The organism is Pseudoxanthomonas broegbernensis (assembly GCF_014202435.1).
Taxonomy (GTDB): domain Bacteria; phylum Pseudomonadota; class Gammaproteobacteria; order Xanthomonadales; family Xanthomonadaceae; genus Pseudoxanthomonas; species Pseudoxanthomonas broegbernensis.
The window spans coordinates 1-40,901 of sequence record NZ_JACHGU010000013.1 but is presented as its reverse complement, the minus strand read 5'-3'; the positions used below and the strand labels follow the sequence as shown (position 1 = coordinate 40,901).

The 40,901-nt window shown below is 72.7% G+C and carries 31 protein-coding genes, 1 tRNA gene, 2 pseudogenes and 1 riboswitch; of the genes and pseudogenes, 13 read left to right on the top strand and 21 right to left on the bottom strand.

Annotated elements, in window-relative coordinates:
- Together HNR76_RS14685 and HNR76_RS14680 are read left to right on the top strand one after the other, a co-directional pair.
- On the top strand, nucleotides 1–91 hold a 91-nt coding region (locus HNR76_RS14685; RefSeq protein ID WP_183982237.1), incomplete at its 5' end, for an L-serine ammonia-lyase, iron-sulfur-dependent, subunit alpha.
- 157 nt (nucleotides 92–248) lie between these two features.
- Nucleotides 249–3,305, top strand: a complete 3,057-nt coding sequence (locus tag HNR76_RS14680; protein WP_183982337.1) for a ligand-binding sensor domain-containing diguanylate cyclase — start codon at nucleotides 249–251, stop codon at nucleotides 3,303–3,305.
- Between the two features lie 347 nt (nucleotides 3,306–3,652).
- On the opposite strand, the gene HNR76_RS14675 is transcribed toward HNR76_RS14680, so the two are convergent.
- From HNR76_RS14675 to metX, 3 genes are read right to left on the bottom strand one after another with little or no spacing between them, the layout of a single operon-like run.
- A complete protein-coding gene (locus HNR76_RS14675) occupies nucleotides 3,653–4,726 on the bottom strand; it encodes a homoserine dehydrogenase family protein (protein ID WP_425501846.1) in 1,074 nt (357 codons plus the stop codon).
- 20 nt (nucleotides 4,727–4,746) lie between these two features.
- Entirely contained in the window at nucleotides 4,747–5,973 is a 1,227-nt protein-coding gene (locus tag HNR76_RS14670) for an O-succinylhomoserine (thiol)-lyase (RefSeq protein ID WP_183982329.1), read from the bottom strand.
- The gene (gene metX, locus HNR76_RS14665; protein WP_249065704.1) at nucleotides 5,970–6,986 is read right to left on the bottom strand and encodes a homoserine O-succinyltransferase MetX; all 1,017 of its coding nucleotides are present in this window, start codon (nucleotides 6,984–6,986) and stop codon (nucleotides 5,970–5,972) included. The genes HNR76_RS14670 and metX overlap by 4 nt, the downstream gene beginning before the upstream one ends.
- Nucleotides 6,987–7,071: 85 nt before the next feature.
- Nucleotides 7,072–7,189, bottom strand: a riboswitch (SAM riboswitch).
- A 103-nt stretch (nucleotides 7,190–7,292) separates the two neighbouring features.
- Here metX and HNR76_RS14660 point away from each other — a divergent pair.
- The 5 genes from HNR76_RS14660 (at nucleotide 7,293) to HNR76_RS14640 (ending at nucleotide 14,082) form a co-directional block, all read left to right on the top strand.
- Nucleotides 7,293–8,399, top strand: a complete 1,107-nt coding sequence (locus HNR76_RS14660; RefSeq protein WP_162312051.1) for an NHL repeat-containing protein — start codon at nucleotides 7,293–7,295, stop codon at nucleotides 8,397–8,399.
- Nucleotides 8,396–9,340, top strand: coding sequence for a peptidoglycan DD-metalloendopeptidase family protein (locus HNR76_RS14655; RefSeq protein ID WP_162312050.1), 945 nt, complete (start codon nucleotides 8,396–8,398; stop codon nucleotides 9,338–9,340). Before HNR76_RS14660 ends, HNR76_RS14655 begins: the two co-directional genes overlap by 4 nt.
- A gap of 317 nt (nucleotides 9,341–9,657) precedes the next feature.
- Nucleotides 9,658–11,274, top strand: coding sequence for a peptide chain release factor 3 (locus HNR76_RS14650; protein WP_162312049.1), 1,617 nt, complete (start codon nucleotides 9,658–9,660; stop codon nucleotides 11,272–11,274).
- Between the two features lie 115 nt (nucleotides 11,275–11,389).
- On the top strand, nucleotides 11,390–12,010 hold the full coding sequence (trhA, locus tag HNR76_RS14645; protein WP_162312048.1) for a PAQR family membrane homeostasis protein TrhA: 621 nt from the start codon (nucleotides 11,390–11,392) through the stop codon (nucleotides 12,008–12,010).
- An 86-nt stretch (nucleotides 12,011–12,096) separates the two neighbouring features.
- Nucleotides 12,097–14,082 carry an AsmA family protein gene (locus HNR76_RS14640; RefSeq protein WP_162312047.1) on the top strand — a complete coding sequence of 662 codons (1,986 nt, stop codon included), beginning with the start codon at nucleotides 12,097–12,099 and terminating at the stop codon, nucleotides 14,080–14,082.
- Nucleotides 14,083–14,157: 75 nt separating this feature from the next.
- On the opposite strand, the gene HNR76_RS14635 is transcribed toward HNR76_RS14640, so the two are convergent.
- Genes HNR76_RS14635 through mtgA form a run of 3 tightly spaced genes read right to left on the bottom strand, consistent with a single transcriptional unit; the run spans nucleotide 14,158 to nucleotide 16,365 of the window.
- A complete protein-coding gene (locus tag HNR76_RS14635; RefSeq protein WP_162312046.1) occupies nucleotides 14,158–14,586 on the bottom strand; it encodes a CBS domain-containing protein in 429 nt (142 codons plus the stop codon).
- Entirely contained in the window at nucleotides 14,546–15,604 is a 1,059-nt protein-coding gene (locus HNR76_RS14630; protein WP_162312045.1) for a glycosyltransferase family 2 protein, read from the bottom strand. The genes HNR76_RS14635 and HNR76_RS14630 overlap by 41 nt, the downstream gene beginning before the upstream one ends.
- A gap of 26 nt (nucleotides 15,605–15,630) precedes the next feature.
- A complete protein-coding gene (gene mtgA, locus HNR76_RS14625; RefSeq protein WP_162312044.1) occupies nucleotides 15,631–16,365 on the bottom strand; it encodes a monofunctional biosynthetic peptidoglycan transglycosylase in 735 nt (244 codons plus the stop codon).
- A gap of 177 nt (nucleotides 16,366–16,542) precedes the next feature.
- Here mtgA and hslO point away from each other — a divergent pair, with 177 nt between their 5' ends.
- The gene (hslO, locus tag HNR76_RS14620) at nucleotides 16,543–17,442 is read left to right on the top strand and encodes an Hsp33 family molecular chaperone HslO (RefSeq protein WP_246429178.1); all 900 of its coding nucleotides are present in this window, start codon (nucleotides 16,543–16,545) and stop codon (nucleotides 17,440–17,442) included.
- 183 nt (nucleotides 17,443–17,625) lie between these two features.
- Nucleotides 17,626–18,477, top strand: coding sequence for an XOO1806 family protein (locus HNR76_RS14615; RefSeq protein WP_183982340.1), 852 nt, complete (start codon nucleotides 17,626–17,628; stop codon nucleotides 18,475–18,477).
- A 65-nt stretch (nucleotides 18,478–18,542) separates the two neighbouring features.
- Here the strand turns inward: HNR76_RS14615 and HNR76_RS14610 are convergent, their stop codons facing one another.
- From HNR76_RS14610 to HNR76_RS14585, 6 genes are all read right to left on the bottom strand, one after another.
- Complete coding sequence (locus HNR76_RS14610; RefSeq protein ID WP_162312041.1) at nucleotides 18,543–19,775, bottom strand: ABC transporter permease; 1,233 nt, start codon at nucleotides 19,773–19,775, stop codon at nucleotides 18,543–18,545.
- Nucleotides 19,772–20,488 carry an ABC transporter ATP-binding protein gene (locus HNR76_RS14605; protein ID WP_162312040.1) on the bottom strand — a complete coding sequence of 239 codons (717 nt, stop codon included), beginning with the start codon at nucleotides 20,486–20,488 and terminating at the stop codon, nucleotides 19,772–19,774. Before HNR76_RS14605 ends, HNR76_RS14610 begins: the two co-directional genes overlap by 4 nt.
- On the bottom strand, nucleotides 20,488–22,008 hold the full coding sequence (locus HNR76_RS14600; protein WP_162312039.1) for an efflux RND transporter periplasmic adaptor subunit: 1,521 nt from the start codon (nucleotides 22,006–22,008) through the stop codon (nucleotides 20,488–20,490). Before HNR76_RS14600 ends, HNR76_RS14605 begins: the two co-directional genes overlap by 1 nt.
- Before the next feature lie 91 nt (nucleotides 22,009–22,099).
- Entirely contained in the window at nucleotides 22,100–23,419 is a 1,320-nt protein-coding gene (locus HNR76_RS14595; protein ID WP_162312038.1) for a sensor histidine kinase, read from the bottom strand.
- A gap of 136 nt (nucleotides 23,420–23,555) precedes the next feature.
- Nucleotides 23,556–24,275, bottom strand: a complete 720-nt coding sequence (locus HNR76_RS14590; RefSeq protein WP_162312037.1) for a response regulator transcription factor — start codon at nucleotides 24,273–24,275, stop codon at nucleotides 23,556–23,558.
- A gap of 210 nt (nucleotides 24,276–24,485) precedes the next feature.
- Entirely contained in the window at nucleotides 24,486–25,169 is a 684-nt protein-coding gene (locus tag HNR76_RS14585) for an arylesterase (RefSeq protein WP_162312036.1), read from the bottom strand.
- A 46-nt stretch (nucleotides 25,170–25,215) separates the two neighbouring features.
- Between HNR76_RS14585 and HNR76_RS14580 the strand changes: the two genes are divergently transcribed.
- The 3 genes from HNR76_RS14580 to HNR76_RS14570 all read left to right on the top strand — a co-directional run bounded on the left by HNR76_RS14580 (nucleotide 25,216) and on the right by HNR76_RS14570 (nucleotide 29,000).
- Nucleotides 25,216–25,944, top strand: coding sequence for an ABC transporter ATP-binding protein (locus HNR76_RS14580; protein ID WP_221301511.1), 729 nt, complete (start codon nucleotides 25,216–25,218; stop codon nucleotides 25,942–25,944).
- Nucleotides 25,941–28,427, top strand: coding sequence for an ABC transporter permease (locus HNR76_RS14575; RefSeq protein ID WP_162312035.1), 2,487 nt, complete (start codon nucleotides 25,941–25,943; stop codon nucleotides 28,425–28,427). The genes HNR76_RS14580 and HNR76_RS14575 overlap by 4 nt, the downstream gene beginning before the upstream one ends.
- 201 nt (nucleotides 28,428–28,628) lie before the next feature.
- Nucleotides 28,629–29,000 carry a DMT family protein gene (locus tag HNR76_RS14570; RefSeq protein ID WP_162312034.1) on the top strand — a complete coding sequence of 124 codons (372 nt, stop codon included), beginning with the start codon at nucleotides 28,629–28,631 and terminating at the stop codon, nucleotides 28,998–29,000.
- Nucleotides 29,001–29,015: 15 nt separating this feature from the next.
- Here the strand turns inward: HNR76_RS14570 and HNR76_RS14565 are convergent, their stop codons facing one another.
- The 3 genes from HNR76_RS14565 to mazG all read right to left on the bottom strand — a co-directional run bounded on the left by HNR76_RS14565 (nucleotide 29,016) and on the right by mazG (nucleotide 30,548).
- Nucleotides 29,016–29,318 (bottom strand): Mpo1-like protein, encoded by a 303-nt coding sequence (locus HNR76_RS14565; RefSeq protein ID WP_162312033.1) that lies wholly within the window; start codon nucleotides 29,316–29,318, stop codon nucleotides 29,016–29,018.
- 80 nt (nucleotides 29,319–29,398) lie between these two features.
- Nucleotides 29,399–29,722, bottom strand: a complete 324-nt coding sequence (locus tag HNR76_RS14560; RefSeq protein WP_162312032.1) for a YnfA family protein — start codon at nucleotides 29,720–29,722, stop codon at nucleotides 29,399–29,401.
- 4 nt (nucleotides 29,723–29,726) lie between these two features.
- Nucleotides 29,727–30,548, bottom strand: a complete 822-nt coding sequence (gene mazG, locus HNR76_RS14555; RefSeq protein WP_162312031.1) for a nucleoside triphosphate pyrophosphohydrolase — start codon at nucleotides 30,546–30,548, stop codon at nucleotides 29,727–29,729.
- 157 nt (nucleotides 30,549–30,705) lie between these two features.
- On the opposite strand from mazG, the gene recQ reads away from it, so the two are divergent.
- The gene (gene recQ / locus HNR76_RS14550; protein WP_162312030.1) at nucleotides 30,706–32,583 is read left to right on the top strand and encodes a DNA helicase RecQ; all 1,878 of its coding nucleotides are present in this window, start codon (nucleotides 30,706–30,708) and stop codon (nucleotides 32,581–32,583) included.
- A gap of 92 nt (nucleotides 32,584–32,675) precedes the next feature.
- On the opposite strand, the pseudogene HNR76_RS15510 reads toward recQ, so the two are convergent.
- The 6 genes and pseudogenes from HNR76_RS15510 to ybgF form a co-directional block, all read right to left on the bottom strand.
- Nucleotides 32,676–36,695 (bottom strand): annotated as a pseudogene (locus tag HNR76_RS15510) (Lhr family helicase); the annotation flags it as partial.
- Nucleotides 36,696–36,917: 222 nt separating this feature from the next.
- Nucleotides 36,918–37,394 (bottom strand): annotated as a pseudogene (locus HNR76_RS15795) (DEAD/DEAH box helicase); the annotation flags it as partial.
- Nucleotides 37,395–37,802: 408 nt separating this feature from the next.
- Nucleotides 37,803–37,878: transfer RNA gene (locus HNR76_RS14540), tRNA-Lys, on the bottom strand.
- Nucleotides 37,879–38,117: 239 nt separating this feature from the next.
- Nucleotides 38,118–38,798 carry a 7-cyano-7-deazaguanine synthase QueC gene (queC, locus tag HNR76_RS14535; protein WP_162312029.1) on the bottom strand — a complete coding sequence of 227 codons (681 nt, stop codon included), beginning with the start codon at nucleotides 38,796–38,798 and terminating at the stop codon, nucleotides 38,118–38,120.
- A gap of 215 nt (nucleotides 38,799–39,013) precedes the next feature.
- A complete protein-coding gene (queE, locus tag HNR76_RS14530) occupies nucleotides 39,014–39,673 on the bottom strand; it encodes a 7-carboxy-7-deazaguanine synthase QueE (RefSeq protein WP_162312028.1) in 660 nt (219 codons plus the stop codon).
- Nucleotides 39,674–40,007: 334 nt separating this feature from the next.
- Nucleotides 40,008–40,742 (bottom strand): tol-pal system protein YbgF, encoded by a 735-nt coding sequence (gene ybgF, locus HNR76_RS14525; protein ID WP_246429177.1) that lies wholly within the window; start codon nucleotides 40,740–40,742, stop codon nucleotides 40,008–40,010.
- Nucleotides 40,743–40,901: the final 159 nt, after the last annotated feature.

Here is a 40,901-nt window from a genome sequence, read left to right as displayed (position 1 = left end):
CAAGACCATGCGCGAAACCGGACGCGACATGCAGGACAAGTACAAGGAAACCTCTCGCGGCGGACTGGCCGTCAACGTCATCGAGTGCTGAGGGCCATGCGCGGCCATTCGACTCAAGCTGGCGGCCGACCCGCCGCTACCGACCTTGGTTCATTCTGAAGATCATGGGGAACGGGGAAATCCCGATCGACGCTCCACCCGCCATCCGCTGCCGGACCCGGTCGCACGCCGGCGCTTCCCGCGTGCGCATGGCCGCCCGTGCCTGCGCCCGGCTGCTGCTGGCGTCATGGGCCGCCGTCGCCCTTCCGGCCGTGGCGCTGGACGCCGACAAGCCCTTCCGCGACTACGTGTCCGACACCTGGGGCGTGGAACAGGGCCTGCCGCAGATCAGCGTGCTGTCCATCGCCCAGGACCCGTCCGGATACCTGTGGTTCGGCACCCAGGGCGGCCTGGCGCGATTCGACGGCACCCGCTTCTTCCGCTACACCCAGCACGACGCCGATGCCCTGGGCAGCCACGTGCAGGCGCTGCGCGCCGACCCCGGCGGCCGGCTCTGGATCGGCACCTCGCAGGGCCTGCTGGTCCTGGAGCAGGGCCGGTTCAGGACCCTCGACCCGGCGCGGGCGCCGGACGGCCCCAGCGGGACCTTCTCGGTCGCCGCGCTGGCGCTGGACGGCGACGGCCGCATGCTCGTGGGCGGCCCGGACGGCGTGTACGTGGCCGAGGGCGACCGCCTGGCGCCGCTGCACGCACTGTCCGGCCCGGCGCTGAGCCTGCTGCCGCGCGAGGACGGCCTGTGGATCGGCGGCATCGGCCAGGTGCTGCGCACGGAGGCCGACGGCCTGCATCCGCTGCCGCTGCCGACGGCCGCGCGCGGCGCCCAGGTCACCGCGCTGGTGGAAACCGCCGACGGCATCTGGGCCGGTACCAGCCAGGGCCTGTTCCACCTGCGCGATGGCGCCTGGCGGCGCCTGGGCGGCGGCGAGCGGGAGGCGGCCGCACCGGTGGAGGCGCTGTGCGCCGACCGCGACGGCAACCTCTGGGTCGCCACGTCGGGACAGCTCAAGCGCATCCGCGACGGACGCATCGCCGAGCGCATCGAGGACGCACCGGCCGGCAACGCCATCCGTGCCCTGTTCGAGGATCGCAACGGCAACCTCTGGCTCGGCAGCATGATCGGCGGCGTGACCCGGCTGTGGGACGGCTGGACCCGGCGCCTGAGCGTGCCCGAGGGCCTGGGCAACCCGGTGCTGTGGGCGATCGCCGGCGCACCGGACGGCGAGATATGGGTGGGCGGCAGCGACGGCGTCGACGCCTGGAGCGGCGGCCACTTCCAGCGGCGCGTGCCCGGCGCGCGCCTCCCGCACCCGGAAGCCTACAGCCTGCTGGCCGAGGCCGACCGGACCTGGATCGGCACCCGCGCCGGTGCCGCCGTGCTGCGCCACGGGCGGGTGGAAACGCCCGCGGCCCTGGCCCCGATGCGCAGCGCGCAGATCAACGGCATCGTCCGCGACCGCGCACGCAGGCTGTGGTTCGCCACCACCCAGGGCCTGTTCATGCTGCCGCCCGGCGGCGGCTCCCCGGTCCACTACACCACCCAGGACGGCCTGGGCGATGTCCGCGTGCGCCTGGTCCACGAGACCGGCAACGGCCGCATCCTGCTGGGCACCTATCGCGGTCTTTACGAATGGCGCGACGGCCGCATCCTGCCCCTGGGGCGCCAGACCGGGCTGATTGACGACACCATGATCAGCGCCATCCTCGAACTGGAGGACGGGCGCTGGGTGGTGGGCAGCACCACCGGTGAGGACCTGCGCGTGTTCGACGGCCGCCGCTGGCACCAGATCGGCCGTGCGCAGGACCTGCCGACCAACGTGGCCTTCTTCCTCGCCCAGGCCTCGGGGCAACTGTGGGTGGCCGGCATGCGCGGCATCTACCGGCTGCCGCTGGAGGAACTGGACCGCGCCATCGCCGACCCCGGGCACCGCGTCGCCGCGACGATGGTGATCAACTCCGGGTCCGACCGCCCTGGCGGCCAGCAGGACAAATGCTGCAACGGCGCCGGCAACAGCCGCGGCCTGCTGCGCGACGGACGGCTGTGGCTGCCGACCCGCGACGGCGCGCTGCTGGTGGACACCGCGCCGGCGCCCGCGCACGTGGTCGAACCGGCCGTGCAGATCGAGCGGGTGCAGGCGCTGGGTTCCTGGCTGCTGCCCGATGCCGGCGCGCCGATGGCGCTGCCGGTGGACGCGCGCGAGCTGAAGTTCGAGTTCACCGTGCCGGTGTTCCGCCCCACCCACACCCCGCAGTTGCGCTACCGCCTGGCCGGCTACGAACAGGCCTGGCACGAGCTGGACAACCCGGCCATGCGCATGGCGGCCTACAGCCACCTGCCGCCGGGGCGCTACACCTTCGAGGTGGCCGACTTCAGCCGCGCCAAGCCCATGGCCAGCGCCGCCCGGCTTGAACTGGAGATACCGCCGCGCCTGCACGAGACCCTGGTCTTCCGCCTGCTGCTGCTGACCCTGCTCGGCGGCATCCCGTACCTGGGCTACCTGTGGCTGCAGCGGCGCCATGCGCGCCAGCGCACCGAGCTGGAACTGCTGGTGCAGGAGCGCACCCGCGACCTGCAGGCCGTCAACGCCCGGCTGGAGGCGATCAGCTTCACCGATCCGCTCACCGGCCTGCACAACCGCCGCTACCTGTCGCGCCAGATCCCGGCCGACCTGTCGTTCTACGAGCGCGACGCGGGCTACCGCGACGGCACCGACGCGCTGGTGTTCGTGCTGCTGGACCTGGACCACTTCAAGTCGATCAACGATACCCACGGCCACGCCGCCGGCGACCGCGTGCTGGAGCAACTGGCCGACGTGCTCGGCGGGCTGGTGCGCAGGGGCGACTACGTGGCGCGCTGGGGCGGCGAGGAATTCCTGCTGGTGTTCCGGCCGCTGCCGCGCGGCCAACTGGCGCAGATCGGCCAGCGCCTGTGCGAGCAGATCGCCAACCACGACTTCGACCTGGGCAACGGCATGTGCCACCGCCTGACCGCCTCCATCGGCCTGATCGAATGCCCGCTGTTCCCCGAATCGCCACGGCTGCTGGGCTGGGAGCAACTGGTCACCCTGGCCGACCGCGCCCTCTACCGGGCCAAGGCCTCCGGCCGCAACACCTGGTTCGCCTACCGCCCCATCCCCGGCGCCCGCCCGCCCAGCGGCATGCTCGCCTTCGAAGGCGACCCCTGGTGGCTGGTGGATGCTGGCCTGCTGGAGATGTACGGCGAGGACGGCCCCGCAGCGAAGGAATGACGCCCACCGGCATCCGGCCCTGGCGGCGGTTGGAGGCAACGGTGCCCTGGCCGCGGGCGCCATACCCGTGCGTGGCTGCGCCTCCGTGCCGGCCATCGAACGGCAACAGCAAAACCTTCGGTGATGCCGCGGCAAGTGCGCCATGGATGGCGTGCGCCCTCGCAGGAGCAGGACGTCCCTTCGAGGGGAGAGCGGCATTCCCGGCCCGGCACGGCTGCTTCCGGAGCCGCCCCTGCCCAACGCCTTCGCCACCGCCCCCCCATGCAGGTCGCACGGAACCGAATCGGGCGTTGGCGTTGGCGTTGGCGTCCGATGCTCGCGGCATCGGCCACCCGCGCGCGCGCCTGTCAGCCCGCGCCGATCCTCAGCACGTCGTCCAGCAGTGCGGCCGCCGTCACCTCCGCGCCCGCGCCCGGGCCCTGGATCAGCAGCGGCTGCGCACTGTAGCGGTCGCTGCCGATCGCCACGCGATTGTCGGTACCGCTGCCGCCGCACAACGGATGCGCCGCCGGCAGCACGCGCAGGCCCACATCCGCGCCCTGCGCATCGAAGCGCCCCACGAAGCGCAGCTTGCCGCCCTGTTCCCGCGCGTCGCGCAGGCGCTCGGCCAGGGGCGCATCCAGCAGCGGCAGCGCCTGGCGCAACGAGGCTTCGTCCACGCCGGCAAGCTCCTCCGGCACCAGCGATTCCACCCGCACCTGGCGGATCTCCAGCGGCAACCCGGCCGCACGCGCCAGGATCAGCAGCTTGCGGCGCACGTCCTCGCCCGACAAATCCGCGCGCGGGTCCGGTTCGGTATAGCCGGCGTCCATCGCCTGCGCCACCAGCGCCGAGAACGGCTGCGCGCCATCGTGGCGATGGAACAGCCAGGCCAGCGAGCCGGACAGCACGCCCTCCACCGCATGGATGCGGTCGCCGCCGGCGACCAGCGCGCGCAGGCTGCTCAGCACCGGCAGCCCGGCGCCCACCGTGGCGCTGTCGCCATACTGCGCGCCGCTGCCGGCCTGCGCCTCGCCGATGGCCTGCGAACGCGCCAGCAGGCCGCCGTGGCCGAGCTTGTTGGCGGTGACCACGTTGACCCCGCGCGCCAGCCATTCCGGATGCCAGTTGGCGACCAGGTCGCTGGCGGTGGCGTCGACCACGATGTCGCCCTCGCGCAGCGCCTCGGCCTCGGCCCAGCCCTGCAGGGCCGTGGACCGCGGCGGCGCGGCCACCGCCTCGGCCAGCACCGCCTCCAGCGCTCCCTCGGCGCGCAGCACCGTGCGCGAGTTGGCCAGCCAGGCGATTCGCGGCAGGCGCAGCCCGCGCGCTTGCAGCAGGCCGTAACGGGCCACGAACGCGGCGCCCACCGTGCCCGTGCCCAGCAGGGCCAGGCGCCGCGGCGGCGCGGCCACGGGCCTGCGCAGGCCCGTGGGCTGCACCCGCAGGCCGGCCGCCGCGCTCACGCGTCCACCCGCTTGCGGCCGGCGTCCGCCACCGCAAGCTCGGCCGCGTGCAATCCCGCGGCCACGTCCTCCAGCAGGTCGTCGGCCGCCTCGATGCCGATGGACAGGCGCAACAGCCCGTCGCGGATGCCGGCCTGGGCGCGTGCTTCCGGGCTCATCGCCGCGTGCGTCATCGTCGCCGGGTGCGCGACCAGGCTCTCCACCCCGCCCAGCGACTCGGCCAGGGTGAACCAGCGCAGCGAGTCGACGAAGGCGCGCACCGCGTCCACCCCGCCCTTCAGTTCGAAGCTGAGCATCGCGCCGAAGCCGGACTGCTGGCGCGCGGCCACCGCGTGCCCCGGATGCGATTCCAAGCCCGGGAAGTAGACCTTCTCCACCGCCGCATGCCCATCCAGCAGCGCGACCACCGCCGCCGCGTTCTCCTGGTGCACGCGCATGCGCGCATCCAGCGTGCGCAGGCCGCGCAGGGTGAGGAAGCTGTCGAACGGCGAGCCGGTCAGGCCCAGCGCGTTGGCCCACCAGGTCAACTGCTGGTGCAGCTCGTCCCGGCGCGCGACCACCGCGCCGCCGACCACGTCGCTGTGGCCGTTGACGTACTTGGTGGTGGAATGGATCACCAGGTCCGCGCCCAGCGCCAGCGGCTTCTGCAGGGCCGGCGAGAGGAAGGTGTTGTCCACCGCCGCCAGCGCGCCGGCCTTGTGCGCGGCGTCGATCACGAAGCGCAGGTCGGTGATGCGCAGCAGCGGGTTGGAGGGGGTCTCGATCAGCACCAGCTTCGGCGAGCGGCCCAGCGCATCGGCCAGCGAGCGCGGGTCGGTCAGGTCGGCGGTGATCAGCTCGAAGTGGCCCTTGGCGGCCAGCGCGTTGAACAGGCGCCAGCTTCCGCCGTACGCGTCGTGCGGCACCACCAGGCGGTCGCCCGGCTGCAGCACGGCGGCCAGGACCAGGTTGATCGCGCCCATGCCGGTGGCGGTGACCACGCCGCCGGCGCCGCCTTCCAGCTCGGCCAGCGCCTCGCCCAGCAGGTCGCGGGTGGGATTGCCGCTGCGGGTGTAGTCGTACTGGCGCTTGTTGCCGAAGCCATCGAAGCTGAAGTTGCTGGACAGCACGATCGGCGGGGTCACCGCGCCGTAGGCGGTGTCGCTGTCGATGCCGGCGCGCACCGCGGCGGTGGCGGGGCGGCAGCCGGGGGCGTCGTGGGCGGGGGTGTCGTGGTGGCTCATGCGGGGGCTCCGGTGCCGCGCAGGACGGCGGCGAGAATGAGGTCGATGCGGTCGGTTTCTTTGAGGAAGGCGTCGTGGCCGTACGGCGAGCGCAGCACGCGCAACTGGCCACGGCCGGCCAGGCCCTCGACCAGGGCCACCGAGTCGGACAGCGGCACCAGGCGGTCGCCCTCCACCGCGACCACGGTCACCGGCACCTGCACCTGCGACGGGTCGATCCGGTGCAGGTCGATGGACTCGGACAGGCGCAGGAAGGCGTCCACCGGCGTGCGCGCCACGTAGCGGGTGCCGGCCACGTCCAGGTAGTCCTCGGCGGCGCAGCGCACGCGGCCGTTGAGGATCTGCGGGGCGACGTCGAAGCGTTCGCCGAACTCTTCCGGGGTGCGGTAGCTGAGCATGGCGAACTGGCGCGCCAGGGCCAGCCCCTGCGCATCGGCGCACTGCAGTTGGCCCAGGGCGACGGCGCGCCGCTGCAGCGCGCGCCAGGCCGAGGCGTACGGGTGCGGGCGGTGCGCGCCGCTGACCGCCACCAGCCGGTGCAGCCGCGGCGGGTGGCGCAGGGCCAGTTGCAGCCCGACCATGGCGCCGTAGGAATAGCCGACGAAGGCCTGCAGCCGGCCGATGCCCAGCACGTCCAGCAGCGCGGCCACGGCATCGGCCTGGTCGGCGGTATCGATGGGCGCGTCGAGCCGGCCGTCGGCACCGACGTAGTCGAAGGCCAGCAGTCGATACCGCCGCGGGTCCAGGGTGCGCTCGGGCCCCGCCAGCGCGTTGGCCCACCCCGGCTCGGGAAAGGCGTCGCTGGCCGCGACGTGGCGGTGCGCGGAAATGCCACCGGCCACGAACACCACCGGGCCGTCCTCCACGCCCTGCAGTTCGTAGCGCAGGACCACCCGGCGCGTGCCGGCGTGGCGCATGGGCAGGTCCACCGCGGCCTCGCCGCGTCGCGCGCACGGCACGGCGACGCCGGGGGATGGCGTGGCGGGGGCGGCGATGGCGGGGTCGGGCTGCACGGCGGCGTTCGCTACTCGAGGCGGGTCGGTTGGAACCGCCATCGAGCCTGGAAGCCCGTGTTCGTCGCGCCCGGGAGCGCGGTACGAACCATCTTCCGAAGGGCGCAAGCCCCCCGCAGGATTTGGCACCTACGCGTGCGCTTGCGCGTCCGCGGGCTGCCCCGGCATCAAAGGGCCTGTCCCTCCGCCGGTCTCGATGGCCGGCACAGACTGCCAGCCCCCCGCCGCACTGTCAATCGCTCCATCCGGATGCAGCGATGAAAAACACCCTTCCCGTCGTGGCCGGTGGCTGGGGATAATCCACCGATGCATCCACCGTCCCTCCTGCGTCCCCTTGCCCGCGTCGCCGCCGTGGCCGCCGCGCTGCTGCTGGCCGCCTGCGCCACCCGGCCCGCCGTGCCGCCGCCATCGGCCGAGGCGGCCCCGCCGGCGCCGGTGCCGGTGGTGGTCGCCGAGGCCTGGGCCTCGCCGGCCGTGGAAGCGGACGAACTCGACTCGCTGGCCGCCTGGCAGGCCGAGGACGGGCGCGTATGGCTGTACGCCACCGCCAAGGGCAGCGAGCGGGTGGTGGTGTTCGACGCCGCCACCGGCGAGCGCGTGCGCGAGGCCGGGGGACCGGGCGCCGCGCCCGGCCGCTTCGCGCGGCCCAACGGCATCGCCGTGTTCGGCGATCTGCTGTTCGTGGTCGAGCGCGACAACCGCCGGGTGCAGGTGCTGGCCCTGCCCGGCCTGGAGCCGCTGGGCGCCTTCGGCCAGGACCGGCTGCGCACGCCCTACGGCCTGTGGCTGTACGAGCACGCCCCCGGCGAGCTGACGGTGCTGGTCACCGACAGCTTCATGGCCGACTTCAAACGCGGCGTGCTGCCGCCGCGCGGGCAGTTGGCCGAACGGGTCAAGCGGTTCCGCGTGCGGGTCGACGAGCACGGCCTGCACGCTGACGACGCCGGGGCCTTCGGCGACATCGGCGACGGCGCGCTGAACATGGTCGAGTCCATCGCCGGCGATCCGGCCGGCAACCGCCTGCTGATCGCCGACGAGGACCACCGCGTCGGCTCGGCGCTGCGCGAGTACGCGCTCGACGGCCGCTACCTGGGCCGCAGCCTGCCGGTCTTCCAGGGCGACGCCGAAGGCGTGGCGCTGTGGGAATGCGAGGCCGGCGTGGGCTACTGGATCGCCGCCGAGCAGGTGCGCCCGACCCGCTTCCACGTCTACGCGCGCGACACCCTGGCCGCGGCCGGCGAGTTCGTCGGCGCCCGCACCGCGCTGACCGACGGCGTGGCGGTGTTCGCCGCACCCAGCGCGCGCTTCCCCGGCGGCGCCCTGTTCGCCCTGGACGAAGACCGCGCGGTGACCGCCTTCGACCTGCGCGAGGTGGCGCGCGCACTGCAGCTTTCGCCGCATTGCGCGCGATGAAGGCGGCACGGCCATCCGCGGCGGCCTGGCTCCTGGCCGGCCTGATCGCGCTGCTGCCGGCGCATCCGGCCGACGCCGCGCGCCTGTGGCGCTGGCGCGACGCCGACGGCGTGTCCCACTACGGCGACCGGCCGCCGCCCGGCGCGGCGGCCGAGGACGCGCAGAGCCTGAACTTCCGCCGCGACCCGGGCGCGGCGGTCGCGCTGCGCCTGGTCGACCGCGGCAGCCACTACGAGGCCTGGGCCGACAACCGGCTGCCCGGCCCGACCCAGGTGCAACTGCGCCTGCGCAGCGGCGACAACATCACCGTGGCCCCCGCACTGCCGGCCCGGACCACGGTGCCGGCCGACGGCAACGGCCTGGTCGGGCGCATCTACCCGGCGGACCCGCGCGTGGCCAGCAGCTTCGACCTGATCCTGGACTACCTGCCCGGCGACCCGCACGCGCGGCCGCTGGACTTCGAGTACCGGCTGCCGTTCGACTACGCGCAGGTGCGCGTGGACCAGGGCTTCGGCGGCGGCTTCAGCCACAACGACGCGCAGAATCGCTACGCGATCGACTTCGCCGTACCCGAGGGCACGCCGGTGCTGGCCGCGCGCGAGGGCACGGTGCTGCAGGTGGAATCGGACTTCGCCCGCGCCGGGCTGGACCGCGAGCGCTACGGCGGCCGCGCCAACTACGTGCGCATCCTGCACGCGGACGGCAGCATGGCCCTGTATGCCCATCTCAAGCCCGAGGGCGTACTGGTGCGCCCCGGCCAGCGCGTGCGCCAGGGCCAGCGCATCGCCCTGTCCGGCAACACCGGCTTCAGCACCGCCCCGCACCTGCATTTCGTGGTCCAGGTCAACCGCGGCATGCGCCTGGAGGCGGTACCGATCCGCATGTTCGGCGCGCTGGGCGAGCTGAAGTTCGCGCGCGACGCCTCCACCCCCGCACGCTGAAACACGCTCCCTTGGCAGAAGCGCCTTCGGGCGCGACCGCCATCCCCCCGGGCGGGCGACCATCCCGCCGACCCTCGAACGGCAACGGCAAACGGCCTCGGGGGGCACGGCTGCGGACGGGGCCGCCGCGCTCTGGAGGGCATGGCCCACCCCTCGGGACGGCCTCCTTATCTTTGACTCGCGGCCGTGGCACATCCATGTGCCGTTGCAGGAGCATCCTGCGCCTCCGGCACACGGAGGCGGCCCCGTCCGATCCTGGCCACCCCGTATAATCGCCGGCTTTCCGCCCGCCAGCGCGCCCCACGGCGCCCGCCCCCATGCCCGAAGCCTCCACCGAAGCCGCGCGCCGGCGCACCTTCGCGATCATTTCCCACCCCGACGCCGGCAAGACCACGCTGACCGAGAAGCTGCTGCTGTTCGGCGGGGCGATCCAGATGGCCGGCTCGGTGAAGTCGCGCAAGACCACGCGCCACGCCACCTCCGACTGGATGGCGCTGGAGAAGGAGCGCGGCATCTCGGTGACCTCCTCGGTGATGCAGTTCCCCTACGAGGGCCGCATCGTCAACCTGCTCGACACCCCCGGCCACGCCGACTTCGGCGAGGACACCTACCGCGTGCTCACCGCGGTGGACTCGGCGCTGATGGTGATCGACGTGGCCAAGGGCGTGGAGGAGCGCACGATCAAGCTGATGGAGGTGTGCCGCCTGCGCGACACCCCGATCATGACCTTCATCAACAAGCTCGACCGCGAGGGCAAGGACCCGATCGACCTGCTGGACGAGATCGAGACGGTGCTGGGCATCCGCTGCGCGCCGGTGACCTGGCCCATCGGCATGGGCCAGCGGCTGAAGGGCGTGGTCCACCTGGCCTCGGGCGAGGTGCACCTGTACGAGCCCGGCCGCAACTTCACCCGCCAGGATTCCACCATCTTCCCCTCGCTGGACGCGCCGGGGCTGGAGCAGAAGATCGGCGCCGGCACGCTCGCCCAACTGCGCGAGGAACTGGAGCTGGTGCAGGGCGCGGCCGATGTCTTCGACCACGGCAAGTACCTGCGCGGCGAGCAGACCCCGGTGTTCTTTGGCTCGGGCGTGAACAACTTCGGCGTGCAGCCGCTGCTGGACTTCTTCGTCCAGTACGCACCGCCGCCGCAGCCGCGCGCGACCACCGGCCGCGAGGTGGGGCCGGCCGAGCCGAAACTGACCGGCTTCGTGTTCAAGATCCAGGCCAACATGGACCCGCAGCACCGCGACCGGGTGGCGTTCATGCGGGTGTGCTCGGGCAAGTTCAGCGCCGGCATGAAGGCCCTGCACGTGCGCAGCGGCAAGGAGGTCAAGCTGGCCAACGCGCTGACCTTCATGGCCTCCGACCGCGAGATCGCCGCCGAGGCGTATCCCGGGGACGTGATCGGCATCCACAACCACGGCACCGTGGCCATCGGCGACACCTTCACCGAGGGCGAGGCGCTGAGCTTCACCGGCATCCCCAACTTCGCCCCGGAACTGTTCCGCCGCGCGCGCCTGCGCGATCCGCTCAAGCTCAAGCAGTTGCAGAAGGGCCTGGCCCAGCTCTCGGAGGAAGGCGCCACCCAGTTCTTCCGCCCGCTGATGAGCAACGACCTGGTCCTGGGCGCGGTGGGCGTGCTGCAGTTCGACGTGGTCGCCTACCGGCTGAAGGACGAGTATGGCGTGGACGCGATCTTCGAGCCGGTGGGCGTGGTCACCGCGCGCTGGATCCGCTGCGCCGACGAACGCAAGCTGGAGGAGTTCCGCGAGAAGAACGCCAACAACCTGGCCATCGACGCGGCCGGCGAGCTGGTCTACCTGGCGCCCACCCGGGTCAACCTGCAACTGGCCCAGGAGCGCGCGCCGGACGTGACCTTCCTGGCCACCCGCGAGCATGCGCACGGCATCGCCGCCGACCCGGCCAAAGCCTGAACCGCGCCACGCCGCGGCACTGCACCGCCCTGCGGCGTTGCGTTAACGTACCCGGCGCCATGATCGAGCCCCCCGCCTCCGGACCCTTCGCGCCCGCAAGCGGGCCGACCACCTGATGGACATCCGCGACGAAATCGCCAGCGCGCTGACCCACGGCCTGGGCGCGGTGGCGGCGCTGGCCGCCGGGGCGGTGCTGATCACCCTGGCGGCGATCTACGGCGACGCCTGGCAGCTCAGCGGCGCGATCGTGTTCGGCGTGGCCCTGCTGCTGCTCTACGTGGCCTCCACCCTCTACCACGCGATCCAGCACCCGGTGGCCAAGGGCCGGCTGAAGGTGTTCGACCACTGCGCCATCTACCTGCTCATCGCCGGCAGCTACACGCCCTTCACCCTGATCGGCCTGCGCGGGCCATGGGGCTGGGGCCTGTTCGCCGCCATCTGGACCCTGGCCATCGCCGGGGTGGTGTTCAAGCTGTTCTACACCGGCCGCTTCAAGCGCCTGTCCACCGCCATCTACATCGCCATGGGCTGGCTGGTGATCGTGGCGATCAAGCCGCTGCTGGTCTCGCTGGACGGCTGGACCCTGGGCTGGCTGCTGGCCGGCGGCGTGTCCTACACGCTGGGCACGTACTTCTACCACCGCGAATCGATCCCCTATTCGCACGCGATCTGGCACATGTTCGTGATCGGCGGCAGCGTGTGCCATTTCGTGGCGGTGACCGCGCAGGTCCTGTGACCTCGCGGCGGCGGCGGCGCTGCGCTCGCTGAACCCTTGCCGCGCGCGTTCGCATCGCGTCCACGCGGCCTGCCGATACTGGCCGCATGGACCCCGCCCCGCCCACGCCCGGCCGCATGCGGCGCCTGCGCCGATGGCGCCCTTCGCGGCGCACCGGCATCGTGCTGGGCGCGGTGGCCGCGGTCCTGCTGGTGCTGTGGCTGCTGTTCGACTGGAACTGGTTCAAGCCGCCGCTGGAACGGGCGGTCGGCGCCGCCACCGGACGCGAGCTCCGCATCGAAGGCGACCTGGACGTGGACCTGGGCCGCACCATCACCGTCTCCGCCGAGCGCCTGCGCCTGGCCAACGCGGCCTGGTCGAAGGAGCCGCGCATGGGCAGCGCCGAGCGCGTGGAGATCGACATCGCCCCCTGGCCGCTGCTGGCGCTGCGCCTGCGGATGAAGGAAGTCCGCGCCGTCCGGCCGGACATCCGGCTGGAGACCGCGCCCGAGGGCGCCGGTGGCAACTGGGTGTTCGGCGACGGCCGGGCCAAGGCCGACCCCGGCCCGCCGCGCTGGCGCCTGGACCGGTTGTGGATCGAGGACGGCCGCCTGCGCTTCACCGACGCGGCCCAGAAGACCGACATCGACATCGCCCTGTCCAGCGTGGCGCCCGCAGCCCGGGAGGGACGCGATGCCGGGTCGCCGGTGCGGGTGGACGGCAAGGGCCACTGGCGTGGCGCGGCGTTCCGCCTGGAAGGCCGGGCGGCCTCGCCGCTGGACCTGGCCGACACCGACACCCCCTACCGCGTCGACCTGGACGCGCGCGCCGGCGCCACCCGCGCCAGCGCCAGCGGCACGCTCACCAACCCGTTCCGGTTCCAGGCCTTCGACCTGCGGATGAAACTGTCCGGGCAGGACCTGGAAGACCTGTACCCGCTGCTCGGCCTGGCCCTGCCGCCCTCCCCGCCCTACGCCCTGGACGGACGCCTGCTGCGCAGCGGCGACCTGTGGCGCTACGAGGGTTTCGAAGGCAAGGTCGGCGACAGCGACCTGGCCGGCGACGTGAAGGTGGACGTCTCCGGCGCGCGGCCGATGTTCACCGCGCAACTGCTCTCGCGCCGGCTGGACTTCGACGACCTGGCCGGCTTCCTCGGCGCACCGCCGTCCACCGGCGCCGACGAGACCGCCAATCCCGCGCAGAAGGCCGAGGCCGCGCGCCGCGCCGCCAGCCCGCGGCTGCTGCCGGACACCCCGTACGACCTGGCCAAGCTCAACGCCATGGACGCGGACGTGCGCTGGCGCGCGCAGAAGATCCACGCGCCCAGCCTGCCGATGATCGAGGACATGGACGCGCGCCTGCTGCTGGACACCGGCATGCTGCGGCTGGAGCCGCTGAACTTCGGCGTGGCCGGCGGCGACGTGCGCGCCACCCTCCGCATGAACGCCCGCGGCGAACCGATCGACACCCGCGCGCGGATCGCGGTGCGCGGCGTGGAACTGCCCAAGCTGTTCGCCCAGGCCGAACTGGCCCAGGGCGCGGTGGGCCGCATCGGCGGCGACATCGTCCTGCACGGCCGCGGCAACTCCGTGGCGGCCATCCTCGGCAGCGCCGACGGCGAGGTGGGCCTGGGCATGGGCCGCGGCCGGATCAGCAACCTGGTCATGGAACTGGCCGGCCTGGACATCGCCGAGGCGCTCAAGTTCCTGCTGACCCAGGACCGCCAGGTGCCGATCCGCTGCGCCTTCGCCGACTTCGGCGTGGAGGACGGGCTGATGACCTCGCGCGCACTGGCCTTCGACACCACCGACACGATCGTCGTCGGCGAGGGTACGGTGAGCCTGAAGGACGAGCGCCTGGACCTGCTGCTGAAGCCGCGGCCGAAGGACCGCAGCCTGCTCACCCTGCGCTCGCCGCTGCGCGTGGGCGGCACGTTCAAGGACCCGTCCTTCCGCCCGGACATGGCCGCGCTGGGCCTGCGCGGCGCCATCGCCCTGGCCCTGGGCAGCATCGCGCCGCCGGCGGCGCTGCTGGCCACCTTCGAGACCGGCCCGGGCGAGGACAGCGACTGCGGCGGGCAGTACGCACGCTAGGAAAAGGCGCTGCCTGCTCCGCACTCGATGCGGGGGAGGCCCGGCAAGCAGACAAGCCCCGGCGGCGCAGGCCGCTCAGCCAGCGATGTAGCGCTGCAACTGCTCCAGTTCCAGTTGCTGGTCGGCGATCACCGCCTTGACCAGGTCGCCGATGGAGATCACGCCGACCACGCGGCCACTTTCCATCACCGGCAGGTGGCGGATGCGGCGGTCGGTCATCAGGCGCATGCAGCGCGGCACGGCGGTGTCCGGCTCCACCGTCACCACCTGCGCGGTCATGATCGCGCTGACCGGGGTGTCGGCGGAGGAACGCCCCTGCAGCACCACCTTGCGCGCGTAGTCGCGCTCGGAAAGGATCCCGGCCAGCATCTCGCCGCGCAGCACCAGCACCGCGCCTATCGACTTGTCGGCCATCAGCCGGATCGCCTCGACCACCGGCGCATCGGGCGCCACCGCGTAGACTTCAGCCGGCTTGTCCGCCAGCAGTTGACGTACCGTGCGCATGAACGCCTCCGTCATCAGCGTGCTGCCCACAGCATACCCCCGACCGCGCCGGTTGCCACGCCTCCACCAGGTACAACGGCCGCCGCTTGGCCTCCTCGTACAGGCGCCCGAGGTATTCGCCGATCAGGCCCAGCGCGATCAACTGCACGCCGCCCAGGAACAGGATCACCACCATCATCGTCGTCCAGCCGGCCACCGGGTCGCCCCACAGCAGGGTCTTGGCGAACACCACCACGCCGCCGGCGAACGCCGCCAGCGCGCTGAGCAGGCCCAGGTAGGTGGCCATGCGCAGCGGCGCGGTGGAGAAGCTGGTGATGCCTTCCAGGGCGAAGTTCCACAGCCGCCACAGGCCGAACTTGCTGCGCCCGGCCAGGCGCGGCTGGCGCCGGTATGGCACCGCGACGCGGCGGAACCCGACCCAGCCGAACAAGCCCTTCATGAAGCGGTGCCGTTCGCGCAGTTCGCGCAGCGCGGCCAGCGCCCGCGCCGACAGCAGCCGGTAGTCGCCGGTGTCGGCCGGCACCGGCGTGCGCGACAGCCTGCCGATCAGCCGGTAGAACACCGCCGCCGCCCCGCGCCGCACCCAGCCCTCGCCCTCGCGCGCGATGCGGGTGCCGTAGACGTCGTCGTAGCCTTCGCGCCACAGCCCGACGAACCGGGCGATCAGTTCCGGCGGGTCCTGGCCATCGGCGTCCAGGATCATCGCCGCGCCCTCTTCCACCCGGTCCAGACCAGCGGTCAGCGCCGCCTCCTTGCCGAAGTTGCGCGACAGCCGCAGCAGCGACACCTCCGGATCGGACCCAGCGACCGCCTGCAGCACCTCCCAGGTCCCGTCGTCGCTGCCGTCGTCCACGTACAGCACCCGCGTGCGCAGGCCGTCCAGCGCATCCAGCGCGGCGCGGATGCGCGGATGCAGCAGCGGCAGCGACTGCGCCTCGTCGTGCGCGGCCACCACCACGGTCAGCGCGTCGTGCGCGGGGGCGCCGTTCCGGGAAGCGTGGGCGGGGGGAAGGTCCATGCGCCGATGGTAAGGAACGCCCGCGCTCAGTCCAGCCGGCGCAGGTGGTCGGGGCCGCCGATCTGGCGCATCTGCCGCTGGATCCAGGCCGCGCGCCGCTGCACGTAGGGCCCGGGTCGGCTGGCGCTGTAGCGCCGCGGCGCGGGCAGCACCGCGGCCAGGCGCGCGCTCTCGTCCATCGTCAGCCGCGCCGCGTCCTTGCGCCAGTAGCTGCGCGCGGCCGCCTGGGCGCCGTAGATGCCGTCGCCGAACTCGGCCACGTTGACGTGCACCTCCAGGATCCGGCGCTTGGGCCACATCGCCTCGATCAGCAGCGTGTACCAGGCTTCCAGGCCCTTGCGCAGCCAACTGCGGCCCTGCCACAGGAACAGGTTCTTGGCCACCTGCTGGCTGATGGTGCTGCCGCCGCGGATGCGCTTGCCGCGCGCGTTGTGGTCGATGGCCTGCTCGATGGCGTCCAGGTCGAAGCCCCAGTGCGAGGCGAAGCGCTGATCCTCGGCGGCGATCACCGCCAGCGGCAGGTGCGGGGAGATCGTGTCCAGGTCGCGCCAGTCGTAGGCCACCCGGAAGCGCCATTCGCCCTGGCTCCAGGCTTCGGCCTGCCGGGCCAGCATGAACGCCGAGGTGGGAGGGTCGACGAAGCGCAGCACCGCCACCTGGGCCACGGTCGCGGCGACGAACGCGACCGGCAACCACAACAGCCGGCGCAGCCAGCGCCATCGGCGCGGTGCCTGAACGGGAGCGAGGGGGGCTTCGTCCATGGCTGGCTCGGTGCGGGCCTCTCCGGTTGCCGGCCTGCGGGCCGGGCTGGTAGCGATGGTAGCGGCTGGCGGCGGTATCCACCCGGTGCCGCGCGGCACCGGCATCTTGGAAAGCGGCCGCGATGCCCGCATTGTGGGGGCATGGACACGATCGAGGGCGCCCCCGTCGCGGGAGACATGGAAGCCGGCGGCGACGACCGCCGCGGGCGGTTCCTGCTGCCCCGGGCCGGCGTGCGCGGCGTCTACGTGCGCCTGCGCGGAAGCTGGGGCGAACTGCTGTCGCAGGCGCAATACCCGTCCGGCGCCCGCGCCCTGCTGGGCGAGGCGCTGGCGGCGGCCACCCTGTTCACCGGCCACGTGAAGGTCGATGGGCGGCTGTCGATCCAGGTGCGCTCGGACGGGCCGCTGCGCACCCTGTTCGCCGAATGCACCGCCGCCGGCACCGTGCGCGGCATCGCCCAACTGGAGGAAGGCGCCGACGCCCCGCGCGAACCGTCGCGACTGGGCGACGGCGCGCTGCTGGCGGTCACCATCGAGAACCCCGGCCTGGACCCGCGCGAACCGCAGCGCTACCAGAGCCTGGTGGCGCTGGACGCGGCCGGGTCGCTGGCCGAGGCCTTCGAGGACTACTTCCGCCGTTCCGAGCAACTCCCGACCCGGCTGCGGCTGGCCGCCGACGGCGATGCCGCCGCCGGCCTGATGCTGCAGAAGCTGCCCGGCGAGGAAGGCGACAGCGACGGCTGGGACCGCGCTGGGGCGCTGTTCGACACCCTGGGCGAAACCGAACTGCTGGCCACCGCCCCGCCGCTGCTGGTCCACCGCCTGTTCCACCAGGAGCGGCCCACGCTGCTGGAGGAGCGCCCGATCCGGTTCGGCTGCTCCTGCTCCGACGAGCGGGTGGCGGGGATGCTGCGGGGCCTGGGCCAGGCCGAGGTCCATGCCGCCGCCGAAGCCAGCGGCGTGGTAGAAGTACGCTGCGAGTTCTGCGGCCGCCAGTACCTGATCCCCCGCGACCGGATCGACGCGCTGTTCGCGCAACCGGAAGCCAATGCAGCGGCCTCCGAGCGCCTGCAATGACGGGTTTCCGGGGGCCGGCCAGGCTCCCGTCCCGGGCAAAACCACGCGGCTTGTTAATCAATTGTGAATCCCCTAGCATGGGATTCCCTGCGTCTTCCGGGTCGCCTGGGGAACTGTCCCTCCGGTTTCGGGTCTGAACGAATTGCCATGTCCCTGCGCCGCCTGCCCCTGCTGGCTTTCCTGCTGACCGCGCTTGCCGCGGCCACGGGAGCGCATGCCCAGGGCAGGCCCGCCGGCGCGCAGGGGCAGACCGTGCTGCCGGTGTGGAACAAGGGCAGTGGCAAGGTCGAGGCCGTGCTGCTGCTGGAGCCCACCCGCGAGGCCGGGCAGGACACCCGCTGGCGCCTGGGCAACCACTCGCTGGACGCCGCCTTCGGGCTGAGCGCGGGCGATTCGCTGGGCCTGCTGTGCAGCAGCACCAGCGGCGCCAACATCGGCAACCTGGCCAGCCGCTGCCTGCTGGCCAGCCTGGGCGACGACGAGCACGACGCCCGCGGCCGGCGCCTGGCCGCGACGACCACCATCGGCCACCAGGGCAGCCGCTTCGGCTTCACCGCCGGCACCGCGCAGGAAGCGACGGCGACGCTGCCGTCCTGGCTCGACGCCGATGGCCGCCCGGCCCTTGCCGGCGCCGGCCGGATCGAGCAGCACGACCTGCAGGTATTCGGCCAGAAGGCCATCGGCACCGAGGCCTATGTCTCCATCGCCGGCACCTATGCCCGCGCCCGGCTGATCCCGCTGGCCGAAGTCGCGCCGGGCCTGGTCGAACGCTGGGACAGCAAGAGCCTGAGCGTGGGCGGCGGCTACGGCCCGTTCAGCGCCAACATCATCGGCCGGGTCGTCGACATGCGCGACCAGCCGGGCAGCAAGTGGGAAGGCCTGGGCCTGGGCCTGACCTGGCGCACGCCCTGGAGCGGGCAGCTCACCGTCGGCGCCGAGAACGTGGTCACCCGCGGCCGCAATCCGTTCGCGCCGTCCAACGGCGAGGCCGACGAGGGCACCGTGCCCTACGTGCGCTACGAACAGGGCCTCTGAAGGCCGCTTCTCGCGTCCGGGCCGGATCTCCTGTGCGCGGGACGGCCGCCGGGCCAGCCGCGGCCCTACTGCCGCAACGCCTCGATCGGGTCCAACTGCGACGCCTTGCGCGCCGGGTAGTAGCCGAAGAACAGGCCGGTGGCGATGGAGAACGCGGCCGCCAGCCCGACCACCTTGCCGTTCAGCGCCACCGGCAGGTCGCTCACTTGCCCGACCAGCAGCGCACCGGCCACGCCGATGGCGATGCCGATGGCGCCGCCGATCAGCGAGATCAGCATCGCCTCGGCCAGGAACTGCCGGCGCACGTCCGACGGCCCGGCGCCCACCGCCATGCGCAGGCCGATCTCGCGGATGCGCTCGGTCACCGAGACCAGCATGATGTTCATGATGCCGATGCCGCCGATCACCAGGCATATGGTGGCCACCGCGCCCAGCAGCTTGGACATCAGGTTGGTGGTGGCGGTGCGGGTGGCGACGATCTCGCTGATGTTGCGCACGTTGAAGTCGTCCTCGTCGCCGGGGCCGATGCGGTGGCGCTGGCGCAGCAGCGACTCCACCTCGCCCTGCACGTAGTCCAGGTTCCTGGCGTCGCCGACGGTCAGCGCGATCTGCATCACCGCCCCCGCGGGCAGGCCCATCGCACCCATCAGGCGGCGGCGCCCGGTCTCCAGCGGCACCATCACCACGTCGTCCTGGTCCTGGCCGAAACCGCCCTGTCCCTTCGGCGCCAGGGTGCCGACCACGGTGAACGGCACCCGGCCCAGGCGCACGGTCTGGCCGATCCCGCTGTCGCTGCCGAACAGGGTCTTGCGCACCGTCTCGCCCACGATCACGGCCTTGTTGGCGCTGGAATAGTCCTGGACTTCGAAGCCCTCGCCCTCGGCCAGGTTCCAGCCGTTGATGACGAAGAAGTCCGGCTGCACGCCCTGCCAACTGGTGGAGGTGTTGTTCTCGGCGAACACGACCTGGGTGTTGCCGCGCAGCGCGCCGGCGACGTACTGCACTTCCGGGATCTCGTCGCGGATGGCCTGCGCGTCGCCCTCGTTGAGGGTGAAGAAGCTGCTGGCGCTCTGGCGCGCGCCGCCGCCGCCGCGGCGCGCGCCCGGGCCGACGTCCAGCCGCTGCGAGCCCAGCCCGGACACCAGCTTGTCGATCTCCTGCTGGGTACCCTGGCCGACCGAGACCATGACGATGACCGCGGCGATGCCGATGATCACGCCCAGCGAGGTCAGCGCGCTGCGCATCCAGTTGCCGCGCAGGGCGAACACCGCGGTGCGGATGATGTCGGAAAAATTCATGCGGCCGCCTCCTCGTGCGCGAACAGCACGCCATCGCGCATCACCACGATGCGGTCCGCGTGCGCGGCGACCTCGGCGTCGTGGGTGATCAGGATCACGGTGTGCCCGTCGTCGCGCAGGCGCTTGAACAGGGCCAGGATCTCCTCGCCGGTGCGGCTGTCCAGCGCGCCGGTGGGCTCGTCGGCCAGCAGGATCGGCGGGCTGTTGATCAGCGCCCGGGCGATGGCCACGCGCTGCTGCTGGCCGCCGGACAGTTCGTTGGGCCGGTGGCTGGCGCGCTCGGCCAGGCCCACCGCGGCCAGCGCACGGCGCGCATGCGCCTCGCGCTCGGCCGGCGGCACCCGGGCGTAGCCCAGCGGCATGGCCACGTTCTCCAGCGCGCTCATCCGCGACAGCAGGTTGAAGCCCTGGAACACGAAGCCGATCTTGTCCAGGCGCAGCGTGGCCAGTTGCTCGGCGTCCAGGCTGGACACGTCCAGCCCGTCGCAGCGGTAGCTGCCGGCGGTCGGCTTATCGAGGCAGCCGATCAGGTTCATCAACGTGGACTTGCCGGAGCCGGACGGCCCCATGATGGCCAGGAACTCGCCCGGCTCCACCCGCAGGTCCACCCCGTCCAGCGCCACCACCTCGGCCTCGGTGCCGGCGGCGTAGACCTTGCGCAGGCCATGGATGTCGATGACCGGCACGGGTGCGCTACCGGAAGTGGCGCCCATCAGCGGGCCCGCTCGCCGGTGACGATGGCATCGCCTTCCTTCAGGCCGCCGCCGGAGACTTCGGTGCTGCTGCCGTCGCTGGCGCCGATGCGCACCGTCACCGGTTGCGGCCTGCCGTCCACCAGCCGGTAGAGGGTGCTGCGCCGGGCATTGACCAGCGCCGCCAGCGCCGCATCCCAGCGCGGCCGTTGCGCCGGGTCCAGGCTCTCGCGGAAGTCCGCGAAATCCTCCTTCATCCGTGCGGCCATGCGCTGGCGCATCTGCGATTCGACGTTGGCGCCGCCGCCCATCGCCGCCATTCCCGGCGGACCGGAGCCGCCGCCCTGCGAGCGGGTGCGGCGTTCTTCCTGACGCTGGCGCAGCGCGGCCAGGGCCTGGTCGAACCTGGCCTGCTGGGCGGCATCGAGCTTCAGTTCGGCCGCCGCGCGCGACAGGTCGTCGGCCAGCCCCTCGCCGGGCGTGCGGCCGGCGGCCGCTGCCGCCGGCGCGGCGGGCGGACCTAAGCCGCCGACCGCCACGCCGCCTGCCGGCTTGTAGCGCAGCGCGGCGTTGGACACCTTGAGCACCTCGTCGCGCCGGCTGACCTCGATCTCGGCGTTGACCGTCAGCCCCGGCAGCAAGGTGCCGTCGCTGTTGTCCACGTTCACCACCACCGGGTAGGTGACCACGTTGTTGGTAGTGGTGGCGGCCAGCCGCACCTGCTGCACCTGGCCGCGGAACTGGCGGTCGGGGAAGGCGTCGGCGGTGAAGGTCACCGTCTGCCCCGGCTGCACCTGGCCGATGTCGGCCTCGTCCACCGCCAGCTCGATCTTCATCTGCGAAAGATCCTCGGCGATGGTGAACAGTTCCGGCGCCTGCAGGCTGGCGGCCACTGTCTGTCCCGGCTCGATGCTGCGGGTCAGGACCACGCCGTCCACCGGCGAGCGGATCACGGTGCGGTCCAGATTCACCTGCGTGGTCTGGGTGGAGGCGGTCTGCTGGCGGATCTGCGCCTGGGCCGAGGCGACCTGGGCATTGGCCTGGTCCAGCGCGGCGCGCGCCAGGTCCACATCGCTGCGCGCCACCAGTTGGCGCTCCGCCAGCTCGGCCTTGCGCCGGTAGTCCAGCTCGGCGTTGCGCTGCGTGGCCAGCGCCTGGTTGAGCCCGGCGCGCGCGCTGGCGACCTGGGCGTTGCCCTGCTCGATCTGCGCCTCGTAGGTCTTCGGGTCGATCCGCGCCAGCACCTGGCCCTCGGTCACCTGGTCGTTGTAGTCGACCAGCACCTGCAGCACCTGCCCGGAGATCTGGCTGCCGACGGTGACCGTGGAAATGGCGCTGAGTGTGCCGGTGGACGAGATCGCCACGCGGATGCCGCCGCGCTCCACCGCCGTGGTCCGCCATGCGCCCTCCGCGCCGGCGGCCTTGTGCCTGTGCCAGTAGCCGGCGCCGGTGCCGGCCACGGCCAGCACGGCGAGCACGATGAGGCCGCGCGGCAACCACTTGCGCGAACGGGAAGGCTGCGGGCGGATGGCTCGGCTCATGCGTGGGCTGTCGTGATGGGGGACTGCATCGGATAACGCGCCGCGACCGCGCCGGTTGACAGCCGCCGCCTCGGCCCCGGGGCGGCCGAGGCTATGCCGGAGGAACCGCGCCCGGCACCTGCTGCGTGTCGCCGCGCACCGGTGCAAAGTGGATGCTGGCCGTGGTGCCCGCGTCCTGCACGCTTTCCAGTTCCACCCGCCAGCCGAACCGCTCGCACAGCCGGCGCACGATCGCCAACCCCAGGCCGGTACCGTGCGGCCGCTCCGGCACGCCGCGGAAGAACGGCTCGAAGGCGCTGGCCAGTATCTCGGGCGTCATCCCGATGCCGGTATCGCTGACCACCACCTGGGTTTCGTCCACGGTCACCCGCACCCGGCCGCGGTCGGTGTAGTGGCAGGCGTTGCGCAGCAGGTTGCCCAGGACCACGTGCAGCACCCGCGGCGGCGCGTACAGCATTGGCTGCTGCAGGCAGTCCACTTCCACGACCACCGGCTTGTCGCCCAGCAGCAGGCGCGCGTTGTCCGCCTCCTGGTGGACCACCTCGCAAACCTGGAACCACTCGCTCTGCGGCGCCACGTCCGGTTCGCGCGCCAGGATCAGGAAGGCATCCACCACCGCCTCCATGTCGCGGCCGGCGCGCTGGATCCGCTGCAGGCCGCGGGCCACGCGCGGCGGCAGCTCGTCGCCGGCCAGCATCACGTCGCTGGCCATGCGGATCACCGTCAGCGGGGTGCGCAGCTCGTGGCTGGCATGGCGGGTGAAGTTGCGCTCGCGGGCGATGTGGGCCTGCACCCGTTCGCCCAGCCCGTGCAGGGCCTGGGCCAACTGCCGGGCCTCGCCCTGCACGTCGGCCGGGAGCAGTTCCGGCGCCAGCTCGGTCACGTCCGGACGGCGCGGGTCCCAGCGGCCGACCTGCCGCGCCAGCCAGGCCACGGGCGAAACCAGGCGCTGCGACGAGCGGTAGGTAAGCCAGGTGGCGCCGTAGATCGCCAGCAGCGTCAGCATCGCCGGCAGCACCGCGAACCACAGTGCCATCCGGGTGGCCTGCGAGCGCAGGAACACCAGGTACAAGGTGCCGGCCTGGCGCCGGTCCACCCAGACCAGTTGCCCTTGCTGCTCCAGGTCGTGGAACCCGGGCCGCAGCTCGCGCAGGTCGGGCGGCAGCGACAGGCTGGAATAGCCGGCCTCGACCAGGTAGCCGCGCAGGTTGTAGGTGTTGGGCGGCGGCTGCGCCGGCGAGGCGTCGTACAGTTGCCAGTAGTGCTGCGCCTCTTCCTGCAGGGTGTTCTGGATGAAGCTGTACTTGAACAGGATGGCCACCACGTAGAAGGCCACCACGATCGCCAGGCTCGCCATCACCATTTGCAGGATGAAGGCGATCCGGATCTTGCGGGGCAGGCCGTGGGGCATCGTGCAGAGTCAGCGCAGGGTGCACCGAGTGTAGGCATGCGCGCATCGCCGCACCGTGATTGCCGGCAATGCGTCGCGACACCCCCTCGCGGCGGTGATCACCGCCATTCCCCCTCCCCCCGTTACGGATACGCAATCAGTTGGCGGCGACGGGCTGGCCGATATCGGCCACCCGGTAGCCGGCGCTCTGCACCGTGTGCAGCAGCGGCCGATCGAACGGCTTGTCGATCACCTTGCGCAGGTTGTACAAGTGGCTGCGCAGTGTATCCGAGTCGGGCAGGCTGTTGCCCCAGATCTCGCGCTCGATCTCCTGGCGGCTGACCACCCGCGGCGACTCGCGCATCAGGATGGTCAGCAGCTTCAGGCCGATCGGCGAGAGCTGCAGCTCGGTGCCGCCCCGGGTCACCCGCATGCTCACCGGGTCCAGCACGAGGTCGGCCACGGTCAGCACTTCCGAACCCACCTGGCGGCGTTCGCGGCGGATCAGCGCGCGCAGGCGCGCCTCCAGCTCCTGGATCGCGAAGGGCTTGGTGAGATAGTCGTCGGCGCCGTGGCCGAGGCCGGTAAGCTTGTCGTCCAGGGTGTCGCGCGCGGTCAGCATCAGCACCGGGGTGGACTTGCGCGCGTCGCTGCGCAGGCGGCGGCAGACCTCGATGCCGTCCAGGCGCGGCAGCATCAGGTCCAGCACGACGGCGTCGTAGCTGTTCTCGGCGGCCAGGCGATAGCCGTCCAGGCCATCGGCAGCGTAGTCGACCTCGAAGCCGCGGCTCTCCAGGTACTCGCCGATCATCTCGGAGATGTTGCGGTTGTCCTCGACCACCAGCACCAGCCCGGAAGTTTCTTTGCCCTGCCGCATGACGCCCGCTCCGTGGTGTTTTCAGGTTTGTGAAACATGCCGGAGCCAGGGTGGATGGCGCGTGAAGGCCAAGAGGGGCGGGCCTCCAGACCGCCGGCGATGGCAGAGGATGCGGCCGCGCTCAACCGCAGGAGCCGGCTTCGGCCGGCGACAAGACCGGATGGCGGAACGGTCGTCGTGCAGGCATGGCGGGCACCGGTCGCACCGCGCCTACAGCAGCGGCTTGAGAGCCGGCCAGACGTTGTCGAGCAGGCGCGGCTGGGCCGCCTGGGTGGGGTGCAGGCCATCGGCCTGCATCAGGCCCGGCTGCAGGGCCACGCCTTCCAGGAAGAACGGCACCAGCGCCACGCCGTGGGCGGCGGACAGTTCCTCGTAGGTGCGGCGCAGCCGCTGGCGGTAGGCCGGGCCATAGTTGGGCGGCACGTCGATGCCCAGCAGCAGTACGCGCGCACCGGCGCCCTGGCCGAGTACGATCATCTTCTCCAGGTTGTCGCGCAACTGCGCCGGAGTGAGGCCGCGCAGTGCGTCGTTGCCGCCCAGTTCGATCACCAGCACCGAGGGCCGGTGCGCCCGCAGCAGCCCGGGCAGGCGGGTCAGGGCGCCGGCCGTGGTCTCGCCGCTGATGCTGGCGTTGACCACCGCGGGCGGCGAGGCGAGTTCGCGCCGCATGCGCCGCTGCAGGAGGCTGACCCAGCCCGAGCCTGCGGGTATGTTGTGCTCGGCGCTGAGGCTGTCGCCGACGACGAGTATCGCCTCGCCGGATGCCGCGCCGGCCGGGCCCTGGGCGCAGGCCAGCGCCGGGGCCAGCAGGCAGGCCGCCAGCAGCAGCCACGCCGGCACGAATACCCGTCGCCTGCCACCGGGGCGGCGCGCTCCCCCGCCGTCCGTGTCCATCCAAGCCATTCCGACCATCCGCATTCCGGAGCCTCCCATCGATACCTTGACCGCATCCGTTCCCAGCACCACCGCCACGCCGGCCATCGAGGTGCGAGGCGTCGGCAAGTCCGCCGCCGGGCCGGAAGGCGAAGTCCGGATTCTCGACGGCGTCGACTTGACCGTCGATGAAGGCGAGAGCGTGGCCATCGTGGGCGCGTCCGGCTCGGGCAAGACCACCCTGCTCGGGTTGCTGGCCGGGCTGGACCTGCCCTCGCGCGGCTCCATCACCCTGGCCGGGCAGCGCCTGGATGGCATGGACGAGGAACGCCGCGCGGCGCTGCGCGCGCGCGCGGTGGGCTTCGTGTTCCAGAGTTTCCACCTGCTGCCCTCGCTCACCGCCGAGGAGAACGTGGCCCTGCCGCTGGAGCTGGCCGGGCGCGAGGATGCCGCGCGCGTGCGCGAGGCGCTGGAGGCGGTGGGGCTGACGCAGCGGCGCAGGCACTACCCGCGGCAGTTGTCCGGCGGCGAGCAGCAGCGCGTGGCCCTGGCCCGCGCCTTCGTCGGCCAGCCGCGCATCCTGTTCGCCGACGAGCCCACCGGCAACCTGGACCAGGCCACCGGCCAGCACGTGAGCCAGTTGCTGTTCGATCTCAACCACCGCAGCGGGACCACCCTGGTGCTGGTGACCCACGACCTGGCGCTGGCCCGGCGCTGCCGGCACGTGTACCGCCTCGACGGCGGCCGCCTGCATCCGGTCGGCCCTGCCGGCGCCGATGCCGGGGATGCGGCATGAATCCGCTGCGTCACGCCGCGCGCTCGCTGCGCCGCGAATTCCTGGCCGGCGACCTGCTGACGGTATTCGCCGCGCTGGTGCTGGGCGTGGCCGTGATGACCGCGGTCGGCACCCTGGTCGACCGGGTGACGCTGGCCCTGGGCGCCAGCGCGGCCGAAGCGATCGGCGGCGACCTGGGCGTGCGCGGGCGCGAGGACCCGCCGGCAGCGTTCGCCGAGGAAGCCGGCCGCCGCGGCCTGCGCAGCGCGCGCATGGTCGGCTTCCCGAGCGTGCTGTTCCATGGCGACGCCAGCCAGATGGCCACGGTGAAAGGCGTGGACGCGGGCTATCCGCTGCGCGGGCAGTTGCGCGTGGCCCGCGACGCCAACGGCCTGGCCCCCGAGGCGGCGCGCGCACCGCCGCCGGGCCAGGCCTACGCCGACCCGCGCATCCTGGAAGCGCTGGGCGCGACGGTGGGCGAACGGATCGAGTTCGGCAGCGGCCACGTGCGCATCGCTCGGGTGCTGCTGGCCGAGCCGGACGCCTCGGGCGGGCTGATGGAGATGGCCCCGGCGCTGATCGTCAACCGTGCCGACATCGACGCTGCCGGCCTGCTCGGCCCCGGCAGCCGCGCCTCCTACCGGCTGATGTTCGCCGGCCCGGGCGACGCCATCGCCGATTTCCGCCAGTGGCTGCGGCCGCAACTGGACGGCGGCCTGCGCCTGGTGAGCATCGAGGACGCGCAGCAGGGCCTGCGCGCCGCCTTCGACCGCGCCGGGCGCTTCCTCGCCCTGGCCGCGCTGCTGGCGGTGCTGCTGGCCGGCGTGGCCACCGCGCTGGCGGCCAACCGCTTCGCCCTGGGCCGGATCGACACGGTGGCGGTGCTGCGCTGCCTGGGCGCGCGCCAGCGCGACATCCTCTCGGCGCTGGCATTGCAGTTGCTGCTGCTGGCCATCCCGGCGTGCGCGCTGGGGATAGGCATCGGCATGCTCACCCAGATGGCGCTGGTGGAGGCGCTGGGCAACCTGATCCCGGCGCGGCTGCCGCTGCCGCAGGCCGCACCGATGCTCAGCGGCGCCGGCATCGGCCTGCTGCTGTTGCTCGGCTTCGGCCTGCCGCCGCTGCTGCGCCTGCGCGGGGTGCCGCCGATGCGGGTGCTCAACCGCAGCTTCTCCGCGCTGCCGCCGGCCTCGCTGCTGGCCTACGCCGCGGCGCTGGCGGCCACCGTGGCGCTTGCCGTGTACGCCACCGGCGACCTGCCGCTGGCCGCCTGGGTGCTGGGCGGGCTGGGCGCGCTGGCGCTGCTGGCCGCCGCGGCCGGCACGGCGCTGCTGTGGGGATTGCGCCGAGTGCAGCGGCGCCTGCGCGGGCCGTGGAAGCTGGGCCTGGCCGCACTGACCCGGCGCCGCGGGCTGGCGGTGGTGCAACTGGTCGGCCTTTCGCTGTCGCTGTGCGCGCTGCTGCTGCTGGCGGTGATCGGCCCCGGCCTGCTCGGCCAGTGGCGCGACCGCCTGCCTGCGGACACGCCCAACCACTTCCTGCTCAACGTGCAGCGCGACCAGGCCGAGGCGGTGGACCGCACCCTGCGCGGCCTAGGCGTGGCCGAACCGGACCTGCAGCCGTTCGGCACCGGCCGCCTGCTGGCGATCAACGGCCGGCCGCCGCAGCACCGGCAGCGCGATACCGACGACGACGACGATGCCAACCGCCCGGTCAACTTCTCCTGGCGGCATACCTTTCCGCCGGCCAACGCGCTGACCGCCGGCCGCTTCTGGGAACCGGGCAGCGCCGCGGCCGAGGCCTCGGTCGAGGAGGGATGGGCGCAGCGCTACGGGCTGGCGCTGGGCGACACGGTGACCCTGCAACTGGGCGAGCAGGAGCGCAGCTTCACCGTCACCAGCCTGCGCAAGGCCGACTGGGATTCGTTCCGGGTCAACTTCTTCCTGCTGCTCAACGCCGGTGCGGTGGGCGATGCGCCGTACAACCTGATCTCCGCCTTCCACCTGCCCTCGGGCAGGACCGCGCTGCTGGCGCCGCTGGCGCGGGAGTTCCCCAACGTGTCGGTGCTGGAGATCGACGCGATCCTGCAGCGCGTGCGCGAAGTGATCGAGCGGGTGAGCCAGGCGGTGCAACTGGTGATGGGCTTCAGCCTGGCCGCCGGGGTGCTGGTGCTGTTGGCCGCGCTGCAGGCCACCGCCGGCGAGCGCCGCTACGACAGCGCGGTGCTGCGCACCCTGGGCGCGCGCCATGGCCAGCTTCGCGGCGCGGTGCTGGTGGAGTTCGGCGCCCTGGGCCTGCTGGCGGCCATCCTGGCGGTGGCGGCGGCGGCGATCATCGGCGTCGTGGTGTCGCGGCAGTTGTTCGAACTGGCCCTGGTCCCGCCCTGGCCGGCGCTGCTGGCCGGTGGCGCGGGAGGCGTCGCCCTGAGCGTGCTGGCCGGCTGGTCGGGCAGCCGCCGCATCCTGCGCACGCCACCCGCCCTGGCGTTGCGCGCTTTCCTGTAGCGGCTTGATCCCCATCCTTTCGGCAAAAACCGAAGGGATGGGAAATAGGATGCTTTCCGCTACCGTTCCAGGGTCGGCGCGGATGCCCCCGCGCGGGGGATGGCGGTCGCGCCAAGGGCGCTGCTACGGGGCGCGCGGATCGACCCGGCGGCCGTGGTGGCCCTGCCGTATGCTGCGCTCCCCTCCCCACGGCGCTGCGCCATGCCTGCCCTGTCCCTGTCCGGCCACCTGGCGCCGGTGCTGTTGCTGCTGGCCAGCAACGTGTTCATGACCTTCGCCTGGTACGGGCACCTGAAGCACAAGAGCGCGCCGCTGTTCATGGCGATCCTGGTCAGTTGGGGCATCGCCTTCTTCGAGTACGGGCTGATGGTGCCGGCCAACCGCATGGGCAGCGCGGTCTACTCGGTGGTCCAGCTCAAGACCATCCAGGAGATCGTCACCCTGGTGGTGTTCGCCGGCTTCTCGGCCTGGTACCTGGGCCAGCCGCTGAAGTGGAACCACTACGCCGCGTTCGTGCTGATCGCGGGCGCCGCGTTCCTCATGTTCCACGACGGCGGCGCCCCGGTGCGCTGACCGCGCCGCGCGCCTTCAGAAGCGGATGCGCCCGGTGAGGATGTCCTTGAACATCACCCAGTCGCCCATGAACGAGTAGAACGGGTGGCGGAAGGTCGCCGGCCGGTTCTTCTCGAAGAAGAAATGCCCCACCCAGGCGAAGCCGTAGCCGCACGCCAGGGCCGCCAGCAGCCACCAGGCGTTGCGCTGCAGGGCGGCCACCGCCAGCAATGCGAGCACGCCGCAACTGCCGATGAAGTGCAGCCGGCGCGAGGTGCGGTTGCGGTGTTCGTCCAGGTAGAACGGATAGAACTGGCGGAAACTGGCGAACCGGCGCATCGCACGCCTCCCGGTAGCACGACCGTCCCCACCATAGCAGCCGGCACCGGCGCGGGAAGTGGCGCGGTGCCCGATTCGCATCAGCCCTGGCGAGGGGCGAACATGATCACCGCCATCCCGGCCAGGCACAGCGCCGCGCCGAACAGGTCCCAGCGGCTCGGGCGCACCCCGTCCACGCCCCACAGCCAGAACAGGGCCACGGCGATGTACACCCCGCCATAGGCCGCATACACGCGGCCGGCGGCGGTGGGATGCAGGGTCAGCAGCCAGGCGAACAGCGCCAGGCTGGCCGCGGCCGGCAGCAGCAGCCAGGCGCCACCGCCGTCGCGCAGCCACGACCACACCAGCCAGCAGCCGGCGATCTCGGCCAGCGCGGTGACCAGGAACAGCAGGAAGGTGACCATCCGCTCAGTCCGCCTGGCCGCGTTCCAGGCGCTTGGCGCGCTCCCAGTACGCATCCTGGCGCGGCAGGTCCAGCGACGGCAACGGCGTGCCATCGGCCTCGGCCAGCCGCTCCATGGCCCGGAAGCGCCGCTCGAACTTCAGGTTGGCCTGGCGCAGCGCCGCGCCCACGTCCACCTTGGCGTGGCGGGCGAGGTTGGCGCACACGAACAGCAGGTCGCCGATCTCGTCCTGCAGGCGCGCGTGGTTGTCGGCCACCTCGCCGCGGGCGAACTCGGCGCGCACCTCTTCCAGTTCCTCCTGCAGCTTGGCCAGCACCGGCTCCGGCCCCGGCCAGTCGAAGCCGGCGCGCGCCGCGCGCGACTGCAGCTTCGTCGCGCGCTGCCATTCCGGCAGGCCGCGGGCCACGCCGGCCAGCGCCGAGCGGTCCGCGTCGCCGGCGGCGGCGCGCTCGGCGCGCTTGATCGCCTCCCAGGCCACGGTCTGCTCCTGCGCATCGGCGAAGCGGGCATCGCCGAACACGTGTGGATGCCGGCGCACCATCTTCGCGCCGATGGCCGCGGCCACCTCGTCGAAGCCGAACGCACCGCGCTCCTGCGCCATCTGCGCATGGAACACCACCTGCAGCAGCAGGTCGCCCAGTTCGTCCTTCAGCGCATCCAGGTCGTTGCGGTCGATCGCGTCGGCGACCTCGTAGGCTTCCTCGATGGTGTACGGCGCGATGGTGGAGAAGTCCTGCTCCAGGTCCCACGGGCAGCCGCCCTGCGGGTCGCGCAGGCGGGCCATGATCCGGAGCAACTGGTCGATCGGTCGAAGCGGTTCATCCATGCGCGAGACTCTAGCGTGGCGCGGCGGCGATGGCGATGGCCGCGCGCCCGGCCGACGCCGGTTACGGCCATGTTCCTACCGCAAGGCACGGCCTCTTCCTCCTCCCGCCATCGCCGCCCGCGGGCGACCGGCGATCCCGAACGGTATCCTTTACCGCATGCAGGAACGACTCCACGACGCCGCCGGACACGGCATCGCCGCCCACGCCCCCCCTCCCGACGCCACCGCGCTGCTGCGCCGGGTGTTCGGCTACGACGCCTTCCGCGGCCAGCAGCAGGCCATCGTCGAGCACGTCGCCGGCGGCCACGACGCCCTGGTGCTGATGCCCACCGGCGGCGGCAAGTCGCTGTGCTACCAGATTCCCTCGCTGCTGCGCGCCGGCACCGGCCTGGTGGTCTCGCCGCTGATCGCACTGATGCAGGACCAGGTCGAGGCCCTGCGCCAGCTCGGCGTGCGCGCGGCCTACCTCAACTCCACCCTGGACGCCGCCGAGGCGCGCCAGGTCGAGCGCGACCTGCTCGACGGCAGCCTCGACCTGCTCTACGTCGCCCCCGAGCGCCTGCTCACCCCGCGCTTCCTCGACCTGCTGGAACGCAGCCCGATCGCCCTGTTCGCGATCGACGAGGCCCACTGCGTCTCCCAGTGGGGCCACGACTTCCGCCCCGAGTACCGCGAGCTGGCCGTACTCCATGAGCGCTGGCCGCAGGTGCCGCGCATCGCCCTCACCGCCACCGCCGATCCGCCCACCCGCCGCGAGATCGCCGAGCGCCTGGCGCTGGAGGACGCGCAGTGCTTCCTCAGTTCCTTCGACCGGCCCAACATCCGTTACTCGGTGGCGCACAAGGACAACCCGCGCCGGCAACTGCTCGACTTCCTGGCCGGGCACGCCGGCGAGTCGGGCATCGTCTATTGCCTGTCGCGGCGCAAGGTGGAGGAAACGGCGCAGTTCCTCGCCGGCCGCGGCATCTCCGCCCTGCCCTACCACGCCGGCCTGCCGGCGCAGGTGCGTGCGCAGAACCAGCGCCGCTTCCTGCGCGAGGACGGCATCGTGATGTGCGCGACCATCGCCTTCGGCATGGGCATCGACAAGCCCGACGTGCGCTTCGTCGCGCACATGGACCTGCCCAAGTCGATCGAGGGCTACTACCAGGAGACCGGCCGCGCCGGCCGCGACGGCGAGCCGGCCGAGGCCTGGATGGGCTACGGCCTGGGCGACGTGGTGCTGCTGCGGCAGATGATCGAGCAAGGCGAGGCCGGCGAGGAGCGCAAGCGGCTGGAGCGGCGCAAGCTGGACCAGTTGCTGGGCTACTGCGAATCGGCGCAGTGCCGGCGCCAGGCGCTGCTGGCGGCGTTCGGCGAGACCTACGCACCGGCCACGGACGGCGCCGGGAGCATCTGCGGCAACTGTGACAACTGCCTGCAGCCGGTGCGTACCTGGGACGCCACCGAGGCCGCGCGCAAGGCGCTGAGCTGCGTGTACCGCACCGGCCAGCGCTTCGGCGCCGCGCACCTGATCGACGTGCTGCGCGGCGCCGACACCGAGAAGGTGCGCCAGTTCCGCCACCACGAGCTGTCCACCTACGGCATCGGCGGCGAGCTGGACGCCGGCGCCTGGCGCAGCGTGTTCCGGCAACTGGTCGTGGCCGGATTGCTGGAAGTGGATGCCGAAGGCCATGGCGGCCTGCGCCTGGGCGCGGCCGCCAGGCCGGTACTGCGCGGCGAACAGGCGGTGCACCTGCGCGAGGAACCGGCGCGCACACCTGGCCGCGGCGGCGGCGAGCGCCGCAGCGAGAGCACCCTGCACGTGGACGCCGGCGACCGTCCGCTGTTCGACGCCCTGCGCGCCTGGCGCGGCCAGTTGGCGCGCGAGCAGAACGTGCCGGCCTACGTGATCTTCCACGACCGCACCCTGCGCGACATCGCCCAGTTGCGTCCCGCCTCCCTGAGCGAGCTGACCCGGGTGGGCGGCATCGGCGGCAGCAAGCTGGGCCGCTACGGCGAGGCGGTGCTGGAGATCGTGCGCGAGCAAGGCTGACGCGCAGGCCGCCGGCGCGTAGGCGCCGGTTTCAGCCGGCGACGCAGGACGCCCCCGTACATAACGGGCACCGCCATCGCCCGCCTGCCCGGCTACGGCACGGCACCGGCATGGAGGCGGGCCAGCAACGCCTCGGCGCCGGCTGCCGGCTCGCGCAGCAGCGCACGGCGCACGGCACCCTCCTCGGCCGGCGACAGCTCGGCCATCGCCCGGACCTCGCCGGCCACCAGCGAAGCCAGCGGCATGCCGTCGCGGTAAAGCACCCGTGCGCCGGCGATGCGCGGCACCTTGTCGCCGACGATCACCGTGCCGGACAGGTTCAACGGATCCAGCGCGCTGACGCAGACCAGGCTGCCGTCCATCGGCTTCTGCCGGGCCTTGCGCAAGAGGCCGATGGCCTCCGGCAGGGCGAACTGCTCGCCGGACAGGCCATCGATGAACCGCCCGCCGCGCACCTCGCCGCGCGCTTCCAGCCGGCGGTAGACGCGCAGCAGTTCGCGCCAGGGCGGCAACCAGGCCGCCTCGCGCTCCAGTACCCGCCAGCAGACCACGCCATAGCGACGCAGCAGGACCCGGGCGACGTGCTCCACCGCCTCCGGATCCGGCTTGTGCGCCCGGGCGGGGCGCATGGCCGCTGCGGCGCGGCGCGGGGAGGAAGCGGCCACGGCCCGGGCCGGAGCGCCGGCCTGCGCGCTTGCGCCAACGTCGGCCACGCCCTGGATAGCATCGCCCGCATCCCCGGTGTCACCGACGGGGGACGGCGGCGTCCGTCGCACCAGCGTCCAGCGCCCGGCATCCTCGATCCCGAACAGCGCGGCGCGGCGGCGGCCCTGGCCCGGGCTCGGCCGCTTCGACGCCGGCACCAGCAGCGCGCGAAGGCCGGCGAAGCTGTCGCAATGCACCCGGCCGCGGGCGACCAGTTCGGCCAGCGCATCCTCCAGTTCGGTTCGCAGCAGGCGCGTGCCGGCGATCATCTCGTCGAAGAACGAGGCGCCGTGCGCGGCGAGGAAATCGGCCAGCTTCTGCGCGCGCGAGGACAGCGCCGCGCCGTCGGCCTGCGGCGGCGCCAGCGCGGTCCAGTGCGGCGCGCTGCGACGCGGCAGCAGCAGTACCGGCGTGCCGCGCAGCGAGGTCCCGGCGCGCGCCGCGCCGGGCTCGGCCTCGGAGGCGCGCAGCCGCGTCCATAGCGTCCGCCCCGCGGTGCACAGGTCGTCCAGCCAGCCGATGGAGTAGTCGCGCACGCGCGCCGGCAGCAACTCCCCTTCCCAGGCCGCGGCCGGCGCCTCGTAACCTTCCAGTTGGGCCAGCACGCCGGCCAGCGCTTCCGGCCCGCTCACCCGCGCGTCCTCCGCGGTGCGCTGCCAGTCGAACAGGAAGCGCATGAAGTCGCGCGGCGCCACCGGCTCGATCTCGCGGCGCAGGCGCTTGAGGGTGTAGCGGTGAATGCGCGCCAGCAGGTGGCGTTCGCACCATTCCGGGTCGCCGCCGGCGGCGTCCGGCGAGAACCTGCCCTGCATCGCATAGCCCTGCGACTGCAGCGCGAGCAGGGCCATGTCCGCCGCCAGCGGCGCGATGCCCAGGCCGTCGGCCAGCGCAGCGGCGGTCACCGGCCCCAGGCCGGTCAGGCGCGAGCGCAGCAGCGCGGTCGCCGCGGCCTCGGCGCTCCATTGGACCGCCGCGAATTCCTCCGGCACCGCGACGCCCGGCTGCAGCAGCGCGGACGGATGCAGCGCCAGCATCTGCGGCAGGCGTTCGGCAGCCACCCACCCCTGGCGGCCGGCGGCGCTCACGCGGGTGGCGCGGGCGTCGCGCGCAAGCCGCTGCAGCAACGGTTCCCAGGCGGGGTCGCGCGCGGCCTCGGCGGCGGTGACGAAGCCCAGCCCGGTCAGCGCCTCGTGCATCTCGTCGGCGTTGCGCGGCCGCGGCCAGGCCTCTTCGCGCACGCGCCGCACCGCCTCGCCGTCCAGCCGGCCCAGGTCGGTGGCCGACTGCGGGTCGGCATAGCGGCGGGTCTGCACCGCCTGGGTGCGGCGCTCCTCCAGCGGCGCATCGTCGAGGAAGGCATAGGGCCGCGCGTTGAGCGCCTCGGCCGCCAGCGGCGAGGGCGCGGTGAGATCGCGGGCGAGCACCTGGATGGCGCCCGATTCCAGCCCGCGCAGCACCTCCAGCCAGCCCTCGGCGTCCATCGCCTCGTGCAGGCAATCGTCCAGGGTCTGCGCGACCAGTGGGTGGTCGGGCACCTGGCGCTCGCCGACGATGTTCTCCAGGCAGGCGACCTGGTCCGGGAACACGGTGGCCAGCAAATCCTCGGACTTCATCCGCTGCAGTTGCGGCGGCACCTTCTTGCCGCCGACGAAGCGCGGCAGCGCCAGCGCGGTGGTCGCGTTCCAGCGCCAGCGCACCGGGAACAGCGGTGCATCCAGCAGCGCCTGCACCAGCACGTCCTGCGCGGACGAGGAATGCAGGTACCTGGACACCTCGATCAGCGGGAAGCTGTGGCTGGTGGACAGCGACAGCACGATCGCGTCCTCGGTGGCCGCGGCCTGCAGCTCGAAGTTGAACTGGCGGCAGAAGCGCTTGCGCAGGGCCAGGCCCCAGGCGCGGTTGAGCCGGCTGCCGTAGGGGCTGTGGATCAGCAAGTGGGTGGAGCCGGTCTCGTCGAAGAAGCGCTCCAGCACGATGCGCCGCTGGGTCGGCATCGCGCCCAGGACAATGACGGTGGCGCCCAGGTAGTCGACCAGTTGCCGGGCGGCGGGGGCGTCCAGGCCGACCGCCTCGTGCAGCCATTCCATCGCGCCTTCGGTGCCGGCCAGGCGCAGCGGCGCATCGCCATCGGGAGGAAGGCCGGCCGGCACCAGGCCGTCGTCGTCCGGAAGCGGGGCCGCCTGCCGCGCGCTTCCATCGTCATCGTCCCGCGCATCGCTCCGCCCACCCGGCACGGACGACAGAACCTCGGATTCCGATGCGGCGACGCCCGCCGCGGCTTCCTGCCTGTCGTCCAGGGCAGAGGGTTGCGCGGCCCGCTCCACCGGCGCCACCCGCAGCCCGTCCATCCGCGAGGCCAGTTCCTGGCGCAGCCGCGACACGCCGAAAGACAGCTCGTCGCTGCGGCCCGGCGCCTCGCCCAGCCAGAACGGGATGCTCGGCGGCATCCCCTGCGCGTCCTCCACCCGTACCCGGCCCGGCTCCACCCGCAGGATTCGGTAGCTGGCGTTGCCCAACTGGAAGATGTCGCCGGCCATGCTCTCCACGGCGAAATCCTCGTTGACGCTGCCGATGAAGGTCGACTGCGGCTCCAGCACCACCGCGTAGTCGCCGGTCTCGGGGATGGTGCCGCCGGACATGGTGGCCACCATGCGCGCGCCCTGGCGCCCGCGTAGGCGCCGGTTCACGGCATCGCGGTGCAGCCAGCCGGCGCGCGGCCCGCGACGGTCGCTGAAGCCGTCGGCCAGCATCTTGACCACGTCGTCGAACCGGCCGCGCTCCAGCTTGGCGTACGGCCAGGCGCGGCGCAGCCAGTCGTACAGTGCGTCCTCGTCCCATTCGGTCGCCGCGACCTCGGCCACGATCTGCTGGGCCAGCACGTCCAGCGGCGCCGGCAGGATTCGCAGCGCATCCAGCTCGCCGCGGCGCACGCAGTCCAACAGCGCGGCGCACTCGACCAGCTCGTCGCGGGTCTGCGGGAACAGCCGCGCCTTGGGCACGCCGCCGACATGGTGGCCCGAGCGCCCGGCACGCTGCAGGAAGGCGGCGATGGAGCGCGGCGAACCGAGCTGGCAGACCAGGTCGACGTCGCCGATGTCCAGGCCCAGCTCCAGCGAGGCGGTGGCCACCAGCGCCTGCAACTGGCCGCGCTTGAGCTTCTGCTCGGCCTCCAGCCGCAGCTCCTTGGACAGGCTGCCGTGATGGGTAGCCACCTGTTCGCGGCCGAGCAGTTCGCCCAGGTGGAAGGCGGCACGCTCGGCCATGCGCCGGGTGTTGACGAACACCAGCGTGGTCCGGTGCGCGCGCACCAGCTCGGCCAGCCGCGCGTAGACCTGCTCCCACTGGTCGTTGGACATCACCGCCGACAGCGGCGTGGGCGGCAGTTCCAGGGCCAGGTCGCGCCGCTTGGCGTAGCCGATGTCGACGATGGCGCAGTCGGGTACCTCTTGGGTGGCGGTGCCGCCGAGTACCGCATCGCTTCCCGCCAGCGGGTCGTTTCCCGGCCAGCCGGGCAGGTCCATGCGCGTGGGATAGACGTTGGCGGCGCCGACCAGGAAGCGCGCCACCTCTTCCACCGGCTTCTGCGTGGCCGACAGGCCGATGCGCACCAGCGGCCGCCCGCACAGCGCCTCCAGCCGCTCCAGCGACAGCGCCAGGTGGCTGCCGCGCTTGTCGTCGGCCAGGGCGTGGATCTCGTCGACGATCACGCTGCGCACGCCGCTCAGCATGGTCCGGCCCGAGGCCGAGCCGAGCAGCACGTACAGCGACTCGGGCGTGGTGACCAGGATGTGCGGCGGCTTCTTGCGCACCTGCGCGCGCTCGGACTGCGGCGTGTCGCCGGTGCGCACCGCGGCGCGGATATCCACCTCCGGCAGGTCCAGTCCGGCCAGCGCGGCGCGGATGCCGGCCAACGGCGCCTCCAGGTTCAACGCAATGTCGTTGGACAGCGCCTTCAGCGGAGACACGTACACGACGCTGGTGCGGTCGGGCAGCTCGCCGCCATTGGCCAGCCCCTCGCGCACCAGCGCGTCGATCGCCGCCAGGAACGCGGTCAGGGTCTTGCCCGAACCGGTCGGCGCGGCCACCAGCGTGTTGCGCCCGGCCATGATCGCCGGCCACGCCGCGGCCTGGGCCGCGGTGGGCGCGGGAAAGGCGCCACCGAACCAGCGGGCGACGGCGGGATGGAAGGCATGGATGGGCATCGGCATGACCAGCATGGAAAGCCGCAGCCTGGGTCCGGGCGGTCGCAACGGCCGAGACACGCGGGTGCTGCGGAGGGAACCAGGCATTCGTGGCGGGAGTGGGCGAATATGCGCCCGCACCGGGGCCGCCTCAACCGGATGGCCCGCCATCGGGGCAACCTGTTCAGGGATGTCGTGCGGCGGTAGCCGGGCCGTCGGGCGGAGAAGCCCGCCCGGGACGTGTCGCATGCCCCGAAGCATCCTAGCCCAGGAGGCTTGCGGACCCGCCTTTGCGGATGCGGCTTGGCGACGGGCACGAGCCTTCGCGCATGCTGGTGGGCCGTGCTGGATTCGAACCAGCGACCAGCGGATTAAAAGTCCGATGCTCTACCGACTGAGCTAACGGCCCACGGGTGCCGGCGCTCGGCCGGTCGGGCATTTTAACTGATCGTGTCGCGGCTGCGGCCGAGAAAGCCGGCCGGCGCGGTATCCGTTCTCCCACACCGGTCCCTTCAACCGCGCGATTCGGCTTCGTTCCTGCGGGAGCCGACTTCAGTCGGCGACGGGGTCGTGCCACCCGCCATGGCCGGCGTCCCGGCACGGCGGTCGCCGCCGTACCCGGCTCTGCCACGGCGGCGGGATGATCGGTTACGCGTAGCGCGTGGGATCGGCCACGCCGGCGGCGGCGAAGCCGGCGGCGCGCAGCCGGCACGCGTCGCAGCGGCCGCAGGCGCGGCCCTGCGCGTCGGCGCGATAGCAGGAAACGGTCTGGCCGAAGTCCACGCCCAGGCGCAGGCCCTCGCGCACGATCTCGTCCTTGCCCATGCGCATCAGCGGCGCATGCACGCGGATGCCCGCGCCCTCCACGCCGGCCTTCGTGGCCAGGTTCGCCAACCGCTCGAAGGCCTCGACGAACGCGGGGCGGCAATCCGGATAACCGGAATAATCCACCGCGTTGACGCCGCAGAAGATGTCGGCCGCGCCCAGCACCTCGGCCCAGCCCAGGGCGAGGGACAGCATGATGGTGTTGCGTGCCGGCACGTAGGTCACCGGGATGCCGGCCTCTTCCGGCGCATCGCCGGCATGAACGGGTACCTCGATGTCGTCGGTCAGGGCCGAGCCACCGATGCTGCGCAGGTCCACGTCCACGGTCTTGTGCGATGCCGCGCCCAGCGTGCGGGCGACGCGGTCGGCCGCATCCAGCTCGGAGGTGTGGCGCTGGCCGTAGCGCACGCTCAATGCGTGCACGGCATAGCCGCTTTCGCGGGCGAGGGCCAGGACCACGGCCGAGTCCATGCCTCCGGATACGAGGGCGACGGCGTTCTTCATGCGGGGCATTGCGGTGCGGGGCAGGCCATTGTAGGTCCTGGCGCTTGCCGGCGCCTCGGCGGCATCGGCGGCGGACCATGAGGATAACGACCGTTCCCGTTACGCGGTCGCCGGCTACGCCCGGCCCCTACCGCCGTCCAGTTCGACGGCTTCCTGCAGGAGCCGGCTTCGGCCGGCGACAGGATCGGCGAGACCGCCGCAATGCACCTGCACGCTCAGCGACCCGGCTCGTCGTTCCAGAGGATCTTGTGCAACTGCATCTGGAAGCGCACCGGCAGGCGGTCGGCGACGATCCAGTCGGCCAGCTCGCGCGGATCCAGTTCGCTCTTGCTGGGCGAGAACAGCACGTCGCAGCGCGCGGCCAGGCCATGCTCGGCCACCATGTCGCGGGCCCATTCGTAGTCGCCGCGGCCGCACAGCACGAACTTGACCTGGTCGCGCGCGGTCAGCAGCGGCAGGTTCTCCAGCCGGTTGCGGGCCACTTCGGCCGAGCCCGGCGTCTTCAGGTCCACCACCCGCGACACGCGCGGGTCCACCCCGGCGATATCCAGCGCGCCGGACGTTTCCAGGGAGACGTCGTGGCCGGCATCGCACAGGCGCCGCAACAGCTCCAGGCAGCGCTTCTGCGCCAGCGGCTCGCCGCCGGTGACGCAGACGTGACGGACGCCGTAGCGGGCCACCTCGGCCAGGATGTCCTCGATCTCCCACCACTGCCCGCCGTGGAAGGCGTAGGCGGTGTCGCAATACTGGCAACGCAGGGGGCAGCCGGTCAGGCGCACGAACACCGTGGGCCAGCCGGCGGTGGCGGCCTCGCCCTGCAGCGAGAGGAAGATTTCGGTCAGCCGCAGGCGGTTCTGCGGCGCGGGAACGTCCATGGGGAAATCGTACCTTGCGGAGCGGGAGCGCATTGCGCCCCCGGAGATTGCGGTCGTGCTTGGGAGCGCCCTGGGGCGCGATGGGGCCTATCGGTGCCGCGCGGAGGGTATCGCGGTCAAGGCCGCCCTGCGAAAGGCCGCGAAGTCGTCGCCGCAGCCGCTCCCTTGCGCGATGGCGCCCGCCGGTACCGCGTACAGAGAGGCATTGCGACCCAACCGCTGCCGCGACGAACCGTCATGCGGCGCTTCCGCGCGAACGACTCCGTGCCCAGGGGGCGCTCCTGGGGGAAGGCGGGTTGGAGCGCGGGACCGCCTGCCGGCGCGGCAAGGCCGGTCAGCGCAACTGGCCCAACTGGATCGATTGCAGCCGGTCGGCCGCGATGCGGGCGGCGTCGGTGCCGGGGAAACGCCCGACGACCTCCTCCAGGGTGCCCTCGGCCTGGCGTACCTGGCCGTCGCCGTACTGGGCCAGGCCCAGCTTGAGCAGCGCGCCGGGCGCCTTGTCGTGGGTCGGGTAGCGGCCGATCAGCGATTCGAACTGCTGCCCGGCCAGCCGGTAGTTGCCGGTGACGTAGTAGCTCTCGCCCAGCCAGTACAGCGCGTTGGGCGCGTAGATGCCGGCCGGATGCGTGTCCAGGAAGGCCTGGAACAGTTGCGCGGATTCGTCGTAGCGGCCGTCCTTGAGCGCATCGAACGCGGCGTTGTAGGCGGCGCGCTCGTCCTCCGAGCGGGCCAGCGAGCCGGGGTCGCCATGCACGCGCGGCGCATCGGCGGCGGCCGGCGGCGATGCCGTGTCCGGGGCGGGCTGCGATGCCGAGGGCGCACCCGCGGCGGGCGCTTCCGGCGGAGCCGGCAGGTTGCCGCCTTCGAGGCGGTTCAGGCGTCCATCCAGGTCCAGGTACTGGTCGCGGCTGCGCTGCTGCAGTTGCTGGTTCTCGTGCTGCAGGCGCTCGACCGTGTCGCGCAGCGACTGCACCTCGTTGCGCAACTGGGCCAGTTGCTGGAGCAGGTCCTGGTTGGCCTGGGTGTTGTTGGCCTGGGCCTCGAGCCGGCCGACCCGGTCGGCCAGGCTGAGTTTTTGCGCATGCGCGGGCGTGGGGGGCCCCCGGGCCCCCCCCCCCCCCGTACTAGCGAGGGGCCGGCGCCGGACCCGGGCGCCGCGCGGGGGGGGGCCGACAGCCCCCCCCCGGGGCGGCGCCCCCCCGGAGGCGCCCCCCCCCGGGTGCAG

Bases quoted from the DNA above. Each gene is read 5' to 3' on its own strand.
- HNR76_RS14600 (WP_162312039.1), bottom strand. From the start codon at position 22,008: ATGAGCCGAGCCATCCGCCCGCAGCCTTCCCGTTCGCGCAAGTGGTTG.
- trhA (WP_162312048.1), top strand. From the start codon at position 11,390: ATGGACATCCGCGACGAAATCGCCAGCGCGCTGACCCACGGCCTGGGC.
- HNR76_RS14650 (WP_162312049.1), top strand. From the start codon at position 9,658: ATGCCCGAAGCCTCCACCGAAGCCGCGCGCCGGCGCACCTTCGCGATC.
- HNR76_RS14610 (WP_162312041.1), bottom strand. From the start codon at position 19,775: ATGAATTTTTCCGACATCATCCGCACCGCGGTGTTCGCCCTGCGCGGC.
- HNR76_RS14635 (WP_162312046.1), bottom strand. From the start codon at position 14,586: ATGCGCACGGTACGTCAACTGCTGGCGGACAAGCCGGCTGAAGTCTAC.
- HNR76_RS14655 (WP_162312050.1), top strand. From the start codon at position 8,396: ATGAAGGCGGCACGGCCATCCGCGGCGGCCTGGCTCCTGGCCGGCCTG.
- queC (WP_162312029.1), bottom strand. From the start codon at position 38,798: ATGAAGAACGCCGTCGCCCTCGTATCCGGAGGCATGGACTCGGCCGTG.
- queE (WP_162312028.1), bottom strand. From the start codon at position 39,673: ATGGACGTTCCCGCGCCGCAGAACCGCCTGCGGCTGACCGAAATCTTC.
- HNR76_RS14605 (WP_162312040.1), bottom strand. From the start codon at position 20,488: ATGGGCGCCACTTCCGGTAGCGCACCCGTGCCGGTCATCGACATCCAT.
- HNR76_RS14640 (WP_162312047.1), top strand. From the start codon at position 12,097: ATGGACCCCGCCCCGCCCACGCCCGGCCGCATGCGGCGCCTGCGCCGA.
- hslO (WP_246429178.1), top strand. From the start codon at position 16,543: ATGGAAGCCGGCGGCGACGACCGCCGCGGGCGGTTCCTGCTGCCCCGG.
- recQ (WP_162312030.1), top strand. From the start codon at position 30,706: ATGCAGGAACGACTCCACGACGCCGCCGGACACGGCATCGCCGCCCAC.
- HNR76_RS14560 (WP_162312032.1), bottom strand. From the start codon at position 29,722: ATGGTCACCTTCCTGCTGTTCCTGGTCACCGCGCTGGCCGAGATCGCC.
- HNR76_RS14630 (WP_162312045.1), bottom strand. From the start codon at position 15,604: ATGGACCTTCCCCCCGCCCACGCTTCCCGGAACGGCGCCCCCGCGCAC.
- HNR76_RS14670 (WP_183982329.1), bottom strand. From the start codon at position 5,973: ATGAGCCACCACGACACCCCCGCCCACGACGCCCCCGGCTGCCGCCCC.
- HNR76_RS14660 (WP_162312051.1), top strand. From the start codon at position 7,293: ATGCATCCACCGTCCCTCCTGCGTCCCCTTGCCCGCGTCGCCGCCGTG.
- HNR76_RS14590 (WP_162312037.1), bottom strand. From the start codon at position 24,275: ATGCGGCAGGGCAAAGAAACTTCCGGGCTGGTGCTGGTGGTCGAGGAC.
- HNR76_RS14595 (WP_162312038.1), bottom strand. From the start codon at position 23,419: ATGCCCCACGGCCTGCCCCGCAAGATCCGGATCGCCTTCATCCTGCAA.
- HNR76_RS14570 (WP_162312034.1), top strand. From the start codon at position 28,629: ATGCCTGCCCTGTCCCTGTCCGGCCACCTGGCGCCGGTGCTGTTGCTG.
- mazG (WP_162312031.1), bottom strand. From the start codon at position 30,548: ATGGATGAACCGCTTCGACCGATCGACCAGTTGCTCCGGATCATGGCC.
- HNR76_RS14680 (WP_183982337.1), top strand. From the start codon at position 249: ATGGCCGCCCGTGCCTGCGCCCGGCTGCTGCTGGCGTCATGGGCCGCC.
- mtgA (WP_162312044.1), bottom strand. From the start codon at position 16,365: ATGGACGAAGCCCCCCTCGCTCCCGTTCAGGCACCGCGCCGATGGCGC.
- HNR76_RS14575 (WP_162312035.1), top strand. From the start codon at position 25,941: ATGAATCCGCTGCGTCACGCCGCGCGCTCGCTGCGCCGCGAATTCCTG.
- HNR76_RS14565 (WP_162312033.1), bottom strand. From the start codon at position 29,318: ATGCGCCGGTTCGCCAGTTTCCGCCAGTTCTATCCGTTCTACCTGGAC.
- HNR76_RS14585 (WP_162312036.1), bottom strand. From the start codon at position 25,169: ATGGACACGGACGGCGGGGGAGCGCGCCGCCCCGGTGGCAGGCGACGG.